Genomic DNA, 57,671 nt, shown 5'->3' on the forward strand with positions numbered 1-57,671 from the left:
GCTTACCAATCCGACCAATACAGCACAGACGGCAACCTATACTGTAACACCTACTTCAGGGACTTGCGTGGGAGCAACCTTTACGGTAACGGTCACGGTGAATCCAACCCCCTTCATTACTGATATGACGGCTGCTGTTTGTAATGGTGCGACCTTTACGGTAACTCCTGTTAATGTTACCAACGGAATAGTCCCGGCAGGAACGACCTACAGCTGGCCTGCACCGGCAGTGACCGGAGGGATGACAGGCGGATCTGCAGGCAGCGGTGCATCAAATATCAGTGGAACGCTTACCAATCCGACCAATACAGCACAGACGGCAACCTATACTGTAACACCTACTTCAGGGACTTGCGTGGGAGCAACCTTTACGGTAACGGTCAACGTCAAACCTATCCCCACCCTGTCAAGCAGCCTCGACCCCCAGGTAGTTTGCAGCGGTGCTCCATTTTTCTATCATCCCACCAGTGAAACGCCGGGTACTGTCTTTACATGGACAAGGGCTTCTGTTCCAGGCATAACTCCAAGTACAGGATCTGGCACCGGTGATATCAGTGAAACCCTGACAAACTCAGCAAATTTTTCCAGAACAGTTCATTACCTGATCACCCTGACTGCTAATGGTTGTGCTAATCCACAGGTTTATGACCTTGCTGTTACCATTAATCCTATCCCCAACTTTACGAGCAGCCTGACCCCTCCGGGCATCTGCAGTGGCAGCCTTTTCAGTTATACGCCGTTAAGCAACGTAACCGGAGCAACATTTAACTGGAGCCGCGCATTAGTTGCCGGCATTGCTGAACCAGCAAATTCCGGAACGGGCAATCCAAATGAAGTTCTGACCAACACAACCCCCTTACCGGTGACTGTAATCTACGCATATACCGTTTCTGCCAACGGGTGTACCAATCCCTACACATTCAATGTGCAGGTCGTTGTCAAACCCATACCCGTATTGACCAGCAGCCTCACGCCTCCCGGAATATGCAGCGGCAATATATTCAGTTATACACCGACAAGCAGTACACCGTTAACTATTTTTAGCTGGATTCGCGCCACCATTCCGGGAATCCAGGAACCAGGGACAAATGGCACAGGGAATCCTAATGAACTACTTACAAACACTACTTCTAATCCTATCACTGTAATTTATGTTTATACATTAAGTGCATCGGGTTGCTCAAATCCAAATGCATACAATGTTTCGGTGGTAGTAAGTCCGCTGCCTGTTTTAATAAGTGATCTCACCCCACCGGATATTTGCAGCGGGACACTTTTTAGTTATGATCCACAAAGTAACGTTACGGGGACCACATTTCAATGGAGCCGTGCATCCGTTGGAGGCATATTACCGTTAGGAACAACCGGAACGGGCAATCCCAATGAAGTGCTGACAAATACCACTGCACTCCCAATATCTGTAAGGTATGTCTACACGCTCACCGCCAGTGGTTGCCAGAATCCAACGACATTCAACGTTGACGTGATGGTGAATCCCACACCTGCGCTCTCCAGTAGTTTAACTCCTCCGGCAATATGCAGCGGCACTATTTTCAGTTATACCCCGACCAGTAACACACCTGGAACTACTTTTCAATGGAGCAGAGCTGTTGTGGCCGGGATCAGTAATCCAGCAGCCACAGGTTACGGTAATCCCAATGAAACCCTGTATAATACCACCAACTTGACCGTCAATGTGACCTATGTATACACCTTGACTGCCAATGGTTGTACCAATGTTCAAAACGTGGTGGTGGGTGTGAAACCCACACCGACGGTCAATCCTGTCGCTAACCAGACGTGGTGTCATGGCGCAGCTGTGCCGGTTACTACTCTGACAGGGCCTGTTTCAGGAACCACCTTTTCCTGGGTAAATAACAATACTTCCATTGGACTGGGTGCCAGCGGCACAGGCAACATACCTGCATTCACAGCCACAAACCTTACCGACGATCCCATCATTGCAACCATCACCATAACACCAACTGCCAACGGCTGTGGCGGGCCTACCTACTCATACACCATCACTGTATATCCACGCCCGGTGCTAACCAGCAGCCTTACTCCTCCGCCCATATGCAGTGGCACCGAATTCAGCTATGAGCCCACCAGCAACGTTGTCAACACTGCATTTGCATGGAGCCGGGCCGCGGTAGCAGGCATTTCCAATTCAGCTGCTACCGGTACAGGTAATCCCCATGAGATTCTGAACAATACTACCGTTCTTCCAGTTGTTGTAACCTATATCTATACATTGACTGCCAACGGGTGTACCAGCCCATCCACTTATGCCGTGGTGGTATCGGTAAATCCCAATCCGACACTCACGAGTACGTTAAATCCACAGCCAATCTGCAGCAATACAACATTTTCCTACATACCTACCAGTGGAACACCCGGAACAGTATTCAACTGGCACAGGCCGGCAGTTCCCGGCATAAGCAATGCAGAAGCATATGGGACAGGAAATCCCAATGAAATCCTGATCAATACTACTAACTTACCGGTAAGTGTGACCTATATATATACTTTAACAGCCAATAACTGCTCTAATGTCCAGAATGTAACCGTCATTGTTAAACCGGTACCGACTGTTGATCCTGTTGCCGACCAGGAATATTGCAACGGAGATGCAGTCACGGAAACGATACTGACCAGTCCGGTTTCCGGAACAACTTTCGTCTGGACCAACAACAACACCGCAATAGGATTAGGTGCAAGCGGCAGTGGTAATGTGCCGGCATTTATAGCAACAAATACCAGCCCTTCACCTATCCTGGCAACCATCACTATCATCCCGACAGCTGCCAATTGTTCAGGCACTCCGATCACCTATACCATAACAGTATATCCCGCTGCTACTGTCAATGCCATCGCTGATCAGGTGTATTGTAATGTCGATGCAGTTCCGGTGACTGTTGTTTCAGGCCCTATCGCAGGTACAACATTCACCTGGGCAAACGACAATACCGATATTGGTTTGCCGGCAAGCGGTTCGGGCGATGTTCCGGCATTTACTGCTACTAACAGCACCAATTCGTCTATACTGGCAACCATAACCATAACCCCTGCCTACGGCGGTTGTGATGGCATCCCGTTCAGCTACACCATTACTGTACATCCCTCGCCAAGTGTGAATCCTGTGGGCAATCAAACCTATTGCGAAGGTGTCACAGCTCCAGAAACAATTCTCACGGGAACTGTTGCAGGAACGGTATTCAACTGGGTGAACAACAATACCGGGATCGGTCTTAGTGGAAGCGGCACCGGCAATATTCCTGCATTCACTGCAACCAACAGTACGCCAAATCCTATCATCGCCACCATTACCATAACTCCGACAGCGAACAACTGTACCGGTGCTTCCAATGCGTATACCATCACGGTAAATCCAACGCCTGAACTCAGCAGTTCCCTGAATCTTCCGGCTATCTGCAGTGAGTCACAATTCTACTACATAGCCACCAGCCTTACAAGTAACGTCGTTTTTACATGGCACCGGGCTGTCATGCCGGGTATCAGTAATCCGGAAGGCAACGGTACTAATACAATTGATGAAGTACTGGAAAACACAACCTACAGCCCCATTCCTGTTACTTATCAGTTTACGCTGACTGCCAACGGCTGTACTAACGTACAGAATGTGGTAGTTGTTGTCGCGCCGATACCTACGATGACAAGTCCGCCACCTTCTCCAACCGTATGCAGTCAATCGCTGTTTTCCTATACACCCTCAGGCCCTGTTGCAGGAACCATCTTCGCGTGGACAAGAGGGGCTGTGGCGGGAATCCAGAATCCTGCAGCATCAGGAGTTGGAAGCATTAATGAAACGCTCATCAATACAACCACCAATTCCATCCCGGTTATATACGTCTATACATTATCAACCCCTGAGTGTACAAATCCCGATCCGGTAAACATAGTTGTTGTCGTGATACCCGCACCGGTGGTCACTGTTTCCGCTTCAGAAACACAGGTTTGCCCTGGAGAATTGTTCGACTTATTCTCCTCGTCAAACCTTGGTCCAACGAAACCTCCGGTACTCTTGTCTGAGAACTTTAATGCGGCTACAAATAACTGGACAACACAGAATAATTCAACAGGAGGCACACCAGCCAATGCAGCCTGGACGCTTCGACCTGACGGGTATAATTACAATGGGGTGATTTTCCATTCTAATGATAACAGCCAGTTTTATTTATCAAATAGTCAGGCTCAGGGTGGTGGAACAACAAGAACTTTTTTAATATCTCCGGCTATGAATACAGTTGGATATACTACCCTCCAACTTGATTTCTGGCATTACTATCGTGACAGGGGTAACAGTGATGATTTTGCATACATCGAAGTCTCAACAAATGGATCAACCTGGATTGTCAATACAACTTTTAATACTACACGAGGTGCAGCAAATAATTTTCGACATGAAACGATAAATTTAAGTGCAGATATTAATAATCCGACGTTTTACATTCGTTTCAGATACACTGCAACAAATGATTATTATTGGGCCATAGACAACGTAACCATTACCGGTACCTCTCCATTACCTTCCTGTGAATGGACATCAGACCCACCTAGATTTACGTCCACAGATATTAATCCCACAGGGGTTTCCCAGGCCCAGACTACTTCTTACATTGTAACTTATGTAGATACTCAGACCAACTGCCCTGGAAGTGATACAGTTACCGTTGTGATGGCTCCAATACCGGATGCGAACATTACAGCTGATTACTGTTCAGTTCCGGGTAAAATTGTACTAACTGCGTACCCCTCCGGTTGTAGTTACCTCTGGAACACAGGGGCCACCACTCAAGCCATTCAGGTAGATGAAGTGGGTATATATAGTGTCACTGTCACCAATACTGATGGTTGTTCATTGACAGCTTATATAAGTGTTGCTAATGAGCTTGTTACTGATGGTAATTTCACGAATTTTGTTGCTGCTGCTCCAAGTTTTTTTACGGAATATACTCAGAATCAGGCTTATTATAATCCTGCCGCACCTAATCCACAACTCACTGGCTTATGGCCGGAAGGATATTATGCAGTGAATACAAGTGCCTGGTATAATCCAGGCACAAATACAGGTTATCACCCCGATTTTCATGGCAGGGATCATACCAACAATACTGTTGGACAGAGAAACTTCATGATGATAAATGGGAGTACTACCCTTATTGAAGATCCACCTGGAAGTGGTAATTGGAGACAGAGAATTATCTGGCAGCAAACAGTAAGTGTTGACCCCAATACTGATTATTATTTCAGTGCATGGGGGATGAACCTTAATCCTGTAGCTCCTGCTATTTTGCAATTTGAGGTAAATGGAACCCTTGTCGGTTCTATAGATGATCTTGATATCGCACCCAAACCGACATCAGAAGGCGAGGTGAACCTGTCAAACTGGGTTCGTTTTTACAGCACTCCGTATTGGAATTCCGGTTCAGCAACGACTGCTGTTATCAGGATACGAAACCTAAATACAATACCAGGTGGAAATGATTTCGGACTTGACGATATTTCTTTTGGAACCCTATCACCTATTCCTTTAATTATTGATCCTTTGGCGAACAATGGCAATGATCTTTGTGAGGGGGATACCCTTTACCTGGACGCCAATATCGAAGGTGGACTGCCTCCTTTTAATTTTTCATGGACAGGGCCCGATGGATTTTTATCAAATCTTCCTAATTCCATAATTCCCCGTGTCACTATGGCAAATGCCGGTTGGTATTACCTTTCGGTTACGGATGGTTATGGATGTCCACCTTTTGTAGATAGTGCATTTTTAAGCATCATACCTTCACCCACAGCAACCCTCAGTTCATCAGTCTCTGTATGTGTTGATGATCCGGAACCGATTGTCATATTTACTGGCGCTGATGGTACTGAACCGTACACCTTTTTCTACACAGTGAATGGGGGACCGGAACTAGATACCACCACTACCTCCGGAAATTCTGTCAGCATATCTGTCCATACAGACACATCGGGAATATTTGTTTTTGCTTTGGTGAGGGTGATAGATCTGAATGGCTGTGACAGACCAGAAAACGATGTTTGTACGATAACCATCAGCGATTTACCCGACTGCCTGATCTCAGGCGCTGATTCATTATGCCCCAACACCTCCGGAAATATATTTAATGGGCCTGCTGGAATGGCTGGTTATTCCTGGAGTATTACAGGCAATGGAGCCATTGATCCTCCAACCAATGAAATAAATGTTACTGTTACAGCAGGTTCTGACTGTGACAGCACCTTCACATTAACTCTTACTGTTATTAATGATGAGGACTGTGACTCCACTTGTTCCATGGTCGTGCAGGTTCAGGATAATATGCCTCCTGCATGGACAACCTTAGCAGGAAGCCTCGATTGTATACTGCAATGCTCGGATGCGGCAGGATTGGCAAATGCACAAACTCTTGCACCATCAGCAACCGATAATTGCACAGTTTCCCTGACTCCTGTTAAGACAGCTGGGAGTTTTATTCCCGACGGCTGCGCTCAAGCCGGCACCTATACCAACACATGGACTGTTTCAGATGCTTGCGGCAATCCGGTTACAACGCCATTTACCCAAATAATCACCATTATTGACAATATAGCGCCGGTGTGGACTACACCTGCCGGAGCTTTGGATGTAACACTGGATTGCGGTGATGCAGCAGGTCTTGCCGCTGCCCAGGAGCTGATGCCGGTGGCAAGCGATAATTGCGATACTTCATTTGTTCCAATAAAAACTTCTGGTCTTTTCGAGCCAGGAGCATGTGCTTATTCAGGGATATACACCAATACTTTTACAGTAAGTGACGACTGTGGAAATCCAAGCAGTATATATACCCAGGTGATCACCATCAACGACAATTCGAATCCTGTCATCACTTGTCCAAACAGCATCAGTATTGACTGTGATGAGTCCATTAATCCAACAAACACCGGAACAGCCATTGCTACGGATAACTGTGATCCTAACCCGGCCATTACTTACAGCGATGTAACCATTCCTGGTTCATGCCCTGACTCATACACCATTCAGCGTACCTGGACTGCCACCGATACGTGCAGCAACTCCATCAGCTGCATGCAGGTGATTTCGATGCAGGATGTCACACCTCCGGTGTTGGTTGGTATACCAGCGGATACTACCGTATCATGCGATGCAATTCCTCCTGCGTCCACGGTTACAGCCACTGATAATTGCGATTTGTCGGTCACTGTTACTTTTTCCGAAACCAATAATGTTATAAATGGTTGCGGTACGATTACCCGCACATGGAGTGCTACCGACGATTGCGGTAATCCCGCACATGCCAGCCAAATAATTACAGTGATTGACAATACCGCTCCCGTGCTTACCGGGGTTCCTGCTGATGTTACCGTATCATGCGATGCAATACCTGATGTTCCTGTTGTTACGGTAACCGATAATTGCGATCCTACGGTAACCGTAATATTCGATGAAACTATTAATACGGTTGTGGGTGGATGCGGCGAGATCATCCGTACCTGGAGCGCTACTGACTACTGTGGTAATACTGTTTCTGATTCACAAACTATAACGGTAGAAGATACGGTAGCTCCCGTTTGGCTTACCTTGCCCGGCGAGCTGAATGTGACACTGCAATGCAATGATGAGATCAGCCTGGCTATAGCCCAGACATTGGAGCCTATTCCTTTTGATAACTGCGATCCTGATGTTGACTCAGTGAAGATATCAGGGTCATTTGTTCCAGACAGTTGTCCCCAGGCCGGTATTTACACAAACACATGGACGGTTACAGACTATTGTGGCAATACGAGCGAAGTTTTCACCCAGGTGATCACAATTGTTGACAATACACCCCCGGTATGGGATCAAACTCCCAATTTTCTAAACCGCAACCTGGCGTGTGCAGATATTGCAGGTTTGAATGCAGCTTTGGCTCTTGCTCCCACAGTAACCGACAATTGCGGTATCACAATTACTATAAACCAGGTATCTGATGTCACAATCCCTGGCAGTTGTTTAGGGACCTACTCACGGGTGAGAAAATGGACAGCCACTGATAACTGCGGTAATACCAATGCTATTCAATACACGCAAACCATAACGGTTACTGATAATGTAGCTCCGGTTTGGGATCAGGTTGCCGGTGTTCTGGATGTATCTGTTGCCTGCGATGATTTTGATGCCCTGAATGCAGCGCTGGCCTTATCGCCAACAGCTACTGACGAATGCGGCTCCGGCGTTACCATCAGCCTGGAAACTGACAATATTACTCCCGGAGATTGCCTTGGAACCTATATACGAGTGAGAACCTGGACAGCTTCCGATGATTGCGGAAATATCAACCCTCTTGTTTACACGCAAACCATCTCGGTAATTGATGATGAGGAACCAGTGTTTTACAATATCCCGGTCGATGTTGCCATCAGTTGCGAAGATCCTCTGCCGGCTGTTCCGGACAATATCATAGCCTTTGACAACTGCAGTGATTATGTCACTGACGATATTGTGTTTACAGAAAGCGCCCTTATTCCTGATCCCGGCTGCCCGAATGGCGGTACCATCACAAGAATATGGACCGTTGACGACGGCTGCGGGAACACTGCAACTGCAACCCAGATCATTACCATTGATGACAATACTCCGACTGTTATCTCCTGTCCCGAAAATCTGAATATTATGGCAGATCCAGGCATGACCTATGCCACGGTTACACTTCCTGCTCCGGTTTATTCTGACAATTGCACCCCAGGTGCAAGTATTTCCCTCTCCTGGACGATGAGTGCTCCCACTGCAGGTTCCGGCAGTGATACGATCCCTGTTCCATTCCAGTTCAATACCGGAACGACCACCGTAACCTATATTGCTACCGACGCTTGTGAAAATGCGGACACCTGTAGTTTTACGGTGACTGTGGCACCTAACGATCCGCCGGAAATTACTTGCCCGGGGACTATCACGCAAAATACTGATCCCAGCCTGTGCACCGCAGCTATAAGCCCCGGTTTCCCGACATTAGTTTCAGGAACGGAACCCATCACCTACACCTGGGTGATGACAGGCGCCACCACAGATTCGGGCAGCGGCCCAATTGTGCCGGATCCCTATACCTTCTCCCAGGGGATGACAACCATCAGATGGATAGCCACCAATATAGCCGGAGCTGACACCTGCTATCAAATAATCAACGTCATTGATAACGTACCGCCAACCTTTACCATTACTTACACCACTGTAAGCTATTGTGCGAACAACATTGATTCAGCGCTTTACAATCCAAACCCAACACCTGGCATCATTCCTGAATATGATGATCTGACCTACGCACGGCCTGAATACTATTTATTCAGCGAAGGGGATACAATTTTTAACCTTGATCCGGTCATTAACAATTTTAGCGATAACTGTTGTGCCGATGATGGCCTTATACTTCATTGGAGAATAGATTTTTCGCCAACGCCCGATCCGTCAACACAAGCACATCTGCCTATTACAAAACCAGCCATTGCCGATCAGACAGGTCAACCCTCTGAATATGGTGACATTGAATTCCCGGCTGATGGTGTGTATTTCACTGATATCGATCACTATTTATATTATCGGTTGGAAGATTGCAATGGCAATCTGTCAGCGGAGCAAATGGTGACAATTACTATCAAACCCAGACCGAATGTGGTCAAAACGCCATAAACTATGAATCCTATTATAAACTAAAACTATATGCCTATGAAACACACCTGGGTGCTGGTTTCCGCTCATATACAGTACCTTACGGGAATAGCGCTCAAAACAGAAAATCACTTAACATGAGTTATTCACATGTGTATCCATTAAAATTTATTGCCTATGAAAAAGGAAGAAAATGAAATCAACGACAGACACGGGGGGAAGTTTCGGATTGCTGAAACCCGAACCTCTTTCCCCTCTTTAATCTTTTAAATCAATCAAAAACAAATTTTTTTAATTCATTAAATTTAAAATCAATTAATTATGAAAAAGCAATTTTTATTCATTCTGATACTGGCTTTATTAGCTGGTACTAGTCAAGTATTTGCTCAGGCCGTTGGAGGTTCACCACCTCAACCAATAAACTGCGCGGGTACAGCTGCAAATCCTATCGCTGGTGTGCCATATGATTACTCGGCATTAATTAACCCTGCTCTTGGTAGCGCTTATTGGTATGCTACCAATTCGACCACTTTTATGACTGCTGGTGCCCGCCCTGCAGGTATCGAGTTGCTTGCTGGCGGAACTGTTGTTGAAGCTGCAACCAACTATATGGACCTTACCATTGGTGACGCATCACCCACGACTACTAACATCACCTGGACTTCAGATGGTTTAGCAGCCAATACTCCTCCAACTGCAACTGATCCTCCTACTCTTTTTGTGGCTCTTGAATATGATGCACCAGCTGCTGGTTGTGCCAATAATGTCAAAGTGTACCCAATTCGTCCTATCAATGCATTTGTTGTTGATATTATGAATATGACACCCGGTGGAACTCAAACTCCTTCAGGATATGGTGTGGTAGAGACACAATGTTTCGCTGGTGTTCAGTCAGCTGTATGGCAGGCTGCTCCGGCACCTGATGGTAGCATTGTCTATGATTTTGGAACAAATGTTTTATACTATGAGGTAATTGCGGCCAATTTTACTGAATTATACACACCACAGTTCCAGATTTCGGGCCTCCAGGGAAACCAAACAGCAGATTTAGACTGGGGTTATACCATTGGTACTTATGATCATAATGTAACCACTGGTTCGGGCAATGGAATATATGCCAGTCCAGATGTTCTTACTGATTTGACAAATACTTCTACTGGAGTATCAATTTATGTAAGGTTGACTATGCATAATGCTAATTGGGAAGGGTTGGCACAACTCCCTGTTGAACTGGCTGTTGATGCAGTAAATTCTGCTCTTCAGGATGATGTCAATAATGCAACCTGTCTTGTCAATACACCATTTGAGGATAATGCTGATCAAACTGTTGATCCGAGGCCAACTGTTACAGGAGTGGCTCCTAACACATTCCTCCCGGTTGCTCCTTAACCTGCAGGTATGAGCAATGGGTAACGGGCACTGCTTTTTCATAAAAGGAAGGCAGGCTGTGGCATAGCCATAGCCGGGCTTCTGCTTGCAAAGGCAGGTTGAAAAAGCATGCATGTTGCTAATTGAAAATGAATACCATGCAGCTCAAGGGCAAACGACGACGAAAGCCATACTGGATCTCCATGAGGCTTTAGCGCCCGGACTTTCCGGGATGCACGTCATTGTTGTACCCGGGCTGAAGGAATTATGAACGCCACCTGTGTGGCATAAATCCTTCAGGTTATGGAAAACAAAGCCCTTCATCATACCCGATCGCCAAACCTGGCAACGGTATGTTTCTACTGCATACGGCAGAACGGCCGTATTATGTGTTTTTATGAGCGAAAGCGCGTGGGAACATTCAACATTCAATATTCAACATTGAACACTCAATCTTCATTTGAATATTCAAAATGGAATTTTCATTACAATGTTCAATATTGAGTTGTACGCAAAACGCGGAATGCTAAACATTTAGATTATGTATGGATAACATCAAATATGGACAAGGTTGCCGGGGAAGGCCGAGAGATTCGCTTTACCATGCGAATGGCCCGCCCGAGGATCCGTTGGACCATTGCAAAGGACCGCCAGGCGATGTGCCTGAACGGGCAAATGGACCACCTCTCAATGCGTTAGGACGCGCTGGACCGGGAATTTTATATTCTTATTTCAGGGAACCTGCTGGCTGTTTAGCGAGCGGGAATGCAAGAGGTATGCCCGGAAGGGAACGTTCAGCATTCAATGTTCAAGGGAATGAACCTGTTCATTTAAACAATCAATTATGAGCGGTTACGCGCAACACGAAACGCAAAACGCGTAACACGAAACTCTAAACATTTAGATTATGTATGGATAATAGTAAATATGGACATGGGTGCCGGGGATGGCCAAGAGATTCGCTTTACCATGCGAATGGCCCGCCCGAGGATCCGCTGGACCATTGCAAAGGACCGCCAGGTAAAGGTATGTGCCGGGCCGGACCGTGGGGATTTCACTCTGCCGTGAACATGACCTGTTGGCTGTATAGCGAACGGGAAGGGGTAGAGTGTGAGATGTAGTGAAGCTGATTCATTGTAGAATGAGCAATTAACAGTGAGTGATCAGTAATCAACAGTTAATAATTAATTGAATGATTACAATTGGATATTTGAGAAATAGTGCATGGGAAAAACCATTGACAGATTGGGGTGGAAGAGCTATGTCATGAAAAATACAAAACATTGAACAATCAACATTCAACTTTTAAGGGGGAAATGAGATTAGAAGTGAAAACATAATATAATAGATTATTTCAGGTACCGCTGCAACCTGCAACCTGCAACGTGCAACCTGAAACACATAACGAGTAACAAAAAGAAATTTGAAGCTACTATTACATAAAATTCTTCGTTCGGCAGTGGCAGCTGCGTTGCTCCTGCTGTTGACGGCTCAGGCGATGGGCCAGACGGGGAATTTTGTGTACCAGGGTCAGACCACTGAACTGAGCGTGGTGCAGATGGAAGGAGACACCTATGTCTGGGAATTATATTCAGATGAGGACCTGACCATCAACTTTGCTACAGTTCCGGGCAACTGTCCCCCGGCAGAGGCGTATTTTGTGAGCGGCAATACAGGGCCTACCGTTACAGTGATGTGGCTGACCACAGGCATCTACTTCTTCAAGGTGACTGCTTATGATGCCGATAGCTGTACTAATAACTCAAAGATAGGAAAGATGGAAGTGCTTCCGGGCTATTCATATGGATCATTCCAGAACCCTGAGCCTATTTGCGAGAATGATACGGCCTCGCTTACTGTCGATATCACCGGAGGAATAGGACCCTGGAGCATCACTTATACGGATGGAACCAACTCCTGGATGATTGATGACATCCATGAGACCCCGTACACGTTCGTACCGGAGGAAAATCCAGTAGTGACGACCACTTACTGGATAACATCGGTGACCAACGGAATAGGATTGATAACCGATATTCCTTCCGACCCGGTGATACTGATTGTAAATCCGAGGCCGGTTACGTCACCAATATATCGCTATGATCCGACGAGTAAAAAATAAAAGATAGTGAAACAAATCAGGTACATAGGATTGATCATTCTGCTGCTGGTTGCCGGCCGGCTGGCGGGCCAGGGTATTCCTGTGCTCGACACCGTATGCGCAGGTACCGACCGCTACTACCGTGTAGACGGTTCGGCAGGATCAACCTATACCTGGCTCCTCACCCTGCCGGGAGGCACTACCGATACATTACCATCTGATGCAGATACCCTTGCCATTGCCTGGAACTATAGCCCAGGCACCTACCTGATGCAGGTGATCCAGCATTCTGACTCGAGCTGCGATGCTATACCCGTTTATGGAGAGTTGATCATCCTTGAATCGCCGGATGTCTTTGCAGGCGATAATGATCTGGTCTGCTCCGACAGCACCTATTACCTTGCAGGTTCATGGGCACAGAATATCAGCTCACTGTCATGGACCACCAGCGGCGACGGCATCTTTAATGATTCTACCCTGCTGCATCCCATTTACACACCGGGAAATAACGACATTTTAATCGGCAGTGTCGTTCTTACCCTTACCGGTGCGGGCATGGGCGCTGAAGGAGGATGCGAACCGGCCGTTTCGAATGTCACCCTTGCGATTCTCCAGGTTGAAATCAACATCTCAGCCCTGGTAAATGTATCCTGTTACGGGTATAACGACGGATTTATACAGTTAGTTGCCTCGGGCGGTATCGAACCCTATACATACACACTGAACGGTGAATCCAACCAGACCGGCTTATTCGAAAATCTCTATGCCGGTGACTACGGTTATACTGTATTCGACATCAATGGCTGTACGACCGGGGGCAATATTACCATTACCGAGCCACCGCCAATGGAGGCATTATATAGTTTCACCCCTGCTACCTGCAATGGGGGCAACAACGGAACGATAACGATCTTTGATGCCTCAGGTGGTTCCGGCACCTATGATTACAGCATAGATGGTACCAATTGGCAGACCGCTGGCTTCTTCAATGGCCTGGCTCCCGGGATATACATTCCACAGATAAGAGATGCCATTGTCGTAAACTGTATCTCCATTATTGATACTATTGATATTTCAGAGCCCGGAATGCTCAGTGCAACAGTCGATTATACTAATGTGACCTGTTTCAATGCGAATGACGGCACTATAACAGTCACTGATCCCGTCGGCGGCTCAGGCAGTTATGAATACAGTATTACCGGCTTCCCGTGGCAGTCATCGGGCCTCTTCACGGGACTTGCTCCTGCTTCTTATGAGGTTATAATTCGCGACCTGAATGATCCAGATTGCGAAGTGGTGCTGGCCACCATCGACATCGTTGAACCTTTAGCACCTTTTGTCAGCGCAGGCGATGATGCTCAGATCTGCTCTAATGAAACCTATACCCTTTCAGGAACCACAAACATGGGTGCTGTAGGGTGGTCGACAAACGGTACCGGTTCATTTGACGATACCACGCTGCTGGCAGCCACCTACACCCCCAGCGTTGAAGATATTGACTCCGGAATGGTGATGCTGACCCTGACTGCCTTTGCAGGAGGGGATTGTGAAAATATAAGCGACACGATGGCACTGATCATCTGGAAACAGGTCACCGTTTTTGCAGGCAGCGATGCCTCCATCTGCGACGGCGACACCTACCAGGTACCCGATGCGGTCGCCACCGACTATGCTGCATTATTATGGACACACGATGGAGCAGGGATCCTGACCGGAGATACCACGTTGACGCCCACCTATATACCGGACACAGGAGAAACCGGCCTTATCACACTCATATTGTTAGCCACTCCGATGGGTTCCGGAACATGTCCGGAAGTTCAGGATACCATGACCATCATCATTACAGGATCACCTATGGTCAATGCAGGCGTTGATGCTCCGATCTGCTCAACCGATACCTACACCCTATCAGGCACTTCCAATATGACCTCTGTGCTGTGGACAACGAGTGGCACTGGTACTTTCGATGATCAGACCTTGCTTAATGCAACCTATACATCCAGTACTGATGATATTAACGCCGGTCAGGTAATCCTTACCCTTACAGCCAATGGCAACGGAAATTGCGAACCTGCCAGCGATGAGATGGTGCTGACCATCTGGAAACAGGTCACCGTTTTTGCAGGCAGCGATGCCTCCATCTGCGAAGGCGACGCCTACCAGGTACCCGATGCGGTCGCCACCGACTATGCTGAATTATTATGGACACACGATGGAGCAGGGATCCTGACCGGAGATACCACGTTGACGCCCACCTATATACCGGACACAGGAGAAACCGGTCTTATCACACTCATATTGATGGCCACCCCGATGGGTTCCGGATGTCCGGAAGTTCAGGATACCATGACCATCATCATTACAGGAGCACCTGTGGTCAATGCAGGCATCGATGGAGAGATATGCTCAACCGATACCTACACCCTATCAGGCACTTCCAATATGACCTCTGTGCTGTGGACAACGAGTGGCACTGGCACCTTCGATGATCAGACCTTGCTTAATGCAACCTATACACCGGGTACTGATGATATTAACGCCGGTCAGGTAATCCTCACCCTTACAGCCAATGGCAACGGAAGTTGCGAACCTGCCAGCGATGAGATGATACTGACCATCTGGAAACAGGCCACCGTTTTTGCAGGCACCGATGCCTCCATCTGCGAAGGCGACGCCTACCAGGTGCCAGATGCCAGCGCCACCGACTATGCTGAATTATTATGGACACACGATGGAGCAGGGATCCTGACCAGAGATAACACGTTGACGCCCACCTATATACCGGACACAGGAGAAACCGGTCTTATCACACTCATATTGATGGCCACCCCGATGGGTTCCGGATGTCTGGAAGTTCAGGATACCATGACCATCATCATTACAGGATCACCTGTGGTCAATGCAGGCGTTGATGGAGAGATCTGCTCAACCGATACCTACACCCTATCAGGCACTTCCAATATGACCTCTGTGCTGTGGACAACGAGTGGCACTGGCACTTTCGATGATCAGACCTTGCTTAATGCAACCTATACACCCAGTACTGATGATATTAATGCTGGTCAGGTAATCCTTACCCTTACAGCCAATGGCAGCGGAAATTGCGAACCTGCCAGCGATGAGATGGTGCTGACCATCTGGGAAAAAGCTACTGCCTACGCCGGTAATGATGCCTCGATTTGTGAAGGAGACCTCTACCAGGTGCCCGATGCCAGCGCCACCGGATATGTATCCATAGAGTGGATCCACAACGGAGCAGGAACCCTGACCAATGGAACAACCCTCTCGCCTATCTATACGCCAGCTCCCGGAGAAACCGGCCTGGTCACACTCATCATGACCGCGATTTCAGAAGGAGGCGGATTATGCCCGGATGCCATGGATTCGACGATGATAGAAATTACCGGGGTACCTATCTGCTCTGCCGGAAGCGACGACGAGATCTGTGAAACCGAAACATATACCCTGTCAGGGATGGTAATCAATTCTTCCTCTGTCCTCTGGACTACAAGCGGTACAGGTGTTTTCGATAACGCAAACATTCTGGCTCCAACTTACACCCCGGGTCAGGAAGATGTCGCTGCAGGGCAGGTCACCCTTACCCTGACCGCATTTGGTAACGGAAGTTGCGGAGCTGTAAGCGATCAGATGGAACTGACTATCGTTAAGCTGGCCGAGGTTTATGCAGGCTCCAATGACTCCGTGTGTGAAGGTGATAGTTTCCAGATACAGGGCGCTGCTGCCAGCAACTTTGTCAGTCTGTTATGGACACACAACGGGCTCGGAACTTTGACCGATGAGACCACCTTATCCCCGACCTATACACCCGGATCCGGAGAAACAGGCCTCATCACCTTGATCCTCAGTGCTATCTCATTACCACCCTGCGAGTCAATAAACGACACCATAATCCTGACAATCCTGCCACGGGTTGAGGTTGATGCCGGTGCGGATGCAACGGTCTGCGAGGGCGTAACTTATGTAATTCATGGCGCAACGGCAGTAAATTTCAGTGAATTGCGCTGGTCGACGAGTGGTACGGGATCTTTCAATGATTCTACTATTATGAATCCAGAATACACACCAAGCATAGATGACATTTCATCCGGAGGCGTCACTCTGACCCTTACCGCTTTCGGTCTAGGCAACGATGGTACCTGTCCGCCGGCTGTTTCAGATCTGGTTATCTGCCTCAGTGTGCTGACGATAGACGCTACAGTCACCAACGCCTCCTGCCCGGGAACACCCGACGGATCCGTCACCATGGCAGCAACCAACGGAAATGAGCCTTATGAGTATACTCTGAATGGAAATACTAACAATACCGGTTATTTCGCTGATATGCTTGCCGGTACCTATAATTATCTTATCAGTGATGCAAACGGATGCAAAGCTCAGGGAATAGTGACAATCGGAATAACAGATGATCAGGCACCTGCAATTAACTGCCCGGCACCCGTTGTAACCAATACTGAACCTGGTGAATGCTTCTCTTTCAATCCTTTACTCGGATCACCTTCTTCTGTGACAGATAACTGCGGTATCGACACTGTTTTCAACAACTTCCTTGCATTGTTCCCTGACGGTCAGGTCCCGGTCGGTTCCTGTACTATTACATGGACAGTCATTGATAATTACGGCAACTCAGCTACCTGTTCACAATTGTTGTCGGTTATCGACAACGAGTATCCAGAAATCTCATGCCAGGACATCAATGGTCTCGCCGAACAGGGAGCATGCGAAGGATATGTTACTATACCTACACCTGAAGTATCGGATAATTGCCAGATTGATAAGGTCACTAACAGTCAGAATGGCACCGGCGATGCCAGTGGAATCTATCCCGTAGGAACCAATACTGTAGTATGGTCGGTTTCGGATATCTATGGAAACACATCCACATGCCATTTCAGTGTAACTGTACAGAGTGACCCGGTGGCTGTGGATGACTATGCTTCCACTCCTGATGAAGTGCCGGTGGATATTTATATTCTGGGTAACGATAAATATTGCGAGAGCGACAATGGATCAGCATCTGCAACTATTATCAGGGATCCGGAACATGGTCTGGCGATAATGACTAATGCCATCAGTTTCTTAATTTACCAACCGGATAATGACTTTATTGGAATCGACAGCCTTGAATATGAACTATGCGATTACACAGGTGAATGTGATACTGCAACTGTGTATATTACGGTATTTTACTATAACAGCCCACCTGTAGCTGTAATAGATTACGATTCAACGATCGTCAACATTCCAAAAGTAGTCGCCGTACTCGCGAATGATTATGATCCGGATGGACAAATTATTGACTTTGAGCTGGTCACGCAGCCTATGCATGGGACATCCAGTAAGATAATAGCAGACAGGGCGATTTTATACAGCCCCCTCGAGGATTTCATTGGTATCGACGAATTCTCTTATGCCATTTATGATGATGGTAATCCGTCATTAAGCAGTACGACAAAGGTCATCATGTACGTGCTTGATGAGGATGACTTTCCGGGACCTCCAATTATCATTTATAATGCATTGACTCCTAATGCTGATGGCAAGAACGATTTCTGGAAACTAAAAGGAATCGAACTATTCCCGGATAATCAAGTCATTATCATGGACAGATGGGGGACCATTATAGCAGAATTCGAACATTATGATAATGCAACGGTGCGATGGGAAGGAAAAAACAAAGAAGGCTTCATGGTACCTAACGGAACCTATTACTATTTTATCTCACTATCAGATCATAGATTATTTTACAAAGGATGGGTATTTCTATACCAGGATTAAAAATGATAAAGAAACAACAAACAGTATATAAATCGAAGTCATATGAAAAAGCTACTATTACTTCAACTGGCTCTGTTCCTTACAGTCATTGCTTTCGGTCAGAGGGATGCTTTTTACTACCAGTACTTGAACAATTACCATATCCTGAATCCTGCATTTACAGGAACTCAGGAGAAGCTGACTTTTAACCTGACTGACCGGCATCAATGGGTAGGAGTGAGAGGTGCTCCCAATACAATTACTTTTGACTTCCAAACGGTTATTAAAAGTGAAAAAGTTGGCATTGGAGGGTATATCTATACCGACCGGTTGGGTCCGGCCTTAGATTTCGGTCTATTTACGACCTATGCTTACATCCTTGAAATGCCTGATGCAAGGTTATCGTTCGGATTGCAATTCGGTTTTAAGCAAACTGTAATTGACTGGGACAGATTACAGATGGAAGATATGGATGATTGGTACCTGCTCGAACAGCCACAGCCCAGGATCATGCCCGATGCAGATTTTGGAATTTATTACTACAAGGAAAAATTCTTTGCAGGATTCTCCACCAAACACCTTTTTGAAAAATATTTTGCTGATTGGACCAAGATTAACACAAATTTACCATTGCTGCTTAATCAAAATATGTACCTGTATATCGGAGGATTTATCAATATAAGAAAGGAATTTATATACAAGCCATCTATATTGATTAAATATGTTGATGATGGCAGTTGGGGGTTTGATGCCAATTCCTGCCTAATGGTTTACAATCTCTTCTGGATAGGGATTTCTTACCGGTCAAATCATAACTCTTTTGTTTTTATGACAGATATAAAAGTGAATTCAAAGCTTAGAATCGGATATTCATATGACACGTATCTTAGTGATATTCAACATTATAGCATCGGAACACATGAAATCAGGATCAGCTATGATGCCCAGCAATTACAGAAAAGGAGATACAGACGTTTATATTATTAATGTTGGATATTTTTATTTACATTATCAGATTTTCATTGAAACCAACATTATAGATCGTAAGTACTGTATCTGGGTAATACAAAACAGTATCTCCTCCCTGGGTGCGATTCATAACCTTGATGCTGTCGAGTTGAACATAGGAAGCACTGTCAATAGTCGAGAAGGTTAATTCAATTGTTGGACGTTGACCAAATGCCGTCATAGATGCAATGGAAAGGATTAAAAGAAGAGTGATTTTGATTTTCATAATCTTTGGGTTGATGATGAAATATTCAGCCTTCTAAAATACGAAGACTTAAAGCCAAAAGCAAGTACTATTTTGAGGTATAGGTGATGACTTTTTTGTGGGATTATCTTCAAAACACTTGTTTGATAGGGCTTTTGCAGAAACAGGTTCAGAAAATAGTACTAACTTCAGTTCACTAGGATATCATTTTTATACCTATATCGGAGGATATATTCGCTTCGGAAAAAATGTCATTTATAAATCTTCAATACTGGTTAAATATGTTGATAAAGGAACGTTCAGCTTTGATTTCAATTCAGCCGTCATGCTGAAAAATCTGATATGGGTCGGAGTATCTTTTAAATCAGCTACGAATTCTGTGGTCATTACTACAGAACTTAAATTGAATTCTAAATATCGGTTAGGTTATTCATACGACTCATATCTGGGTGATGTCAGGGCATATAATATCGGATCGCACGAAATCAAGATATCCTATGAGGTCGATTTATACAAGAGAAGAAATTCTTTCCCGTTGAGTTTCTGACAGAAAGTAAAATGACTTATGACGTTGGCGGAGAAAGAGGGATTCGAACCCCCGGACCCACATAAGCAGGTCAACTGATTTCGAGTCAGTCCCGTTCGACCACTCCGGCATTTCTCCGCAACAAAAGTATGAAAATATGATGGATCTCTAAGTCTTATTAAAGAGAAATTCACTTGAGACCATAGAATTCTCCATTAACCTAATGCTTTAGGTATTTGAAGTTTGTCATTTGGAATTTATTTGGATTTTGGTGCTTGTAATTTGGAATTCATTTGGGATTTGGTGCTTGTAATTTGGAATTTAAATAAACACCATATCCTCTGTCTTGACAGGTGCATTAGTTAATAGTGATATAAGATTCCAAACACTGTCTAATGTAATGTTCTATCCGGTTTTTTGAACCAATTGGAATTGGTGTTAATTGATAATCATTTTTTTTGCGTAGCTTTTTCCTCCGCTTGTAAATTTAAAAATATAAACTCCGGCATTATAATCTCTTACGTCGAGCTGAAAGCTCTGAATATTTATAGGTACAACATTTTTGACAGAATTACCTTCTAAAGAAAAAATCTCAAGTTGTATTTCGTCATCGATTTTGTCTTTGAAGTAAATAGTTAAATAATTTTTTGCAGGATTAGGAAAAAGGTGTATTAAACCAAAAGGACTTTCATTCTCTTTAATGTTTAATAAAAATGCCTCCTTGATTTTTGACAAACCATTAGTGATAAACTTTCCGTTATAGTTCGGTAAATCTTTATCATAACTTGGGAAAAGACAGAATTCTTCACCTGTTGAAGGACGATAAATCTTAAAATTCATTGTTTCATTTTCATAAAATCCATCTTGGACTTCTGAAGTTGGATCATTACCATAAACAGTCATAGCAATATTCTGTGTTTTTTCCAGTAGCATAAACGAGCCACCACAAATACCTGATTGTGTGAAACATCCGATGACGTCATCCGTTTTAAGCTCAGCTATTACTGCTTTACTAACGGCTATGATATGTGAATTTGGGGTGGGGGTTACTTTATACAAATTGAAACCCGAAAAATGTTCAGATTCAGAATCACAAATTGACTTGAATTGAGAGCTATCCGGATAAATAATTAAGCAATTATAAGAAGTGTGAATCATGTATGACTTTCCGGATTTTAGATATTGTAATGAATAGATATTTTGGCCTGGCCAGTATATTTTATTTCCCGCAATTTCTTTTACAATAGTCAAAGTATCACCTAAACTACTTAAAATATCTGTCTGCATAGTTGAAACATTACCTTGACTAAGAACAGGTAAAATATACCACCCTCCCGGGAGATGGACGGTTTTATCCGATACCGTATTACCAATCATTACAAGCTGAATAGTGCTAGTTACATTTATTTTATAACCTGTCTGTGAATCCCAATAGATAATGGTATTAATGCCTTGGCTTGGCCAATAAACATGAGCCATATCCATTAAAATTACTAAGTTTGAAACCACTGATGAAAAAATATTCACAAGCAGGTTGTCATTTGGTTGAATATAACTGGAGATACCGCTCCATCCTGCAGAAATATCTATTAATTGATAATTCTCAGGATCAAGAATGTCCAATTGTCCATTTTCACTTGCATACAGGATATTCTCCGAATTTTGATCTCCAAGAATTGTATTTTGAAGGTTCAAAGAATAGGTTTCCGCGTGATCAGTGTTTACCATAAATCTACAATATGCAATTGATCCGGAATTACCAAGAAACTTCTTTTGTTGCATCGAATAGGCAAAAATCCTCAGATGAGTTGAATCAATCAAGAATGAATAAATGGAATGGTTCTGTGCCCGGTTAGTCAAAGTTGCGGAACCTGGTATGTAAGATAATATATCCGGAAACTGAAGATCAAACTGGAAACCAACAAATTCATCGTAATTATCTGTACTCATCTTGATCTGGATTTCACCTGTAAAATTGGCTATTGCATCTTCAACGATAAGATAATTAGGATGGAAGGAATATCCGGTTAGATTAACGATATATGGGTACTCATCAGGATCATTACTGAAAATTTTCATCTGCCCCTGGTCGGAACCCTTGGTGGAATTGTGAAAATACAAGGGAATAGTAGTACTGTCATTAATAAGAACATTAACAGAGAACGTCATATCCGTGTAAAAATGATTGTTTGAGAACTGAATGCTCGTGATCGTTAGTGTATCCGAACCAACATTATACACGGTTAAGAAGGAAGAGGTTGTATCCATTACTGACACATCTTCAAAGTTCAGACTGCCGGATGAATGGATATCGGGGGCAGCAATTTCAAGTGTGCCATTGTAAAAGGCCGAGATACAATTTTGTCCGTAGATATCCCCAATCAATACATTCTCCAGGTTAAGGCCATAGTAACCGCCCAGTCCGTACACATCAAAACCCAATGATAACACGTCTCCGTCATCTCCGCTGAACGTCTGATTGTCCTGCGAATAGGCCACGACTCTCAATACATGGGCTGATACCATGTTTGCAGAAACCGTATGGTTGGCCTTGCGTGGGGAAAGTGCCGCCGAATTGGATATATAGGTCAGCGGAGATGGCAAGCACAGATCGAATTGAAATCCGACAAACGGTTCCATGTTGTTAATGGAAAAATTCAGCGTTACCTGTTTGCCGGAGTAGCCAAAGACATTGCCCGTATGTATCTCATTGACCGGAAAAGCGTAAGCTGTGAGGGTAATGGCGGAAGATGGTTCATCTGGGTCATTTGAAGTGATGGTCATTTGTTGCGTATAATTTCCCTTGATCACCGATAGGAACCGGACGGTGACATCACTGCTTTGTCCTCCCTGGATTGTAAAAGAAGAGGATCCAGCCACGAAAAAGTAGGGACTGTCAAACGTGATGTTTTGAATTGACAGATCTTGGTTGCCCGTATTATATATGGTTAATATCCTGTCGGTGCTGTCGGTTAAGGGTATTGCATCGAAATCGATGGCATCCGCAGTAAAGGTAATATCCGGGCACTGAATGTCAAGGATTCCCTGTATGGCCCCGGTGAGAATATTGGTGGAACCGGCACCTCCAATTACCGGATTTTGAAAGCTTAAGGTATATGATCCGGGATCATAACCGGTATGAAATTGGAAGGTGACAATCGTCCCTGTATCACCGGAAAAAGGTGTGTTTGTGAGCGAATACCCGAATATCCGTAATTTTCTGTCAGGGAAAAGAGTATCCTGTAAAACATGATCCATTACCCTGTTCGGATTCAATTGGGCAGAGGAGGCCACATAGGTATATTCCTCAGGCAACAGCATTTCAAACTGGAACGCCACAAAGTCATCGTCGTTGGTGATCTTCACCTGGATGGTTACATTTTGGTTTGGACCGGTTGTCGTGGATACAAACTCCATAACATTATCACCATGCGATATCATGGGAATAATCCAAAGACATAAAACTATCTTTATAGCTGCTGAAGGATGTATATATTTCTTCATGCGGGGAAATATTATTTTATCACAATGATTTTTTTTGAATTTGTTGTAAACTGTTGGCTTTCTGATTGTAATACTAACCGGTATGAATATATGCCGTTCCGGGAGCAAATTCGCCGGAGTAGTGATTTATTTAACTCTAACTCATGCTTGCCAGAATATAATGACCCGATTTCATAAATTCCGGCATATCTTCCTTCAATAGTTAGGAATTCCAAACGCACAGTTGCAGCTTCCTTCAGGACTAGCTCCAGGATCGTAGGATCATTCAATGGATTGGGATATAGATCAAAGAGTACTGCTGTGCCATGATTTAATTCCTCCACTGAAGAAGATTCAAGGAAGATCATACCGTTTTCAATGGAAGTGAGGATATTGGCAGAATTGGTATCTCCGATAATGCAATCAAAAAGTTCCATCGGGTATGTTCCCGGTGTGCCTCCGGTGAGCAATTGAAACCTTACAATAATTCCTGAGTCCCCATGGAACAATGCATTGCTAAGAGAATAGGAAAATAGTCTTAACCGGTTTGTTGTTACTTGGGATGCATTCAGCACATGATCGGCTTTACGGTCTGTCAGTTGAGCTGATTTATCAACATAAACACAAACAGAGGGAAAGATCAGGTCGCACTGGAAGGAAATAAAGGGATCATCATTCTTTATTTCAATCTCAACCGAGACAGTATCATGCGTTAAACCACTTACATCGCGAACGAGCAAGATATTCTCGGCATATAGTTCCATTGTCATTAAAATGACCAGGATGATTAGAATAATCTTTGCAATGTGATGATATGGTTGTTTCATGCTGTCGATCATTTCTTTGCGTCCTTTGCGCTCCCTCTGCGCCCTTTGCGGTTATTTTTTTACTGCAGAGGACGTAAAGGGGCACAGAGGTGAATTCCTGATATCTACTTAATCAATATCATTTTTCTGTTTTGTCTGATGAATTCGCCTTTCTTGTCAACCGGCACTGCCTCCAGCCGGCAAAAGTAAATCCCGGAAGAAAGCGCAGTGTTGTCATTTATTTTACCATCCCACACCACTTCATACGTTCCGGCCTGTTGCTGCTCCTGAACGAGTGTCGAGATAAGCTGGCCGTTTATGGCATAGATCTTTACCTCCACAAAAGCCGGTTCGTGCAGTTGGTAACTGATGTGCGTATTTCCGCTGAAGGGATTCGGATATACGACCATCCTGAATTCCCCGGGCACTGCTATGATTTCGCCTCCTTTCAGGATCGGCACATAAGTGCCATTAATATCCCCTCCAACAACCTCTCCAAACCGAAGGTCGCTTCCGGAGGATGCCATCCGGAAAATATCCAGGATGCCTCCGGGTATCTGTCTGGGAACAAAGCTGTAAATGATACCGAATATTCTGTTCTCTTGTTTCACATAAGCAAACTCATATCCTTCCAGGTTCAGGAACAGGACAACATCATCAAGGTTCTCACCTAAAAGTTCAAACTGAAACGCGGCCACCTGTCCTTCGCTCTGCAGCCGGATAGATTGTTCTTTAAAATAAATATAGGCGGGTTTGGTTTGTGCATACAGGTAATTCTTTGACCCGGCTTTTCCTCCTGTGAGGATTTGAACCACACCGATGATGTCGAGTACATCGATCTGGTCGTCATAGTTCACATCGGCCGCATCAAACAGGAACGGCTGTGGATTCTGGTTGAGCATATAGGCCACGATGGTGGTGATGTCCAGCACATTCACTGCCATGTCACCGTTCGCATCGCCGTTGGCCGCGCTGAACGGTGTAGCCTGCACTTTTTTTGAATAATCACTTTCCGCCAGGTCGGTCCCCACTATTCTGTATAAATAATAGTAGGTAGTGTCGGGTATGACGTTATAATCCGTAAACAGGGTATCGGTGATCAGGCTGGTGTTGATCGGTAGTGTATCTGAAAAGGTGATATCGGTGACCTTATAAAACCGGTACAGGTTATAACCCAAGGCATCTTCGGTGCTTGCCGGCGGCCATTCCAGGTCAACCTTGCCGATACCGGGTGTGGCAATAAACTCGATAGAGGCCGACCCCGCTGCCTGGATCACGAACTGGAAACGTTCGTTCTCAACCGGTATTTCCCAGTTGGCCGTATCCCTGGCATCGCTCACACGGATCGTATTGATGCCGTCGCCTGTTTCCAGCCCGATGTTATACCATGCAGTCCAGATACTGGAATCAGCACTCCATAAGGTTGAGTTTGCGACAAGATGCTGTGTAAAAGGTTCCCTGACACCAAAGGTAAGAAACGGAGTGTACAGTGTGTCCATGGCCTTGTTGAAATACACATCAAATCTGGCCCAGCCTGCACCCAATGGGTCCAGGTGTTCATCCTGAGGATCGATACCATTGACCTCGACCTTCCAGACATGCCCGTGACATGAATCAGAAGGAGCCGTTAAATAAGGAGAGTAAATAACCTCACATAATGTAGCATCATCGTAAAAATCATAGATCTTTTCTGAAATATGGACAGAATCAGCGGTCCCCCAATACAGGTTTTGAACAGTATCATAATAACCACCAGGGGCTCGACAAGCAATGTCTGGATATCTGTCAAGTATCGATGATTTGTATAAGACGGCTTGTAATGAAATACAGGTAAAGCGTGATAACACACAATTTTCCACTCTCGTACCTGGATTTACAAACATAAGAAAACTATTCACAGTAACACTTACATTATCAAACACACAATTCGAAAATTGACACGGAACACCTCGATCAAACCAATTCATGCCGGTACAGTTAATGAAAAAGCAATGACTAAAGTTAATTCCACAAAAATTAAAACATCCATACCATCCTGACGTTAAATTAAACCTCGAGTGCGAAATATTACCATCCTGGTTGCTTATATTAGCCGACATAAAATCAGTATATGTCATTCTGAAATCGACATACGACATATCTAATGTTCCCCGATAGGATCCGCTGACAATATCATTTCCGGAAATATGAATAATGCTATCTTCGGTTCCATGTGCGATGATTTTCCCATCATTTACAATCTTACTCACTAAATCAAGATAGGTGCCCGGAAGTATCTTTAAAACGCCCGAAGGTGTCAATCTGAAACTACCTGTAATTATCCATAATTTGTCGGGTGTAAGCGTGAGGGTGTCAGAAATGTTGCCGGATATTTCTTCTCCATTAAATACCTCAATAAAAACAGATTCTGTTAAGGTATCAGATGAATTGATGGCGCCAATAAGAAATTGAAAAGCGATTTGTCTTTTATGCACTACATTGGGCTTGATATATACTTCAAAGGGATCGGATTGGTTGGTTAAGGTAGCATAGCTCGACATGTCACCGATAAAACCCGTACTGTCGGTTATCATTGCAACCGCGGTATCCTCAAAAGGACCCAATCTCATTTTGCACCATACACTGTCGGCATATCCTCCGGCATTTTTTACGCTGATCCATATCCGGATGGTTTCTCCTGCATCTGCTATACCATCATTATCACAACCGGGCAATGTATCAATGATTGTTTTATTTATATAATAGAAATCCGGTGGCGGTTCCGGCATATTCATGCTGTTGGCAATGTTCAGGATATTCCCGGAAGCCCCCTGGATCAACCGCATGAATATCTGTTCATTTGTGAATGCCGGGTGCTGGCTTTTGATCAGGGCCACTGCTCCCGCAACAATCGGACTTGCCATTGAAGTCCCGTTCAGGTAATGGTATCCTCCGTTGGGAAATGTGCTATAAATTGATACACCCGGTGCAGTGATTTCATAATTGTATCCTTCCGGGTGAGTAGACACTACAGGTCCACTCTTGTCTTTATTGGAAAATTCTGCCAGTTTCCCGGATGAAGAAGATGCCATCACTCCCATTACCCAGGAATAGGCTGCAGGATACATATTAGCACAGATAATACTGTCATAACATATACACATCGCGTCATTGCCGGCAGCTGCCACAATAAAAGCAGAGTTATATGCCACTTCCAGGGCTGATTTCAGGGTAAGGGATTCACCATAACTGCCTAGGCTTAAGTTGATCACAGTAGCCCCGTTATTCCGGGCATAATTTACTCCGGCAGCAACATGGTCAGCCGTGCCGTACCCTGAACTCTGCAGTACCTTGATGGGCATGATCTGTGCATTCCAGGCCACCCCGGCAATACCAGTTCCGTTATTGCCTTTGGCTGCTGCGATGCCGGCCACATGGGTACCATGACCGTTATCATCGTTGGGATTGTTTTCGATGTTCACAAAGTCCCAGCCCCGGATATCATCCACAAAACCATTCATATCGTCATCAATGCCATTGCCAGGCACCTCATCCCAGTTGGTCCAGATGTTTGGTGTCAGGTCAGGATGATCCCAGTCCACACCGGTATCAATGATGCCGATGACCTGGGTTGTATCACAGGTTGTGGAATCCCATGCAGCAGGGGCATTTACCGCTGCCAAATACCATTGTTCAGAGTATAAGGGATCATTGGGTGTTAACTGGGGAGGCGCCATCATAGTGTAATAATAGTAGTTTGGTTCAGCAAAATCCACAGCCGGATCTTTGGAAAGCAAAGAGTCCAGCAATCTAATATCTGTCTGAGGATCAAACTTCAGCTTGTAGATATTAAAAAGCTGGGGCATCTCCTTCACCTGCCCGTTGAAAGTAGTGATAAACTGCCGCCCGTTCCGTTTTTGTTCGCCGCGAAAAACTTTTTCAATCCCTTCGGACCGGTAGTCCTGAAGGAGTCGGTCGACAGAGGCAACTCCCACCTGAACGACATTTTGTTTTGTATGGGCCTGGATGAGCACATCATCCTTGAATTTCACCAACAATTCACCTGGCGCATAATCCGGATTGTAAGGATCCAGGTACTGCCAGTTCATGAAACCTGTGGGGTGCTGGGAATATACTACCCAGCTCAGAAGCATGGCTGAGAGCAAAAGAGTAATAGTTTTCATAAGGATAATATATTAAATGTTCTGCAATAGCGTTGTTTCATCATTGGGTAGCGCTCTTTTCGAGAAAAATAATTATCCGGCAGAAATATAAAAAACAATGGTTTATAGTAAATTTCAAACCACTAAAGGTATATAATATATATTAAAAGAGTCAAGATCTAACCTGAATTATTTTAAATTTTCAACCAGAGTTGGAATAATTTGGGAGAAGGTTTAAGGTGGGAAATATTGTGCAGCTATTTGCCGGAGCTATGGCATCCATGAAAATAAGATGGATCTCAAAGCCTTATTACATATAAATTCAATAAAGTATCAAAGAATCCCACCTTACTTAATGTTTCAGGTATTTGAACTTTGGGATTTGTGATTTATTTGGGATTTGGTGCTTGGGATTTGGAATTTATTTAAAATGTGGTGCTTGTAATTTGGAATTTAAATAAACACCATATCCTCCCGCTCTGTGATCTTTTCACAATAGCGACACTGCAACTTAAGGTCCTTTTTATCAATCACATGAAACCTGGTTGGAATCCTTTCATGATTGGTGATACAGTTCGGATTGAAGCATTTTACAATCTGGTAAATTTCATCAGGTATCTCGACTTTAGTCTTTTCATGGACATGATAATCCTTGATTACAATAAATGTGGCAGTCGGCGCAACAAGGGCTATTTTATTGATTTCTTCCATCTTGAAGTATTTACCCGCAACTTTGATAATCCCTTTTTTTCCATACTTCTTGCTGTCGAGGTTGGTACCGAATAGAATCTGATTTTCATAGTTTTCCAGATGTAACAGCTTCAACACCTGGAACAGACTTTTAGCAGCAATATGATCGATGACAGTGCCATTCTCAATGGCCGATACCTGTAATTCTTTTCTGGGTTCTTTGGTTTCCATTATTTTACTCCGAGTATTGAGGTTAATAATGCTTGACGGACATATACGCCATTCTCAACCTGGTCGAAATAATAAGCCTGTGATGTGTCATCCACATCCTCGCTGATTTCAGTAACACGCGGCAGGGGATGGAGTATTTTGAGGTTTTTCCTGGTTTGCCTGAGCATCTCGGCTTTCAGATTGTAAACATGTTTTACACGCTCATATTCGATCGGATCGGCAAATCTTTCCTGTTGGATGCGGGTCATATAGATGACATCAACAACTCGTATTACTTCATCGAGCTCTGTAAATTCATGAAATTTCAGGTCGTGGCCCGTAATATAATCCTTGAAAATACCCGGAAGCTTCAGCTCTTCAGGTGCAACAAAATAGAATGTGGCATTGAAATGGCTAAGTGCAATAACCAATGAATGAACAGTCCGACCATATTTGAGATCCCCGACAAATGCAATGCTGATGTTATCCAGCCTGCCCTGTGTTTTACGAATGGAATACAAATCCAAAAGGCATTGTGTGGGATGCTGGTTGGCGCCATCGCCGGCATTGATTATGGGCACCGGAGATACTTCGCTGGCAAAGCGGGCACTTCCTTCCTTTGGATGCCGCATCACTATAAGATCAACATAACGACTAACAGTCAGTATGGTATCTTTAAGTGATTCACCTTTTGATACACTGGTCGATGAAGAATCCGAAAATCCGATAACCTTGCCCCCCAGCCGCGAGATAGCGCTTTCGAAACTCAACCTGGTTCGCGTTGAAGGCTCGAAGAAGAGCGTCGCCACAACGTAACCGCTGAGAAGATTTTGAATGGGCTTTTTCTCAAACTTTTCTGCCAGATCAAGGATTCGGATGTACTCTTCCTTGGTGAAATCAGTGATGGAAACCAGGCTCCGATTTTTCATAGGATCATTGGAAGTTAATAAAATGTACAGGATTTCTTTGGAAAACCATTGCTTTAAATTGCTGATAATTAAGAATAATGCAATTAGCTTTCTCCTATATCTTTAATAATCTTCAAAAGTATTGCAAAAAGGAGGTAAGAAGACGTGATGTTAATATTTATTGAAAAAATGATTACTTCCCGATCTTATGCTTTTTAATGAAAGCTTTAAGTATATCTGTCAGGTTTGGATCACCAATCTCCTGCAGATTATAATATACCCTGGTATTGGGTTTGGTGATCTTTACAATCCTTCTCAGATCGATGGGAGTGGCTACAATGACTGAGTCGCATTCTGTCTTTTTTATGGTGGCTTCCAGGTCCTTGATCTGCTGTTTGCCATAGCCCATTGCCGGCAGCAAGTGTCCGATGTTCGGATAAATAGAAAATGTTTCGGCCAGTTTCCCGACGATGAAAGGTCTGGGATCAACACATTCAGCTGCACCGTATTTGCGCGCGGCGACAATACCGGCGCCTATTTTCATTTCTCCATGGGTCAGTGTCGGGCCATCTTCAATAACCAGAACACGTTTCCCTCTGATGACAGAAGGATCGTCGACCTTGATTGGTGATGCAGCGTCAATGACCACAGCCTTTGGATTAACCCTGGCGATGTTTTCCCTTACTACCTGGATTCCATCCGGACAGGCACTGTCCATCTTATTGATGATCACCACGTCCGACATCCGTAGGTTGACTTCGCCGGGATAATAATTCACCTCCGTACCCGGACGGTGAGGATCAACTACTGTTATTGACAAGTCCGGTTTGTAAAACGAAAAATCATTGTTGCCCCCATCCCAAAGGATAACGTCGCATCCCTTTGGATCTTTCTCAGCTTCGCGCAGAATGGCTTCATAGTCAACTCCTGCATAAATGACATTTCCTCTGACAACATGGGGTTCATACTCTTCCATCTCTTCAATGGTGCACTTGTGCTTCACCATGTCGGCAAGGGTGGCAAACCGCTGCACTTTTTGTTTTTCGAGGTCACCATATGGCATTGGATGTCGTATAGCCACAACTTTTAATCCTTGTTCCATCAGCAGCTCAATGATCCGGCGGGAGGTCTGGCTCTTGCCGCAACCTGTACGTGTCGCACACACCGCAATCACCGGCTTTGTGCTTTTGACCATGGTGTCTTTTGGCCCCAACAGCATAAAGTTTGCTCCCGCTGCATTAACAATGGCACTCAGTCCCATAACCCTTGCATAAGGTACATCGCTGTAAGCAAAAACACAATCATCCACCTTCAGTTTTTTGATCAGATCAGGCAATTCTGCCTCAGCTAATATTGGAATTCCTTTTGGATACTGTTTTTTTCCTGCAAGACTTGCAGGATACTTCCGCCCGTCAATATCAGGGATCTGCGCAGCAGTGAATGCAACAACGTTATAGCCCTCGTTGTTCCTGAAATAGGTGTTGAAATTGTGGAAATCTCTTCCGGCAGCGCCGATGATGATGACATTCTTTTTCATATAAATTTTATTTTATGACCTGCGACCTGCAACCTGTGACCTGCAACCTCTATTGTTATCCCACTGACGATAGAATTCACTCTGCAAAGGTAAATTTTTAAAATTCCTGAGCAAATTTCGAAAATTTTTTCTTTAAGTAAACAAGATGAACCAGGGGTTAAACCTCCTCAAACCGCCCCTGGAAAAATCGGAGTTTATCCGGCTCGTAGGTGAGACGGAGACCTTTTAAAGTATGCCGATTTTTATAAAGATTTATTATCCCTTCAGCGACAGCTTTCATATGATCACGTGTGTAGACACGGCGTGGTATGGTTAAACGAACCAGTTCCAGGGCAGGCCGGTAATTCTGCCCCGTTGCAGGATTGCGTCCTTTACTGACGTTCCCACGTTCCATAGCTCTCACTCCCGTTTCAATAAATATTTCCGCCGCCAGCCTTTGAGCAGGGAACTGGTCCTGATCGATGTGTGAAAGAAACTGCCGGGCATCCACAAATATGGCATGACCTCCCCACGGAAGAACTATCGGAACACCTGCCTCCTGAAGAAGTTTCCCCAAATAAGCTGTCTGTTCTATACGGGAGTTTATGTATCTGTCATCAACCATTTCTCTGAGACCCTGGGCATGAGCTGCCATATCGCCTGCAGAAGTGCCCCCACTGCAATAAGTGCCTTCAAAAATCTGGAGCATTCGCTGACCTTGTCTGTACCAGGCTTCATTATCCTTGAACAAAAGACTTCCTGAAAGATTACTGAGCATATCCTTTTTACTTGATATGGTAGCGCCATCGCCATAGCTGAACATTTCAAGAAGTATGTCTGCAACAGGCACATTGCGGTACACCGGATCTTTCCTCTGGATGAAACAGGCATTTTCGGCACAACGTGTTGCATCAAAAAATACAGGAATATGCCGGGGCTTACAATATTTGTAAACCTCTTTGATGTTATTCATCGACACAGGCTGACCCCCGGCCATATTTACATTAAACTCAAATGAAACATAAGATATCTTTTTCCCTTCTTTGGTGGCCTTTTCATATAGCGAGCTGAGTTTTTCCAGATCGATATTCCCTTTCCATTGAAATTCCGACGATGCTTTATGTGCTTCATCCACAATGACATCCACGAATGTTCCCCCAGCCAGCTCCTGGTGTTGTTTTGTCGTGGTGAAGTACATATTGCCAGGCACATAATCCCCAGGTTTGATGAACATTTGCGACATGATATGTTCGGCAGCACGCCCCTGATGAGTCAAAATGATATATTTGTAACCATATATCTTTTGTGAAGTTTCGACGATTTCGCCGTATGAATCCGGTGTCGCCGGCGTCTCCTTTGCTTTATAATAAGCTATCCACTGGTCAACACTCATAGCACTTGTTCCTGAGTCGGTGAGAAAATCGATGGTCACATCTTCTGATTTCAGTAGAAATGTATTATAGCCGGCTTCAATCATCGATTTATGACGGTATTCCCGGCTGTTCATGCCGACATGCTCAATGGAATGGATGATATAATGTTCACAGGTGAAGTCATAGGCAGTAAGTTCAGGTACAAGCCATTCAAAGTGGGCTTCGGAATGAAATACCGGCTCATTTACCAGTTCAAGAGGCGTGATCTGTCCCTTTTGCTCATATAAATTAACAATAGCATCGCCGATTTGCTCAATCTGGCTATTCATTAACGCACGGCGTGGGATGAGTACAGGCAATAAATGCCTCCTTTGATATTTGCCTTCCAGATGCGCTCGAATGCCTGAAGTGAGATACAAAGCAGCCGATAATGTATGTGCTGAATCGATATCAGGATGAGAAACGAATTTCTCCGAATTCAGATAAACGCCATTGAATCCCCTGGTGAATGGTACTTTACCCTTCTCAAGTACTCCGGCAAGTACCGACACCTGGTAATCGATCCAGTCGGCATGAAGAAAATCAGTCATTTCCCTAAGCCCTGTGGCCACGACCTCCATAGTCCTTCCGGCCATTCCGCCATACGTATGAAGCCCTTCGAATACGACAACAAGATTCTGATATTTTTCATAATCTTCCTCAATGTCAGTAGCTAAGAAGCCGCCGACATTGCTCATGGCATCCTGACCTGCATCAAAAAGCAAGGTATGGCAATAGCCGGCTATTTCTTTTATCAGTTCGCTGATAGTCTTGTTTTTATAAAACTCATCATGCCGGAGGATATAATATGCCGATTCGGCAATACAGGAGGCTTCAAGGATGAGTTTTGTATGATAAGTTTCCGCAGTTTTTTTTATGGTAGCCAGATTTTTAATAGAGATAGGACGATAACCTTCTCCTTGAAGGTCAATATATATGAATGCAACATGACCCTTATTCTGCTCTAAAAAACCGGTTAGTTTTTTTACATCAATATTTCCGGGATACATACGATTTTCATCATAAAGGAGCTGAAAACATTTGCCGCCAAAAGCCTGAGCACTATCAAATGGAACTGTAGTATTGCCGGCTATTATTTTTTTGTCTGAAATATGGGCAGAACAGAGCAGTTTAAAACCCCCGAAGAGATTGTGTATGGGACAAATATGCCGTATGCCGGTCACATCCTTGACTGCGTCATTTAATTTGTAGAAATTTCTGGCTCCTGCATAAGCCTCATCTCCAACAAAAAGATTACCTACCTGTTCCTGGCTCATAGCAGAACTGCCCTGTGTAACCATGTCGAAAGCAACATGTCCGGCCGGCAATAATCCTACATTATTATTAACACCCCTTAAAAGTTTTTTTCTCTCGGATAAACTCTTGAATTGAATGTTCCTTATAGATTTTATTTTATAGGGTTCATGTTTTATCATATTTCCCCTTTCGCTCTTAGTTGTTATAATTAGCTGTTTGATAATATTTTGTAATTAATTTTCCCGAAGAAGTCAATCAAAATGAAGCGTTATATTGTGGATGTGCAAGCATTTGACAAATGTATAAAAATATGGTAAAACCAAATAATTATACAGTGTTTTATTGTTAATATTTTAACAACACAGATACGAAATTTTATTGATCATCGCAATAGTAAATAGCCCAGGACTTCAGTCCTGGGAAAAAAGAAGTGAAATAAATAATGGGCTTTAGCCCGAAATCTTGATTTCCCTCATCACAATGGACTCAGCATAATCTAAAATCTTCTAATTTTGCTTTATCAATATTATACTAATGATCGTACAATTATTGACCGAAAAAACCTGTCAGGCAGTAAAATTCTTATATAAAAAAAATATGGATCCTGAAACTATCCTTGTTCAGAAAACCAACAGGGAATTTGATGGTGATCTCACCATCGTTGTTTTTCCTTTTTCAAAAATAGCTGGCAAACAGCCACAGATTATCGGCGAAGAAATCGGTACATGCCTGAAAAATAGCATATCACAAATTAAGTCATTCAACGTCATTAAAGGATTCCTCAATCTGGTTATCGAGGATTGGTATTGGAAGGAATTCTTCATAAATTATGTTCATGATGAAAACTATGGTATTCAGGCCATAAGTGATACTCAACCTGTTGTCATTGAGTATTCATCGCCAAACACTAACAAACCTTTGCACCTGGGACATATCCGAAACAATCTTCTTGGAAATTCCCTCTCAAGGATTGTGAAAGCCAATGGCAGAAAAGTGGTGAAGGTCAACCTGGTCAATGATCGTGGTATACATGTGTGTAAGTCGATGCTTGCCTGGACAAAATGGGGCAGGGGAGAAACGCCGGAATCCACCGGTATGAAAAGCGATCATCTCATCGGCAAATACTATGTCCTCTTTGAGAAAAAATACAGGGAGCAGATTCAAGGAATGATGGATGAAGGGATGACCGAAGATGAGGCAATGAAAAAAGCCCCACTCATACTCGAAGCACAGCAATTGCTCAGGAAATGGGAAGACAGGGATACAGAAACCTTTGCTGTCTGGAAAATGATGAATGATTGGGCTTATGAAGGATTTAACGAGACCTACAGGAGGCTGGGTGTCGATTTTGACAAAATTTATTATGAGTCGGAAACTTATCTTCTTGGTAAGAAGATGGTCGGGGAGGGGCTGAAAAACGGCGTCATGTTTAAAAAAGAGGATGGATCCGTATGGATTGACCTGACATCCGACGGACTGGATGAAAAAGTATTGCAGCGTGCTGACGGCACTTCAGTTTATGTGACACAGGACCTTGGAACAGCTCAGTTACGATATGATGAGTTTCAGCCGCAGAAGCTTATTTATGTCGTGGGAAATGAACAGATCTATCATTTTAATGTGCTGAAGCTGATCCTGAAGAAGCTCGGCAGACCATGGGCCAATGATATTCTTCATCTTTCATACGGCATGGTTGAACTACCGCAGGGTAAAATGAAGTCGAGGGAAGGAACGGTGGTGGATGCCGATGACCTGATGGATGAAATGATGAGGACGGCAAAAGAGACCACCGAAAAATTGGGAAAGGTGGAAGGATTATCGCAAGATGAGGCATTTAACTTGAACCGCATGGTCAGTCTGGCTGCATTAAAATATTTTATCCTTAAAGTCGACCCGATGAAGACCATGCTTTTCAATCCGCAGGAATCCATCGATTTTAACGGCAATACAGGTCCTTTCATTCAGTATACCCATGCACGTATTAAATCATTAATACGCAAGGCTGCAGCCGAAAATGCATATTCACCTGTTGCATCTGACAAGATGGACATGGCGTTTGATTTGATAACCAAGGAACGTTCATTAATCAAAATATTGCATGATTTTCCTGCTGTCCTGAAGGAAGCTGGTGATTCACTTAGCCCAGCCATACTGGCTAACTATATCTATGAGCTGGCGAAGGAATTCAATCAGTTTTACCAGGAGTATCCCATTCTAAAAGCTGACAGTATAGTGGTGTCGGCATTCAGAATTGAGCTGTCAGGTTTTATCGGTAACGTGATAAAAACAGCGATGGATCTCTTGGGTATCGAAGTACCTGAAAGGATGTAAGGTTTTTCAATAAAAAAGGGGGCGATGGCCCCCTCTTCTTTTCTTCTAACGAAGATTAATGTACTGTAAGTTTCCTGGTTATCACCCCATCGGTCGTTTGTACCTGGACAAAATAAATGCCTGGTTCAAATGATGCCGTGTTAACGCGCAGGATCTCGTTGCTGTTGATGTTCTCGTTACTGTAAACCACCTGCCCGATGTTGTTCATCATCTTCACAGATTTGATTGCAGTTGTGAACTCTAAGTTTACAAAACCTCTTACAGGATTTGGATAGATTGTCACATACCTGTTGGCAAGTTCATCAATGCCAACAGTGATATTCACCTCGCCGCAAACCTGTTCTGACAGGCAAATGCCATTATAAACGGCTTCTACGCAATATTCATATAAGCCATTCGGCAGTCCTGAATCATTATAAAAGGTTTCTGTTATCGGCGCTTCATTCAGAAGGTCACCATTGCGATAGATGTTAAATCCCGTGAGGCTTCTGTCGAGAGGATTGAAGACAGTGTTATCTGCCGGGCGCATGTTTCCCAATACAGGAATGCTCCCAGAAGAATTTGTAATGGCAACAGCCGCAACCGGAACAATCGGTATAGCAGCAGCATCCGTATAGCCAACCCATCCCTGGATATTCCAGTTGATATTTATACCATAAGTCGAAAAAATAGAAACCCAGGTAGTGCCATTGAAGAGCATGTCACCAAACCCAACAACGGCAGGCCCTGCATCACAACCGGCAGGATAATCCCCTGCAGGTTGGATACACTCATAACCGATCCATAATTCCTGTGTGATGTCAATAGGAACAGGGGCGGTCAGCGTGATTTCATTCCATTCGTCGAAAACAAGAGTCGGGCAAGGCTGTGACAGTAATTCAGTGCCGGCATTGACACCACTCCAGACTTTCAGTGTATAGGTTGTATTATAACCTCTTGGGAAAAAGGCTATCTTGGTCAGGAACATGTCGTCGAAGTCTACCAGATTTTCAGGAGCAAAGCGTGCCGCCACAAGGAAAGTGGCAGCAGTGGTATTGCCGATGCCGTCATAATTTGCACCGTCGTCCCAGTGTATCCACTGTGGAATACCTCCCGGCTGCAGCCATGTCACAGCAACATCAGGACTTCCCGGTTCATTGCTCACAACAAGGTCATTCACCGGATCAAGGAAGACAACCTCTGCTGTTGCAGGTAACGTTGGCATGGATTCGCCACCGGAATAAACCGCAGTCACCTCATAAGTATAAGTACCAAGGGCAAGATCAGGATCGGTATAGAACAGATCGGTGACAGGGTCGCCATTGATCTGGCTACCATCCCTGTAAATATTATATCCGATAGGATCTTCGCGGAAGGATTTGTTTTCAATCGGCTTCACATCGTTGATGGAAGTACCGCTACCTGTCCTATTTATGTTAGTAAAAGTTTCGGCATTCACCTGTACGGGTTCAAACGGGCTACCGGCCAGCTCTTCAATAGAACCGTCAGCATATTGAACTATAGCACGTTCAAGATAGGCCTCAGTCCATGGGGACCATGTCAAACCTGTTTCATCAAAATCCCATGACCGGCCATTATTCAGGTTGGCATCAAATCCAATGAATGTGGTGGCATTTATGGAACCGAAACCGACAACAAAATCATCCGAAAAAGTGATATTTTGTGCTGACAGGTCAACCGTCACCCAATCATCAGCAACTCCATCAACAAGTTGAGTATAGATAATATCCGTTCCTGGTTCTGTACCTGCCCATTCGAATAAATTACAGTTAAAGGTATTATCACCCGCCTCGAGAATGGTATAGTACTTCACCGCGAGGAGTTGGCAAGGACCCTGAGGCGACATGTGCGTCGACATAGTATATCCAATCCACTGGTATCCGTTAGTGGCCACATTATTATCATAGATCAGCTCTTCGGTCTGGCCACCACCTCCTGGAGCCTGCCATGTAAGGTTGATATCATAACAGTCCACAATTGCCTCCAGGTTTGTTGGCGGATCATAAGGTGATGGCTCAACAGTTAAAGTAACAGGAACTGTGATTTCCGGAGTATCCGGATCATTGCTTGCAACAAGCAAGCTTGCATTATATGTACCTTCCGTCAATTCACTGGCATCAAAGGTGATCGTGATGTTATTTTCTCCACCTGGGGGTATAGTTCCTGGGTTGATACCAACCTGCAGCCAGTTAAATACCGGAGTGCCTGTCAGCTTAGCTCTGATGTTCCAGTTCCTATCAAGGTCCGGATTAGCGGAAAGGTGATACCAGGCAGCACCAGTATACATCCAGTCGCCATTCGGATTATGAGGGCCAGCATCCATCCCGGGAATAGCAAGCTCAATATCGGTTTGTGTAAATTCCCATGCTACCCAGAGATCTACACCACTTATCCAAACGGGATCAGTGAGTTCAATGGTTGTAAAAACACCAGGAACAGGCGTAAATTCTTGAATATGCAATAAATCTCCGGGTCCATTGGCATCGCCCATATCATAAATTCTTAAAAAGTACTGGGTGTTGGGATTAATATCAATATTAAAAGCAAAGATATCAACAGAAGTGAGTTCCATACCTGCATAGGGCAAAATCATTGAGGCGGGGAACATAGCGGCGACCTGAGCAGTAACCGGAGGAGTGATGAAATAAATACCACCAGCATTAACACCGTCATAATGTAAAATGACTTCATCATCTGTTGATTGTGGAGTTTCTGCATCGGTCTTTTGAATTACTGCTGTGACATCTGGATAGTCATTCGAACTTAATGTTACCGTTCCAAGAGGTCCGCCTGTATAGATATACATACCGCCTGCACTTCTGTCATGCGATTTTTCTCCAATCTGAGAACGGTTTATCTGATTACCTTCATAGACGACATAAATAGTGTAATCGAGAACATCGTTCCCAATATTCTGAATATTAAGTATATCTGTTGCCGTTTCACCTTGGGTTACTACAGGATTAAAGCTGTCGGGACTCACAGCAATATCCGGTACAGCATATGCCCATGTTCCAGCTAATCCTGTTTCGTCATCGAACCATGCCATAGCCTGGAAAGGATAACCGGCTGTAAGTGTGGTCCATGCGTAGCCGCCATCGCGTGTGTAGGAAATGCCTGACTGGTTAACAGCAGAAGACGATGACACATAGGTGTTTTCAGTGCCGGGGACATAAGCAAACCATCTGCTATACATATTACCGGTAACTGTCACACTTGTCCATGTCGTTCCGCCGTCGGTGGTCACATTCAACACCGGCTCAATGCCAAGGTCAAGATATGATCTGTAAGCGATGCCGTTCTGAGCATCTTTAAATTTGCAGTCAACAACCACAGTTGCGCCAAAAGCAGTAAGAGCGGCTGTCCAGGTGTATCCCTTGTCCGGTGAGCGGAATACCCTGCCTTTATTGGTGCCGAACCATATGATATCACCGACGGCGTCATAGTTGCCGGTAATGCCATACTCATCAGCAGAAGACGGTGGCGGAATGTTTGCTGATGGAACCCTGGTCCATGATTCCCCGCGATCGGTGGTCGTATATATTTCATAATAGCCACCAATGGGGTCTCCCACTGCGCAACCATCGTTATCATTGAAAAAGTGAATCACATCCGCAAAAGACGTCCCGCCGAAAGCTGTTCCTTTTTTAACCCATGTAACACCTCCATTCTCTGTTTTGTAACATCCCTGCGTAGCGCCTGTATTAAATGCAGCCCAGCAGGTCATTGCATCTATAGCAAAAAGTTGTGAAAGGCCTGTTCCTGCATTAAAGTAACCTTGTGTCCATGTTGTACCGCCATCGGTCGATCTTGTATACTCGTCAATAAGAGCACCGGTACTATTGACTGCTGAAGCCCAGAGTGCGGTAGGATCGTTCATGCCGACGGATATCTGGGCAATGCCTCTTCCTGCATCCAGATCCGAATTCACCTGGATCCAGTCAGTCTGTGCTAAGCTCCATAAACCTGTGGCCATCAAAGCTGTAATAAGAAGTAGTTTTTTCATCATAATGATTTTTTTTAGGTTAAACAATTTGATATTGAATGTTACAAATATAATTGAAAAAATAAAGTTAATGTAGAGCGATAATAAAAACTTCATTTTTTTATTTATATTGACCTCACCCCCCGTCCCCCTCTCCTCCAGGAGAGGGGGTGAAGGGGTGAGGTGGTTTGGTCAATTCCCACTCAACTTGCCGCGAAAAAGGGATCCAGGGATTACACTTGGGTACTCACCCATTATTAATTTCGTCGGTTAACAGTGATTGGAAATCTAAAATCTAAAATTTAAAATGTAGATTTTAGATTTTAAATTTCACATTTACAATTGTATCCGGTGCTATTCCTGATATTCCTTCCATGTTTTTTGTGCTGATTCAGAAGTGTATTCGGTAAGTTTTTTTCTCAGCGCATCAGGATTGTTCTGATATTTAAATATGAGGTTTTGTTCGAAACGGGATTGGGCATTTATGTATTGATTTTCAATGGCAGCTCGCTTCTTTTTTTCCTTTTTGATAAGGCCGACATAATTCTGATCAACAGCTTCCATGTGTTTGACAAAAGTCCAGAAGGCAAGTGAATCAGTCCGGTCATAAAGATTGACAGGAGCGTTAAAATGTTCTTTTACAGCTGAAACATAATCGCCACGGAAATAGCCTTTTGGAGATTCACTGATACCATTGTACCAGGGAATAAAGGGATGAACACAGGGCCGGAAGGGTGAAATCCACAGAACACAGCCAAAGGCGGCAGGCATATACCCCCGGAGTTGGGCTACGAAACCGTATTGTGTATGTGAAGCGCAAACAGCAGGGGAGCCGGCAAGATGGGGGCTTCCTGTTGTATAATTTTTGGAGAGGTCGTACTCGGTGCCTTCATTATGATCCCTGAGAATTGACATGAGAATCTGCAGTGTCACCTTTTCCTTTGGCAGGAATGCAAATGGAAAGTCATCATCAATAGCGTATTGTTCCAGGGAAAAGGCGTTAACGCCACGCCACATCCTGGCAATATTGACGATATGCTCAAGAGAGCCTTGTGCAGCATAGGCCTTTCTGAAGTTGAATTTACCGTCTTTTTGAGGATCGTACCAGCCTCTTTGCATAGCATAGTCTATTATATCCTTTGAACCAAGATAATTCAAGGTATCGGTCAGGTTCACTCCGGTGATGGTATAATAATTAGGTATGACAGCTACCTTATCATCCGGGATACGCTGTGCTACCCAGTGTTTGCCGTTGACAACCGCCAGCATCCAGGCTTCATTCGGATCAGCAATACAATATGTACGTCCTGAATCCGTATAACCTAAGTCTTCAATCAGCTTGCCGGCTATTTTAACAGCTTCTCTGGCACTTTTTGACCTTTCTGCCATGAGAACCCTGAGTGTATACCCGATACCACCCCTGGATATGATGGATTTATCTTCACGCGACTGGCAGACATCCGAGGCGATAGTCACGCCATATTCATTCATAAAGCAATCCGAAGATTCCATTCCGGGCATCTCAAGCCATAGATACGCATTAGTTTCAGCTATTTGAGAGATGTTTAAGCCTGGTTCCCTGTTGACCAGTTCATCCGGCTTGTGTGTTAACCGGGGTACTTTATATATATTGACGATCTGTGTGCCATAATCGTCCTCATTATGGGCGAAAAGAACTGAACCATCAGCGGATGCAGTTTTCCCGACAAGGATAGAAAAACAATTAAAGGACTCTTCCAGGTGGGTTTGAGAGAAAACCCGTGTGAAGAAAAATAATATAAGGAAAATGAAGGCTGTTTTCCGCAGAGAACAGGAAAGTCGCCGATATTTATGAGAATTCATAGTATAAAAAAACACCCATTTTGGTGATCCCGGCAGGACTCGAACCTGCGACCCGCAGCTTAGAAGGCTGCTGCTCTATCCAGCTGAGCTACGAGACCATTGATGATGTGATTGGGATGCAAAGATAATTAAATTTTGATCGATGCGAATGGCTGGAAGCGGAGAATCCCATAGTATGACTTAAAACTGTAATTTTGTCTTTTGATATGGAACGCTGAGGATCGCTGATATACCGGATTCCCGCTGATTTATTGATCCGCGATAATCCGTATCATCTGCGTTCTATTTATTGCCAATCAGTGCCATGGTATTTAAAGATAAATTGTTCGGACTTAAAAGGGATGAGCTTGAAAAATTGGTTTTGGAGCTTGGATGTCCGCAATTTTATGGACGGCAGATTGCTGAATGGCTTTATAAAAGCAATATCCGTACGATCGATGAAATGACCAACCTGTCAAAATCGGCCAGAGCTTTGTTAAATGATAAATATGACTTGGGCATATATAATCCGGAAAATGTCCAGACATCCGCTGATGGTACCAAAAAATACCTCTTTCCAGCGCACCAGGGTATGTTTGTCGAAACAGCTTACATACCCGAAGTAAACCGCGCAACAGTGTGCATTTCTTCACAGATTGGCTGTAAAATGGGTTGCCGGTTCTGCATGACCGGCCAGCAGGGCTTTCAGGGACAGCTGACTGCAGGAGAGATTCTCAACCAGTTGAGGAGCCTGCCCGAAAAAGACACAATCACTAATGTTGTTTACATGGGAATGGGCGAGCCGTTTGACAACCTGATAAATGTTCTTGACAGCTTAGAGATACTCACAGCAGACTGGGGTTTTGGCATGAGTTCCAAACGTATTACCGTTTCAACAATTGGCATCATACCCGGAATGAAGGAATTTCTGGAGAAAAGTAAATGCCACCTGGCTGTCAGCCTGCATTCACCATTTGAGGAGGAAAGAAAAGATCTGATGCCTGTTGGAAAGATGTATCCCCTGCACCAGATTCTTGACACCATACGCTCCTTCAATTTGGGACGTCAGCGCAGGATTTCTTTTGAGTACATCCTGTTTAAGGATTTGAATGATACGGTAAGCCATGTGAAGGAATTAGCCAGGTTACTCAATGGTATCCACTGCCGGATAAACCTGATCAGATACCATCCAATACCTGGAATCTCTTTGCAACCATCAGATGATGTCACCATCATCAAATTCGAGAATGCCCTCAAATCAAAGGGGATACGAACCACATTGAGAGCCTCACGCGGACAGGATATTTTTGCGGCATGTGGTCTATTATCAACTAAGGAGCTTTTGAGGCAAAATCAGAGGGAATAGAATCCCATACTGTTTTTTACAGACTGTTAATCCTTTCATTTACAGTATTTTGATATTGCTTCCCCGGATTGGGCATAGCCCAATTCCAATGCCTTTTGAAAGTCGGCACACGCACTTGCTATTAAATCCGGCATTTTTGTCGATATCTTGGCCATTCCTCTATTGAAGTAAACAATGCCATATGTAGGATTTAATTCAATTGATTTTGTATAGTCTTGGATAGCTCCCTGTAAATCAGATAATTGGTATTTGCATACACCCCTGTTAACATACGCATGGGCAAAATCGGGCATTAATTCTATCGCTTTGTCATAATCCTGGATTGCCCCCTGTAAATCCGAAGATCCAAATTTACAAACAGCCCGGTTATAGTAGGCCATCCCATAATCCGGTTTAAGTTCGATAGCTCTGTTCAGATCCTTTAATGCGCCATCACGATCGGATAATTTAAACTTGCATAAGCCCATCCCATTATAAGCTATCTCATTATTCTGATCCATTTTCATAACTTCCTGGTATAAAGCCATAGCCCCTTGATAATCTTTCTGATTTACCTTCTCACCGGCTTTTTCCAGTAATGCCGTCGCTTGATTTGCTTTATTCTTACAGCCGTAACCTGCAATTAATGCAAGAACTATTAAAGAGAGAATGATATATTTCATAACTATAATGAATAAATGGAACGATTGAAATGATAAATATTTGTTTTCCGATTCTATTTTCTGGACAAAGTTATAAGTTCTTCGAAGAATATAAGTATAAACGTTAAAAATAATAAGAAATTTCATTAATCGTTTCATCGACTTTAATTGGAAATCCTGCACTATTTATAGTTATTACAATGCGAATGCCCAGTTGTTATACATCTGTAAAATATATTGAAAAAGTTTGCTGCACTAATTATAATTCATAATTTTGCAAGCCTTTCATGGAGAGGTGGGTGAGTGGCTGAAACCAACAGTTTGCTAAACTGTCGTACTCGAGAAGGGTACCGGGGGTTCGAATCCCCCCCTCTCCGCGACATGGGTGTGGGTGTGGGTGTGGGTGTGGGTGTGAGGAAGGGGATGGGTGATGGGTGTTGGGTGTTGAGTGCTGGATGTTGGGGATTGAGTGCTGGATGTTGGGGATTGGAATTTGTAACTTGGAGTTTGGAATTTGTTTGGGATTTATGATTTGGGATTTGGGATTTGTTTGGAATTTGGTTTTTTGGAATTTGGAATTTCTTCTGGTATGTTTGATTTTGAAAAATTAGATGTTTATCAGGTAGTTAAGGATCAAAATATAAAGCTCTTGACGTTTTTGGACAAGACTAAGAATATTGATTTATATATAATTGACCAGTTGAAGAGAGCATCCTTGAGCATTCTGTTGAATCTGGCTGAAGGTACAGGACGAATGACGGTGAATGATAAGAAACATTTTTATACTATTGCCAGAGGATCTGTTTTTGAATGTGTAGCGATACTGGATGTTCTGCATTCTATGAATAAGATTGAGGATGGATTTTACAACGATATGTACAACGGTTATGAGCATTGCTCCAAGATGCTCCTGGCCATGTACCGCAGCATGAATAAATAAGGTCACACCCACACCCACACTCACACCCACACCCATGTCCGGGGTATAGCGTAGTCCGGTTATCGCGCCTGCTTTGGGAGCAGGAGGTCGCAGGTTCGAATCCTGCTACCCCGACAATACAAAAGCCTTGCACAAAGTGCAGGGCTTTTTTGTTTTTGAACCTGAAGCAAATTAATTTGCACTTAGCGGTGAAAAAACAAAAAAGTTCCTTCTGAGCGAAGCGAAGAAAGGCTTTTGTATTGTTTTCTCCAAATTCAGGATCACCGGAGGTAATCCTGCTACCCAGCAAAAGATAAAAGCCTCATAACATTTACATTATCCTATTGGCTTTTTACAAACCGATGAAAGGCAAAAAAAGGAAAAGAAAAAATTTCTTTAGCAGAAACGCGATCGGTATTTGTCTTTTTCTATCTTTACTCACTAAAAAGTTTGTTTGAAAGTTTTGTCACCTCAAAGACAACGAATATCAATGAGAAAATAAACTTATCCACTTTTATATGAATAATTCAGGTTAACTCACTAAACTAAATACACTATGAAAAAAGCGTTTTTACTTTTTCTGGTCATTGGTGTGCCAATTTCTCTTATGGCCCAATTGCAGCGGACCCTACCTGTTAATATTCAGACACCCCCGCAACCGGATCTTCAGCAAAAGGAAACCCTGGCATCAGTGAAGGGAACTGTCGCACAGGATTTTGAAACTTTTACCGATTTTAGCCTGGTCTTCAGCCCCTGGTCGACAACAGATGTTGACGGCTCGACTACTTATGGTATAACAGACGTTACATTTCTTCATTCAGGTGAAGCGATGTCATTCATTGTATTCAATCCGGCGTCAACGACCCCTTCACTCGCAGGGGATCAGGCCTTGCAGCCTCATGGAGGAAATAAATTTGCCGCTTGTTTTGCATCGACCTCTCCGCCGAATAATGACTGGATCATTTCTCCGCAAATCCAACTCGGCTCAAACGGCACTCTTAAATTCTGGGTCAAATCGTATACCTCAGAATGGGGGCTGGAAAGATATAAAGTGGGGGTGTCGACTACAAATCCTAATCCGGGTAGTTTTACGTTCATCAGTGGGGGAGCATATCTCGAAGCGCCTGCCACAGCCTGGGAGCAAAAGGATTTCGATCTATCTGCTTATAACGGGATGCAAATTTATATCGGCATTCAATGTGTATCCGATAATGCATTTATTTTTATGCTGGATGACATTGAAATTACCTCAGGAGGAGGGGGTGGCACCGCAACTTTGACCGGTATGGTTACAGATGCTATTAACGGCAATCCTATTCCAAATGCATTGGTGTCTGTCGGCGGATTAAGTGATTTAACTGATGCAAGCGGTAATTATACCATTACCAACATCCCGGCAGGTGTCCTGAATGCCAATTTCACCGCAACACCTACGAGTGGAAACGCTCCTCTGGCAGTACAGTTCACCGATCTGTCAGCGGAAGGGACGCATACGGTAACAGCTTCTGCCACCGGTTACACAAATTACACGAACAGCCAGGTAGTCATCCCGGAAGGCGGCACACTTGAGTTACAAATTTCCCTTTCACCCACCCTCGCAACGGGTCAGTACCGGTTTGTGCTGACCTGGGGAGAGTCTCCAACTGACCTGGATTCGCATTTGAAAACACCATCCATAGAAGGATCTACTTATCACATTTATTATAATTACAAGGGTTCTGCCGATAGTCCGCCTTATGCTATCCTCGATATTGATGATGTTACGAGTTTTGGTCCTGAAACCACGACTATATATGACCTTTATCCCGGGGAGTATCACTATTATATTTACAATTATTCCGGAAGTCCTGAAATAATCACATCCAGCGCTGTGGTACAGATATTTGATGATAACGGCCTGTTGCATACCCTGCAGGTTCCGACGACAGGAACCGGACGGTATTGGGACATTTGCACCATGAACGGATCGAACGGGAATATCAGCATCATCAATCAGATTACTGAAACGGAACCCGGCGGTCTTCCATACTTGACACCTGATCAATTAAAGAAAAAGCCTCTTCCGGCCGGCAGGAATATCGTTTCCTGGAACTGGAATTTCGGGGATGGAGGAAGCAGCACAGTGCAAAATCCTTCTCACACTTATGCTGCCAATGGATCCTATTCCGTCAGCCTGACCGTATCGGACGGGGTGAACAATAAGACAGAAACCAAAAATGCTTTTATAACAGTAGGAGGGGGGGGTACCTCAACTTTGACCGGTATGGTTACGGATGCCATAAATGGCAATCCTATTCCAAATGCACTGGTTTCAGTCGCCGGATTAAGTGATTTAACTGATGCTAACGGTAATTATACCATCACAAATATCCCGGCAGGTGTCCTGAATGCCAATTTTACCGCGACACCAACGAATGGAAATGCTCCCCTGGCAGTACAGTTCACCGATCTTTCAGCTGAAGGAACTCACACGGTAACAGCTTCTGCCACCGGTTACACAAATTACACGAACAGCCAGGTAGTCATCCCGGAGAGCGGCACCCTTGAGTTACAAATTGCGCTTTCACCGACCCTCGCGACGGGTCAGTACCGGTTTGTGCTGACATGGGGAGAATCGCCGACTGACTTGGATTCACATTTGAAAACACCATCCATTGAAGGATCTACTTACCACATTTATTATAATAACAAGGGTTCTGCCGATAGTCCGCCTTATGCTATCCTTGATATTGATGATGTTACGAGTTTTGGTCCTGAAACCACGACTATATATGACCTTTATCCCGGGGAGTACCACTATTATATTTACAATTTTTCCGGAAGTCCTGAAATAACCACATCCAGCGCTGTGGTACAGATATTTGATGATAACGGCCTGTTGCATACCCTGCAGGTTCCGACAACAGGAACCGGACTGTATTGGGACATTTGCACCATGAACGGATCGAATGGGAATATCAGCATCATCAATCAGATCACTGAAATAGAACCCGGCGGTCTTCCATACTTGACGCCTGATCAATTAAAGAAAAAGCCCATTCCGGCCGACAGGAATATCGTTTCCTGGAACTGGAATTTCGGGGATGGCGGAAGCAGCACAGTGCAAAATCCTTCTCACACTTATGCTGCCAATGGATCCTATTCCGTCAGCCTAACCGTATCCGACGGAGTGAACAACAAGACAGAAACCAAAAATGCTTATATCATTGTTGGACCTTATGGTGTGGATGAAGCAGCATGGGAAAAGGATATCAGCATATACCCAAATCCGGCTAAGGATCAGTTGCATATAAGTTCGGGTATCCGTATCGAATCTGTTGCCCTTTTCGATATAAACGGACAGCAGAAAATGTGGACAGATGACTGTGGCAATAATTATTCCGTCAACCTGAGCAGTTTTCAGGATGGTACTTATATACTCCGGATCATAACTGAAAAAGGTAGTGTTCAGAGGAAGCTGAACATCCAAAGATAAAGGTATCAAATTCGGGTTTGCTACGCTTATAGGAACACTTGCCTGGTCCCCAGACAATTGGGTGAATACTCCGCTGCTCTGCGGCGGAATTTGGGTCCAGGGTGCCGCTGGAGCGGCATTTCGCAGAGCTCAACTTGCCTGGGGTTCATTCCTGTGATTTACTAAGTTCAACTATTAGCCTATCTTGCTCCCCGAAAAGAGTATAAAAAAAAATATCATTCTTGTTTGCCTGTGATAACCCGGCTATTGAAAAAACCTAATTCTATTGGCTTTTTGCAAACCGGAGAAAGGTCGAAAAGGGTAGTAGGAAAATTTCTATTGCAGAAATTTGATCGGTCTTTGGCTTTTTTGTATCTTTACTCATGAAAAAATTTGTTCGAAAGTTTAATCACCTCAAAGATTATGAATATCAATGAGATAACAGACTTTTCCACTTTTTTTATGAACAATTCAGGTTAATATTAGTATTGATTTCCAGAAACAAATATCGTATATTTATCAAAAAGATCATTTACTCTATAGATATATGTGAAACTTCTTTATATTAATGATGTATTTTCAAACCACCAATAAAAGTCGCATCATGAAAACAAAAAGTAAGAATCTATGTACATCCATTTTTATAGTGCTTCAAATTTCGCTTGGTATTTTCACTGGTTCAGCGTTGGCACTTGAATACACAAAACCTAATGAAGCTGGCCCATGGAACGAGACTTTTGTCAATTCTTATACCGGAAACTTTTTTTATTCAAAAACCTTACTGACATTGCCTGGAAGGGGCATTTCACTGGATTTGACCTTATATTATAATAGCGGCCGGACACAACGTGACTGGGGTTTTGGTCATGGGTGGTCATTTACTTATAATCTGCTGTATTACTATTCGGATAACAACTCCATTATTATCGAACGTGCTGATGGCCGTAAAGATGAGTATATTATCGCAGGAAAAGGATTTATCCCGCCAAAGGGTATTCATGACGAATTGACAGAGTATGAACCCGGAAAATTTGTTTTGACAAACAAATACGGTCTTAAATATTATTTTGATGACGATACGCATAAAAAAATCACCAGCATTGAAGACAGAAATGGAAATACGGTTAACTTTTCTTATGATAACGGGAAGCTTAATAGCATTTCTGATCCCTCGGGCCGACAAATAAATATGGTTTGGCTGGAAGGCCATTTGATCCAGATTGTCGACCCAAATGCATCTCTCAACAGGATCGTTTCACTGAACTATGACGATTACTCCAATCTGATTTCGATCATTGACCCGGCAGGCAATGAAATTGTATATGATTATGGTGAGTGGAGTGAGATAATTGGCATTACAAATGCCTCCCAGAACTCAATCAGCATTATTTATAATGAAGCTAAAGCTGTATCTGAAATCAAATGCGACGCGACAAACTTTCATCAGGCATTTATTTATAACAGTCAGAATTACACAACTGAAGTGACCAATTACAATTCTTATGGGGATAGAATCAAACTATACAAATTTGACCAGGAAGGAAGAGTAACTCAAATCCAATTTCCTATTGGAAATCCAATTTCTTATTCCTGGGATAATGAAAATAATATTATTACTTATGCTGATGCCTTGGGAAATATCACTTACTTATCGTATGATGATAAAGGCAATCTCTTGTCCATTATCGATCCAGCCGGATTCACATCCATTTTTACCTATGATGATCAATTCAGTCAGATTACCAGTTATACCGATCAAAATGGCAACCTTACCTCACTGAGTTATGACCTGCATGGAAACTTGCAAGGTATGACCGATGCGTTGGGAAACACAATATCTTTTACTGTTGACAGCTACGGCAACAGAAATGGTTATACAAATAGAAATGGTAATGTTACCACTTATAACTATAATATCTCTGGTGATTTGATTAATGAAACTGATCCCCTTGGAAATAGCATTATTAATAATTTCGATGCGATAGGGAATTTGCTGAGTTCAACTGATAAAAACTGCAATTTGACTTCCAATAATTACGATGCATTGAACCGGTTGATTTCCAGAACGGATCCTGCAGGTCATACGATATCATATGTTTATGATGCTGTTGGGAATATAATATCCGAAACCAACGAAAATGGTTACACATTTTCCTATGAATACGATGCACTTCACCGGATTACGAAAGTTACGGATGCATTAGGCGGCATTGCCCAACGGGCATATGACGAATGCGGTAACCTCATCTCAGAAACTGATGCAAATGGCCATACCATAACATTTGCATATAACCTGATGAATCAGATGACCTCCATGACCGATCCACTGGGTTTCTCAGAAACGTACACTTTCGACGCCAATGGCAATAGGACAGGGGTCACCGATAAAAATGGCAATCAAACGGACTATAATTATGATAATGTGAACAGATTGGTCGGGATTATTGATCCTTCAGGCTTTACCGATCTTTTTTCATACGACCCGTTTGGCAACAGGGTAAGTCATGTCAACAGGAATGGCTGTGAAACCATTTACACATTTGATGCCCTGAACCGGTTGTCAGGTGTTAAGGATCCCAATGACTTTTCAATTCAGTATACCTATGATCCGGAAGGAAATATAATTTCATCCACCGACAAGCTGAACAACATAACCACTTTTATATATGATGCGATGAGCCGCTTGGTCAGTATCAGCGACCCGCTTGCATTTACTGAGCTTTACACGTATGATCCAAATGGTAATGTGATTGACTTTCAGGATAAAAATGGCAACTCAGTCACTTACGGCTATGACCAAATGGACAAGATGGTTGCTATCGGGTATCCACTGGGCTATACAGAATCCTTTTCATTTGATCCACTGGGTAACATGATTAGTAAAACCGACAGGAACGGAAATACCACACATTTTGAATTCGATGCATTGAACCGGATCATTCTTAAGACAGATCCATTAGATCATTTTCTATCTTTTACCTATGATGCAGTTGGCAACAACTTAGCCTATTCCGACAAGAATGGGCATACAACTCAATATCAATATGATGAGGTAAACAGGATGATCATAAAAACCGATCCACAGGGTCACAGTGAAACACTCAGTTATAATCCGTCGGGGAAAGTTACCGGCTATACCGATAAAAATGGGTTTACTACAACTTATGCTTATGACTGCTGTGAACTCATAAGTAAAACATCACCTCTTGGATACACTGAATATTATTCATATGATCCAGAAGGAAATTTAACATCTTTAACGGATCGAAATGGAATTTCAACTGGTTATGCCTATGACTGCCTTAACAGACTCACTTCGAAGACCAATGCTTTGGGAAATAGTTATACCAATGTATATGATCCGGCAGGGAATAAGACCGCATCTATTGATCCCAACGACCATACAACCCAATATACTTTTGACCCGCTGCGCAGGTTGGACAAGATAATTACACCGATGGGCAATACGACACAATTCAATTATGATGGCGTTGGAAATTTGACTCAAAAAACAGATGCAAATGGAAATGTGGTTACCTACCAGTATGATCAGTTGAATAATTTGATACTGAGATCATACCCCGAAGGCAATTCAATCGCGTATACTTATGATCCGGCAGGAAATCCGCTCCAATTAACGCATAATGGCGGACTATATGATGTGACCACCAATACGTATGATGCAATGAACCAGTTGGTTTCAAACCAGATGGATTATGGTGGATTGTTCACGAAATCGACAGGATATTCTTATGATAATGAAGGTAAACGTACCCAGATGAATTCAGGTGGTTTGACTACGACTTGGCAATATGATGGTGATGACCGTTTAGTTAAAATTACCGACCCTTTTGGAGAATCTACCTCATTTGAGTATGATAATGCCGGCAGGAGAACCAAGCTCACTTATAATAATGGGGTTTACACTGATTATGTTTACGACAATTCAGATAATCTGTCGGACTTAGCTCAATATAAGTCCAATGGCGAACTGATAATGGGATTCGCTTACAATTATGACTATACAGGAAACCGTATAATTATGACAGAACGATATAATACCGGCACATTCACAACCAATTATTTGTATAGTCCGCTGAACAGTCTTATTACCGTTGCAACATCATGGGGCGATTCCTATCAGTACACTTATGATCCCGCCGGAAACCGGACATCAGCGGTGACAAATGGTGTAACAACCCAATATACTTACGATGCCGATGACAGGATGCTTTCAGCTGGAAATGCCGGTTATTCCTATGATAATAATGGCAATATGGTTCTCATGACTGATTATATAAGTACCACAAACTATTTTTATAACGCCGAAAACCGGTTGGTGAAAGTCATTATTCTTCCCAATAACCAGATTGTCACCTATCAATATTCTGCAAACGGTGAACGAATAAGCAAGACCTCTAGCCCGACCGATTACTTTAATTTTAATTGCCATTACTGTCCTGTTTGTTGTAATTATTATTGTGATATATCCGAAGGGTATGATGATTCAGGAAATGTCAAGTCTGTCTTTACACAGGGTCAGCAGCATGATGAACACCTCAGCGTGATGATGAATGATTCTTCATTTTATTATTTATCGGATGGTTTGGGCTCAATCAGGGCACTTATTGACGAACAGGCCAATGTGGTTCAATCCTATGAGTATGATCCCTTTGGTGTCATTACCTATGAGTTTGGCAAGATGGAAAATGCTTACAGGTTCACGGGCAGGGAGTATGAAGATGAATTCTCACAATATTATTACCGTGCCCGTTACTATGATCCTGCGTCAGGCAGGTTTACCTCAAGGGATCCTAAACCGATTGAAGATATGATAGGCTGCCAGGGCAGAACGGATAATCTGCCCCGGATTTGTGGATCCTCCTGTGAAATGGCCCCGCCGGTGCATGATATAACGGTTGCTGAAGCTGAAATGAACCAGTATGTTTATGTGGATAATAATCCGGTTAACTGGGTTGATCCTTCCGGAAAAGAGACTGCCCAGAATGAGGGTTGTTCTCCGGTTGGTGCTGAAGTAAAGAAATCGGTTTGCCGTCCGGGTAAAGGTGATGAACCCTTTTATAACTGCGATACAAAAAACCTGAAACATAAAAAAATTATGCACGAATCATACATAGAGGTTAATCTGGGTGCTGAATATCAAGGAGTTTCAGTAGGCGTGACAACCGGCTATAAAGAAGGTGAGGAAGAAGAAACCGAAATAAAACCATGCACCGCCACTAGATTCTGCTATGAAGTATCATGTGTTTGTGAATTTGACCAAGGAAAAACCCGTTCAAGGAGGTTGAAAGAAGTCGGTAGCAGAATTTTCAGTGGTAATCCTTTAACCCTGCTTCTTTCACCAAGTCCATTAGATATATATGTATACTCATGGCAATGCAGTGCAACAGGAGGTGGTGGTTGGATAGAGGCACCACTCCCATGCGATAAACCTGAATGCAAATGTTGTACTGAATGCCTGGAAAAAAAATAATAACTTAATAAATGACTATACTTAGGAGGTTCTGAAATGAAAAAATCTGGATTAATAATTTGGGTCATAACCGTATTTATAAATTTGCTTAGTACTCCTTCCTTTGGTCAGTTTTTCATCGCTGGTGGTTATCAGAATGGAGAATTAGGCAGCGGAGGGGATGAAACACTGGACGTTATTTATCTTGAAGATAAAGGTGACATGATCACGTTTTATCCCAATCCTTTTCATGCAATCAACAGAATAGATATATCACTTAATAGAAGCCATAGCGTTTCAATCTTTATATTTGACCTCAATTCCAGGAAAATTAAAATTATAGTTTCACAAACAAGGATGGAACAGGGGATCAGAACTTTCAAGTGGGATGGATCTGATGAAAATGGAAACGCCGTGGCCCCAGGAACCTACCTCTATCAGTTTATCATTGATAACCATTCTTATTTTAAGAAGATCATAAGATTATAAGAAAAAGGGATGTCATCCCTTTTTCCAGAAAAAGATAGGGTAGGAGATTGCGTTATTGGCAATTGAAATTTTCACTATATTTCCGGCATCTTAGCAAAATGTTTTTTCAATCATTTTAAAATGATTTTTGATGAAAAAATCTGTTGTCTTATACATTCTTGCCGGTCTCCTGATTGCCTTCGCAATTTTCAAGATCATCAATAATAAAAAGGAAAGCCAGTCGATGACCACCAAGCCGGTTGCTGTGGTTCTTCCTGCCGAAGGACATATCGTGCGTGATACTTCGGTCAATTACGAGTTGAATACCGTAGGTACCATACGTGCCTTTGAAACAGTCGATATCGGGAGCGAGATCAGCAAGAGGCTGGTATCCATTAACTTTGAGGAGGGAAGCACTGTGAGTGAAGGGACTTTGCTCTTCAAACTCGATGATGCCGACCTGAAAGCACAACTTGAAAAACTGTCCATACAGGAAGAACTGGCTCAGCAGAACGAAGAAAGGAGCAAAGCTCTCCTGGCAAAGGGTGGCATAAGCCAGCAGACCTACGATGAAGAGCTGAACACATTAAAAACCCTGCAGGCTGAAATACAGATAATTCATGTCGACCTGGACAAAACCGAGATACAAGCACCATTCTCCGGAAAGATAGGGCTGCGTACTGTCAGCGAAGGAGCATACATCACCCCGGGATTAGTCCTGACGACACTTCAGGATATTCATAAAGTAAAGGTCGATTTCTCGGTACCTGAACGTTATGCCGGCAGTATCAGGGAAGGGCAGAAGGTTACCTTTACCATCCCTGGCAGTCCACGGTTTTTTGATGCCATCATCCTTGCCATTCAGCCAAATGTGGATGTAACAACAAGGAACCTTCAGATCAGGGCAGTAGCAGAAAACACCGGACGATTGCTCTTCCCGGGCTCTTCAGTCAAGGTTTTCCTGAACTTTGGCGAGAGCGGCAAGACGTTGTTCATACCATCACAATGCCTGATGCCATCACTAAAAGGATATAGCGTATTTGTCGTTAAAAATAAAATAGCACAGTTGAATACGGTAAAAACCGGAATTCGTACAAAAGAGAGCGTCCAGATCACAGAGGGGATTAGTATGGGTGACACCCTTGTCATGACCAACCTGCTGAGGATCAGACCTGGTTTTAAAGTAAAGATTACAAAAATCAACTAAAATGAGCCTTTCATCTGTCAGCATAAACCGTCCTATTCTGCCTATCGTCTTTGCCATACTGTTGGTCATTTTTGGTGTTGTGGGATTTGTTTCACTTGGCGACCGTGAGTATCCCGATATAGACCCACCCATAGTCAATGTGACCACTATCTATACCGGTGCAAATGCTGAGGTCATCCAGACGCAGATAACTGAGGTACTTGAAGAAGCTATTTCCGGCATTGAAGGAGTAAGGGTGATTTCATCCCAGTCGACCGAGCAATCCAGCATGATCACCGTCGAGTTTAACCTCGGTGAAGACCTTGAACGTGCCACCAACGATGTTCGCGACAAGGTATCCAAGTCGATCCGGTTCTTACCCAAAGACGTCGACCCACCCATTGTTGAAAAGCTCGATGCCAATGCCAATCCCATCATCTTTATGGTTGTCGAAAGCCGTACACGGGATATCCTGGAAGTGAATGATGTTGTCGACAGGTTAATTAAAGACCGACTTCAGACAATTCCTGAAATTGCTGGCACGAAGATTTTTGGTGAAAAGAGATATGCGATGCGATTATGGATCGATCCAGATAAACTTTCATCCCATGGATTAACCTCTCTCGATGTCCAGCAGGCCGTATCACGTGAAAATATCGAGTTGCCTTCCGGAAGAATTGAAGGTGACAATTCCGAGCTGAGTATACGTACGCTTGGCCTCCTGACCTCTGCTGATGAATTCAATAATCTGATCATCAAGCAGGATAACGGAGAGATCATCCGTTTCAGCGACATCGGCTATGCCACACTTGGCGCCGAGAATGAGAGAACCATCTTCAAAACAAACCTTTATCCGGCCATCGCCATCGGCGTTGTTCCTCAGCCTGGTGCTAATTCGATTGCTATCGCCGATGAATTCTATAAAAGAATGGAACAGGTCAAAAAGGAAC

General features: G+C 43.7%; 27 protein-coding genes, 4 tRNA genes and 1 pseudogene (1 of these 32 running past the window's edge). 17 read left to right on the forward strand and 15 right to left on the reverse strand.

The window, feature by feature from the left end:
* Both NT175_03210 and NT175_03215 read left to right on the forward strand, forming a co-directional pair.
* Positions 1-9,688: HYR domain-containing protein (locus NT175_03210; GenBank protein MCX6233721.1), on the forward strand; the 9,688-nt coding region annotated here is incomplete at its 5' end.
* A gap of 300 nt (positions 9,689-9,988) precedes the next feature.
* Positions 9,989-11,056: a hypothetical protein gene (locus NT175_03215; GenBank protein MCX6233722.1), complete on the forward strand. Its 1,068-nt coding sequence runs from the start codon at positions 9,989-9,991 to the stop codon at positions 11,054-11,056.
* A 144-nt stretch (positions 11,057-11,200) separates the two neighbouring features.
* On the opposite strand, the gene NT175_03220 is transcribed toward NT175_03215, so the two are convergent.
* Positions 11,201-11,362, reverse strand: coding sequence for a hypothetical protein (locus NT175_03220; GenBank protein ID MCX6233723.1), 162 nt, complete (start codon positions 11,360-11,362; stop codon positions 11,201-11,203).
* A 218-nt stretch (positions 11,363-11,580) separates the two neighbouring features.
* Here NT175_03220 and NT175_03225 point away from each other — a divergent pair, with 218 nt between their 5' ends.
* The 4 genes from NT175_03225 to NT175_03240 all read left to right on the forward strand — a co-directional run bounded on the left by NT175_03225 (position 11,581) and on the right by NT175_03240 (position 19,901).
* On the forward strand, positions 11,581-11,883 hold the full coding sequence (locus NT175_03225) for a hypothetical protein (GenBank protein ID MCX6233724.1): 303 nt from the start codon (positions 11,581-11,583) through the stop codon (positions 11,881-11,883).
* Positions 11,884-12,458: 575 nt separating this feature from the next.
* Complete coding sequence (locus NT175_03230) at positions 12,459-13,157, forward strand: hypothetical protein (protein MCX6233725.1); 699 nt, start codon at positions 12,459-12,461, stop codon at positions 13,155-13,157.
* A 6-nt stretch (positions 13,158-13,163) separates the two neighbouring features.
* The gene (locus tag NT175_03235) at positions 13,164-18,935 is read left to right on the forward strand and encodes a gliding motility-associated C-terminal domain-containing protein (GenBank protein MCX6233726.1); all 5,772 of its coding nucleotides are present in this window, start codon (positions 13,164-13,166) and stop codon (positions 18,933-18,935) included.
* A gap of 42 nt (positions 18,936-18,977) precedes the next feature.
* Complete coding sequence (locus NT175_03240) at positions 18,978-19,901, forward strand: type IX secretion system membrane protein PorP/SprF (GenBank protein MCX6233727.1); 924 nt, start codon at positions 18,978-18,980, stop codon at positions 19,899-19,901.
* 16 nt (positions 19,902-19,917) lie between these two features.
* Here the strand turns inward: NT175_03240 and NT175_03245 are convergent, their stop codons facing one another.
* Positions 19,918-20,148, reverse strand: a complete 231-nt coding sequence (locus NT175_03245; protein ID MCX6233728.1) for a hypothetical protein — start codon at positions 20,146-20,148, stop codon at positions 19,918-19,920.
* Between the two features lie 97 nt (positions 20,149-20,245).
* Between NT175_03245 and NT175_03250 the strand changes: the two genes are divergently transcribed.
* Entirely contained in the window at positions 20,246-20,674 is a 429-nt protein-coding gene (locus tag NT175_03250) for a type IX secretion system membrane protein PorP/SprF (protein ID MCX6233729.1), read from the forward strand.
* A 25-nt stretch (positions 20,675-20,699) separates the two neighbouring features.
* On the opposite strand, the gene NT175_03255 is transcribed toward NT175_03250, so the two are convergent.
* The 9 genes and pseudogenes from NT175_03255 to NT175_03295 all read right to left on the reverse strand — a co-directional run bounded on the left by NT175_03255 (position 20,700) and on the right by NT175_03295 (position 35,121).
* Positions 20,700-20,791 (reverse strand) — tRNA-Ser (locus NT175_03255).
* A 300-nt stretch (positions 20,792-21,091) separates the two neighbouring features.
* A complete protein-coding gene (locus tag NT175_03260; protein ID MCX6233730.1) occupies positions 21,092-24,157 on the reverse strand; it encodes a choice-of-anchor D domain-containing protein in 3,066 nt (1,021 codons plus the stop codon).
* 11 nt (positions 24,158-24,168) lie between these two features.
* The gene (locus NT175_03265) at positions 24,169-24,975 is read right to left on the reverse strand and encodes a hypothetical protein (protein MCX6233731.1); all 807 of its coding nucleotides are present in this window, start codon (positions 24,973-24,975) and stop codon (positions 24,169-24,171) included.
* Between the two features lie 92 nt (positions 24,976-25,067).
* Positions 25,068-29,105 carry a S8 family serine peptidase gene (locus NT175_03270; GenBank protein MCX6233732.1) on the reverse strand — a complete coding sequence of 1,346 codons (4,038 nt, stop codon included), beginning with the start codon at positions 29,103-29,105 and terminating at the stop codon, positions 25,068-25,070.
* Between the two features lie 432 nt (positions 29,106-29,537).
* A complete protein-coding gene (gene pyrI / locus NT175_03275; protein ID MCX6233733.1) occupies positions 29,538-30,005 on the reverse strand; it encodes an aspartate carbamoyltransferase regulatory subunit in 468 nt (155 codons plus the stop codon).
* Entirely contained in the window at positions 30,005-30,913 is a 909-nt protein-coding gene (pyrB, locus tag NT175_03280) for an aspartate carbamoyltransferase (GenBank protein ID MCX6233734.1), read from the reverse strand. The genes pyrI and pyrB overlap by 1 nt, the downstream gene beginning before the upstream one ends.
* 172 nt (positions 30,914-31,085) lie before the next feature.
* Entirely contained in the window at positions 31,086-32,429 is a 1,344-nt protein-coding gene (locus NT175_03285; protein ID MCX6233735.1) for a cyclic 2,3-diphosphoglycerate synthase, read from the reverse strand.
* A 157-nt stretch (positions 32,430-32,586) separates the two neighbouring features.
* A complete protein-coding gene (locus NT175_03290) occupies positions 32,587-33,942 on the reverse strand; it encodes a tryptophanase (GenBank protein ID MCX6233736.1) in 1,356 nt (451 codons plus the stop codon).
* Positions 33,943-34,260: 318 nt separating this feature from the next.
* Positions 34,261-35,121: pseudogene (locus tag NT175_03295) on the reverse strand (beta-eliminating lyase-related protein).
* Positions 35,122-35,611: 490 nt separating this feature from the next.
* Between NT175_03295 and argS the strand changes: the two are divergent.
* Positions 35,612-37,408: an arginine--tRNA ligase gene (gene argS, locus NT175_03300; GenBank protein MCX6233737.1), complete on the forward strand. Its 1,797-nt coding sequence runs from the start codon at positions 35,612-35,614 to the stop codon at positions 37,406-37,408.
* A 55-nt stretch (positions 37,409-37,463) separates the two neighbouring features.
* Here argS and NT175_03305 read toward each other — a convergent pair whose 3' ends face one another.
* The 3 genes from NT175_03305 to NT175_03315 all read right to left on the reverse strand — a co-directional run bounded on the left by NT175_03305 (position 37,464) and on the right by NT175_03315 (position 43,333).
* Positions 37,464-41,417 (reverse strand): T9SS type A sorting domain-containing protein, encoded by a 3,954-nt coding sequence (locus NT175_03305; GenBank protein ID MCX6233738.1) that lies wholly within the window; start codon positions 41,415-41,417, stop codon positions 37,464-37,466.
* 330 nt (positions 41,418-41,747) lie between these two features.
* Positions 41,748-43,235 carry a C69 family dipeptidase gene (locus NT175_03310; protein ID MCX6233739.1) on the reverse strand — a complete coding sequence of 496 codons (1,488 nt, stop codon included), beginning with the start codon at positions 43,233-43,235 and terminating at the stop codon, positions 41,748-41,750.
* A gap of 21 nt (positions 43,236-43,256) precedes the next feature.
* A tRNA-Arg gene (locus NT175_03315) sits at positions 43,257-43,333 on the reverse strand.
* A 206-nt stretch (positions 43,334-43,539) separates the two neighbouring features.
* On the opposite strand from NT175_03315, the gene rlmN reads away from it, so the two are divergent.
* Positions 43,540-44,580, forward strand: a complete 1,041-nt coding sequence (gene rlmN / locus NT175_03320) for a 23S rRNA (adenine(2503)-C(2))-methyltransferase RlmN (GenBank protein MCX6233740.1) — start codon at positions 43,540-43,542, stop codon at positions 44,578-44,580.
* Positions 44,581-44,615: 35 nt separating this feature from the next.
* Here rlmN and NT175_03325 read toward each other — a convergent pair whose 3' ends face one another.
* On the reverse strand, positions 44,616-45,242 hold the full coding sequence (locus NT175_03325) for a tetratricopeptide repeat protein (GenBank protein MCX6233741.1): 627 nt from the start codon (positions 45,240-45,242) through the stop codon (positions 44,616-44,618).
* Positions 45,243-45,510: 268 nt separating this feature from the next.
* Here NT175_03325 and NT175_03330 point away from each other — a divergent pair.
* The 8 genes from NT175_03330 to NT175_03365 all read left to right on the forward strand — a co-directional run.
* Positions 45,511-45,598: transfer RNA gene (locus NT175_03330), tRNA-Ser, on the forward strand.
* A gap of 212 nt (positions 45,599-45,810) precedes the next feature.
* Positions 45,811-46,161 (forward strand): four helix bundle protein, encoded by a 351-nt coding sequence (locus NT175_03335; GenBank protein MCX6233742.1) that lies wholly within the window; start codon positions 45,811-45,813, stop codon positions 46,159-46,161.
* 39 nt (positions 46,162-46,200) lie between these two features.
* A tRNA-Pro gene (locus NT175_03340) sits at positions 46,201-46,275 on the forward strand.
* Positions 46,276-46,696: 421 nt separating this feature from the next.
* Entirely contained in the window at positions 46,697-49,615 is a 2,919-nt protein-coding gene (locus tag NT175_03345) for a PKD domain-containing protein (GenBank protein MCX6233743.1), read from the forward strand.
* Positions 49,616-50,198: 583 nt separating this feature from the next.
* Positions 50,199-55,088: a DUF6531 domain-containing protein gene (locus NT175_03350; GenBank protein MCX6233744.1), complete on the forward strand. Its 4,890-nt coding sequence runs from the start codon at positions 50,199-50,201 to the stop codon at positions 55,086-55,088.
* Between the two features lie 36 nt (positions 55,089-55,124).
* Complete coding sequence (locus NT175_03355) at positions 55,125-55,556, forward strand: T9SS type A sorting domain-containing protein (GenBank protein MCX6233745.1); 432 nt, start codon at positions 55,125-55,127, stop codon at positions 55,554-55,556.
* A 130-nt stretch (positions 55,557-55,686) separates the two neighbouring features.
* Positions 55,687-56,742: an efflux RND transporter periplasmic adaptor subunit gene (locus NT175_03360; protein MCX6233746.1), complete on the forward strand. Its 1,056-nt coding sequence runs from the start codon at positions 55,687-55,689 to the stop codon at positions 56,740-56,742.
* A 1-nt stretch (position 56,743) separates the two neighbouring features.
* Positions 56,744-57,671, forward strand: partial view of an efflux RND transporter permease subunit gene (locus tag NT175_03365; protein ID MCX6233747.1) — the start only. It continues 2,153 nt past the right edge of the window; 928 of the gene's 3,081 nt are visible here — the first part of the coding sequence; the start codon lies at positions 56,744-56,746; the stop codon falls past the right edge of the window.

Source organism: Bacteroidota bacterium (assembly GCA_026391695.1).
Lineage (GTDB): Bacteria > Bacteroidota > Bacteroidia > Bacteroidales > JAGONC01 > JAPLDP01.

What these genes read in the sequence shown, in the direction of transcription:
- NT175_03215 (MCX6233722.1), top strand. Translation starts at nt 9,989, where the DNA reads ATGAAAAAGCAATTTTTATTCATTCTGATACTGGCTTTATTAGCTGGT.
- NT175_03220 (MCX6233723.1), bottom strand. Translation starts at nt 11,362, where the DNA reads ATGATGAAGGGCTTTGTTTTCCATAACCTGAAGGATTTATGCCACACA.
- NT175_03225 (MCX6233724.1), top strand. Translation starts at nt 11,581, where the DNA reads ATGGATAACATCAAATATGGACAAGGTTGCCGGGGAAGGCCGAGAGAT.
- NT175_03240 (MCX6233727.1), top strand. Translation starts at nt 18,978, where the DNA reads ATGAAAAAGCTACTATTACTTCAACTGGCTCTGTTCCTTACAGTCATT.
- NT175_03245 (MCX6233728.1), bottom strand. Translation starts at nt 20,148, where the DNA reads ATGAAAATCAAAATCACTCTTCTTTTAATCCTTTCCATTGCATCTATG.
- NT175_03260 (MCX6233730.1), bottom strand. Translation starts at nt 24,157, where the DNA reads ATGAAGAAATATATACATCCTTCAGCAGCTATAAAGATAGTTTTATGT.
- NT175_03265 (MCX6233731.1), bottom strand. Translation starts at nt 24,975, where the DNA reads ATGATCGACAGCATGAAACAACCATATCATCACATTGCAAAGATTATT.
- NT175_03270 (MCX6233732.1), bottom strand. Translation starts at nt 29,105, where the DNA reads ATGAAAACTATTACTCTTTTGCTCTCAGCCATGCTTCTGAGCTGGGTA.
- pyrI (MCX6233733.1), bottom strand. Translation starts at nt 30,005, where the DNA reads ATGGAAACCAAAGAACCCAGAAAAGAATTACAGGTATCGGCCATTGAG.
- pyrB (MCX6233734.1), bottom strand. Translation starts at nt 30,913, where the DNA reads ATGAAAAATCGGAGCCTGGTTTCCATCACTGATTTCACCAAGGAAGAG.
- NT175_03285 (MCX6233735.1), bottom strand. Translation starts at nt 32,429, where the DNA reads ATGAAAAAGAATGTCATCATCATCGGCGCTGCCGGAAGAGATTTCCAC.
- argS (MCX6233737.1), top strand. Translation starts at nt 35,612, where the DNA reads ATGATCGTACAATTATTGACCGAAAAAACCTGTCAGGCAGTAAAATTC.
- NT175_03305 (MCX6233738.1), bottom strand. Translation starts at nt 41,417, where the DNA reads ATGATGAAAAAACTACTTCTTATTACAGCTTTGATGGCCACAGGTTTA.
- NT175_03310 (MCX6233739.1), bottom strand. Translation starts at nt 43,235, where the DNA reads ATGAATTCTCATAAATATCGGCGACTTTCCTGTTCTCTGCGGAAAACA.
- rlmN (MCX6233740.1), top strand. Translation starts at nt 43,540, where the DNA reads ATGGTATTTAAAGATAAATTGTTCGGACTTAAAAGGGATGAGCTTGAA.
- NT175_03325 (MCX6233741.1), bottom strand. Translation starts at nt 45,242, where the DNA reads ATGAAATATATCATTCTCTCTTTAATAGTTCTTGCATTAATTGCAGGT.
- NT175_03335 (MCX6233742.1), top strand. Translation starts at nt 45,811, where the DNA reads ATGTTTGATTTTGAAAAATTAGATGTTTATCAGGTAGTTAAGGATCAA.
- NT175_03345 (MCX6233743.1), top strand. Translation starts at nt 46,697, where the DNA reads ATGAAAAAAGCGTTTTTACTTTTTCTGGTCATTGGTGTGCCAATTTCT.
- NT175_03350 (MCX6233744.1), top strand. Translation starts at nt 50,199, where the DNA reads ATGAAAACAAAAAGTAAGAATCTATGTACATCCATTTTTATAGTGCTT.
- NT175_03355 (MCX6233745.1), top strand. Translation starts at nt 55,125, where the DNA reads ATGAAAAAATCTGGATTAATAATTTGGGTCATAACCGTATTTATAAAT.
- NT175_03360 (MCX6233746.1), top strand. Translation starts at nt 55,687, where the DNA reads ATGAAAAAATCTGTTGTCTTATACATTCTTGCCGGTCTCCTGATTGCC.